The sequence below is a fragment of the Streptomyces deccanensis genome (assembly GCF_022385335.1).
Lineage (GTDB): Bacteria > Actinomycetota > Actinomycetes > Streptomycetales > Streptomycetaceae > Streptomyces > Streptomyces deccanensis.
This window is the reverse complement of record NZ_CP092431.1, coordinates 3,941,851-3,998,041: the sequence shown is the minus strand read 5'-3', so window position 1 is coordinate 3,998,041 and position 56,191 is coordinate 3,941,851. Positions and strand designations below refer to the sequence as shown.

Genomic DNA, 56,191 nt, shown 5'->3' with positions numbered 1-56,191 from the left:
GTTCCTACTCCTCTTCCTCGAAAGCGGCTGGTGTGGTGTGGCGCGAATTCCGAGGCGGCAGGTTCACCCACGTCGCCAGGGCCTCGCTCATCTTCCGAGCCAATTCCTCGTCGGCCTTGAGAACCAAGACCCGAGCGGCCTTCTCCGCCTCACGCCCCAGGCGGAACTGTTCCCGGAGCTCCCGGTACTTGGGTTCGTCTCGGCCCTCGACTCCCTGACCGAGAGCCTTCCTCAGCTCCGCCAATCCCTCTGGGGTGAATCCCTCCCACGGCGGGAGAGGGTCGGGCTCGTTCTTCTTCAACCGAGCCGCTTTGACCTCGGCCGCCCATTCCTTGCGCTGGCGGATCTCCTCATCCGAGAGTTTCCGCGTATTGCAGGAAGGTTCCACATACGGCTCGTCCGAGCGGAAGTGATTGCCCAAGTCGTACCGCTCGAAGAACAGACGGACCCTTTCACCCTGCGGCGGGTCCTCATTCCCGCGAGTGAATTCCTCGGGCACTGTGTAACCGGCGTCCGCCAGCTCTTTCAACCGGCCCAACAGGTGGCCCGTCCGGACCATCTCCGCTAGACCCCTGCTCGATTCCCAGTGCCACCTCTGCCGCTCTTGCACGGCCGGATGATCAGGGTACTTCTTGCAGCTCGGGCCGTGAGTTCGGCAAACTTCCACACCAGCCTGAGCGCGTCGCCTGAGTTCCTGCATCGAACGGAGAGGCATAGTCAGTCACCCCAAACCGGATCAGGCTTGGTGTGGAAGAGCGTTACCGCGTCTTCCATCTCAAGCGTGATCTTGGCAGGGACTTCCAGACCGAGGAGCTTTGCCAGCTTCATGTTCAGATCCGCGATGGTGCGCACACAGGCATTCCGCTCCGCCACGGTCTCGGCATTGGCCAGGTTCTCGTGGGCCTCGCGGACCATGTCGGTGAGCGAAGACTCACGATCCAGGCGCATGTCATCCGCCGAGTCTGAACCCAAGTTCTTCCGAGCCCGAGCGATGCGGCGTTCCACCACATCCTTGGTCAGGCCCATGGAGCGACCGATGGCGATAGCGGAATTGCCCTTCTTGTGGAGGGCGTAGACCTCTTCCGCCTGCGCGTCCAGCTCGGCCGCATTCAGAGTGCCAGCGCCCAATGGGGCATCCGGCTTGCGCGGCTTCGACCTGCTCGGCTTTCCCTCGGCCACGACTTCTCCTCCTTTCGGTCGAATGGATTTTGCATGGTTGCACGTGCAATAAGAATAGGATTCTTGACAACTCTGTGTCAAGCAATGTATATGGCGCGCGACGTGGGGAAACCGCAATATCGCGGATAGCGTGGATTCATGAGCAATCGATATGTGGATGCCTATACCCGATGGATGGATAACGTCGATATCTCAGGTGGCCCCCATGCCTGTTGGCCCTGGAAAGGTCACCGCACGAAGAAGGGGTATGGCGAGTTCCAGGTGGGCGGTAGGAAGAAGCGGGCGCACAGGTGGCTAGCGGAACGCGCCCTCGGGTACGAGCTGGACCCGGACATCTTCGTGTGCCACACCTGCGACAACCCGCCGTGTCAGAACCCACGACACCTGTTCATAGGGGACGCTCTCGACAACAACCGCGACAAGGCAGCGAAGGGCAGACATCCGGGAGGCTGGCACGGCAACCAATACACGGGAAGTCTCGCGCGTGCTGCGTGAGTTGCGCTCGTACTCATCTCGTGAGTACGTCGTTAGGGCGACAGAATCGCGTCTCTCGGCTCCCAGCAGTACGAGCGCGACAGAAGACACGCAGACTCGTACCGATCTCGTCAGAGAGCGCCTGAGAGCTTTCCGTCATTCTGGCTGGTCAGCGAGTGCCGGCGCGCACGCCGAAAAGCCCTCGACTTCCTGAGTCGAGGGCTTCTCTGCTGGGTGTGGGACTACTTCGCGGCGTCGTCGGCCTTCGGCTCGTCCGTCGTGACGGGAGCGGGCGTTGCCTTCTTCGCGGGAGTCGCTCGCGTCGGGCTCTTCTTCGCGGCCGGAGCAGCAGCGGGCTTGGCGGGCGCCTTCTTCGCGGGAGCCTTCGCGGTCCCTGCGGTCGGAGCCTTCGCGGCCGTCTCGCCGAGTGCGGCGGCGCGCATGGTCTTCCTGCACGCTGCACGCCCGGCCTTCGTGCTGGCGTGCTCGCAGTTGCTGTGGTCGAAGTGCTGGCGGGTCATCGTGTGCTCCTCGGTGGGTCGCGGTCTTGCTGACGAGGAACACGCTCTCGGACTACGCGACCCGCTCCGTAGGGCCGAGACGGCTTTCCGTGGTGAATCGTCGGCTGTTCGTAACGTTGGTGCAGGGGTGGCAAGTTGAGGCCCCGTCCGACCATTAGTTCTAAAACCGCAGGTCAGAGCCCTTGTATTGACGCAATCAAAAAATCAGACCACCATGAGGGCCTTGTTGCTCGCTTCTGGCGCGAGCGCATCCCACGAGAGGAAGTGCCGTGCCGAAGGGTCACAAGTGTCCGGTCTGTGACAAGAACACGCTTCAGCCGTACACCACCAACCAGTTGAAGTGCTCCCAGTGCCAAACGGTCGTGAAGAAGGACCAACTCCGCTGAGCTGCATGGGTCGGCTTCGCGACCGCAGCGAACCCACCAGAGAAGCCCGGCCACTCCCTGTGAGTGGCCGGGCTCTCTCGCGGTCTCGGGAGGTGCGGTGACTATTCCTCGCTCTCCTCACCCTCGTACGGCGGGATGCGCTGGCCACGGCTCTCGGCGATGTTCAGGACTTCCGTCGTGCACTCGACCAGGCGCTCCAGGAACACGCGGAGTTCAGCGGCCGACGGCTGACCATCGCCCTCTAGCACGGCGCGCGTGAGCGCGACCAGGGCGGCGGCTGCCTCGACCTGCTGGTTCTCGATGTTGTCCGCCAGGAGGGACAGCATCGTGGGTGTGCCGTCGGTGATCAGGTGCGCTCGCTTGCCCTCGGGTCCCGAGAACGGTAGAAGCCTTACGTGGGTGCTCATACCGTCGCTCCGTGGAAGTCGATGCCGAGGGTTGCCAGGGTGAGAGCGGTGCGCCGGTCCCTCTGCCGCTGGCGCTCTCGCTCCTGTTCGTTCTGGATCACGTAGGGCCGGACGAGCGGCAAGCCGTCAGCCACGATCACGCTGAAGTGGTCTTGGTCCTGGGCGAGCGGAGTCGGCCAGGTCGAGCGAGAAGCGGGACGTACCACACCCAACGTCTGAGTCGGTTCGTCTGCTGTCCGCGCGGGGGTGTGCTGTGTCGGCACAGCCTGAGCGGGTGGGGTAGAGCGGCGCTTGCCGTTGGACGGCATGAGCCACGAGAGGATGAGGGCCAGTACAGTTCGCACGTCTGCACTCCTTGTCAGTGCGGGCCATGCCCCCGGACCGGTCGCACGGTCGCGGGGGTCTTCTGTGTGGTGCGTGCTTGTTCTCTTGTGTGGCTGGTTGTGCTCGGTCGTACGGCGGCGAGCTTACGCGCTATCGCGTAAGCGCACTACCGCACTACCGCGATAGCTCATTCCCGCGTAAGCGCGGACTCTGGGGTTATTGACCTTGATCGATCGGTGCCTGTTTGGCCCCAGGTAGCGGCCGAACTCAGGAAGAGGCTTGACGCGGGGCAGTACCCGGTGGGTGAGCGATTCCCCGGCACCGTGGACATTGCAGCCGAGTTCGACGTGAGCCAGTCCACGGCACAGAAGGCCGTGGCTGCTCTCCGTGCGGAAGGGCGGCTGTACACCGTGCTGGGCCAAGGCTCGTTCGTGAAGGGCGACGAGTAGGGCTGGTGTGGAACGTAGGTGATGGACGTGCCAGAGGCCGCTACCCTCCTCGCAGAAACGCGGCGTAGTGCTGCACGCGCGCTGGGGGCGCGCTGCAAGGGGTGGAGTGATCTTGGTGCGTATCCGAAGACTTGGCCTGGGTCTCGTGGCGGGCGCGGCTCTGGTCGCGTGCTCTGCCCAAGGAGGCACCGCCTTGGCAGACGTGCGGCAGGCGTGCACAGACATGGGCTTTGAGGACGGCAAGAGCACCGAGTCTGACGGTTCGTCTGTGGGTGAGCAGAGCGCCGACGAGTGGGCCGAGGACGCGGCCGACTATGACGAGATCGCCGACCAGGTAGCGCGGGCTGCTCGCGAGGATCGACGCTGGGACAGGCTCTCGAACGCCCTCACAGACTTCCAGGCTGTCATGGAGCAGATGGTCACGGTTACAGACGAGTCGTTGCCACAGGTCGACCGTGACGCCGCCCAAGCTCAGATTGACCGGCTGGACGTACAAGAGATCGGCCGAATCGTGAACCAGGAGTGCCGCAAGATCCAGGCGCAGTAAGCCCCGCGTAAGCGCGAGAGATGGGTGTGGAACAGAGGACGTACCACACCCACCGTGTCGTCACTCAGTGTTCAGCCAGCGAGCGACACTCCGTGACGGTCAGGAGTAGCGGTCGCCCAGGTTGTGCATGGTGTTGACCGCGCGCTGAGAGGCCATGTCCGCGCCGTACCTGCGCAGCATGGCCGGGCTCTTCCATCCCCGGATAGCCATGATGTGCTCGCCGGATACGCCCCTGGCTTTCAGGTCATCCGCCCAGGAGTGGCACCAGCAGTGCGGCGACACCTCGGCCGACTCATACCCGGCTCGCTCTGCCACACGCTTGGTCATGTTCCACAGACCCGAGTACCCGAGCCGTGGGCGGTTGTTGAGGCCGAGCCAGAGCCACGGCTCAGTGTGCTTCTTGTGTGTGGTGCGGAGACGTAGGTAACGGGTGAGCGCCTTGACCGTCGACGGCTGTAGCGGGATGACCCGGCCGTCCACACTGTTCCTGTCCATCTTGAGCGGGACGACCACGAGAACCGCGCCCTGGAGATCCAGGTCTTGGACGCGGATGTTCAGGATCTCCTCTGCGCGCAGGCCCTCCGTTAGTACACGGAGAAGTGCGTGGTCACGCGTGGTCTCGAAGTCCTTTCGCCCTGGTCCCCACGCGGTGATGTCCAACGTGTCCTGGATGAACTCCTCGGACAGCGTCCGTGGCTTGCCGAGCTGCGGAGCCGCGTACTTGTGGAACTTCGGGTCGTCGTACGGGTTCGGGTGGTCGTACTCCTCGGAGAGGTAGACGAACAGAGCGCGGAGGTTCCGCTGCGTCGTGTTGACCCCGCCCGTGTAGCCGCCTTTGCCGTCCTGGCTCTTGGGCACGTCCTTGGTCTGGTACCACCAGCGGAAGAACGCGTTGGCTGTCGAGACATCCACGTCGGTGAACGAGGTGACTTCCACACCCACCGCGTTGACGTGCTGCGATGCGCCGATCCAGGCAGAGAGTGCCTTGCCCGCGTTCACGTAGGCGTTGATCGTCTTCCGCTGGAAAGGGCGACCGTGCTTGTTCGTTGTGGTCGACAGGTGCAAGTCAAGCTCAGCGATGAGCGCTGCCCTGACGTCCTCGGGTGACGTGAGCGCACGTACGGCGCTCTCTGTCGTACGCCGAGTGTCTGTGTCTGTCGCGCTCTCGGCGACTCGCCTAGGAGCGCGTAGCGCGCTCTTGCGCGCACCCCTCTGTACTGCCTCAGCCATGGTCTATGGCTCCCTCGGTTCGAGGAGCCAGAGCGTCAAGCGACTTACCCGGCTCCATGACGACTAGGAGTCACAGAGCCGGATGGCGCTGACTGTTCCGCGTTTGCGCAGATCAGACCACGTATAAGAGGCCGTGGCGGGAATCGAACCCGCGTAACTCGCTTTGCAGGCGAGTCCCTAAACCACTCGGGCACACGGCCGGGTTGGGGGCGGGGGCCGGGTGGGCTCTCGCTCCGAACTCGATGGGTCGACCGTAGGCGGGGGGTGGGTGAGGGCTCAAGGGTGGTGGGGGTGCTGCAACGGGACTGCCATACGCCGTTCATGAATGGGGTGCGGGGTGGGCGTACAGGCGGGCGTACCTGTGGGCTTACGACCAAGGTCCTGGGTGGTGGGGGGCTTCGGACAGGGGCGAAAGTCCGTCGTGCCCCTTACGCTGGCTCGCATGGTCGATTCCGAACCGCGTGGCGCGGGTGTCACGCAGAGCCCCGCCCCGACGCCGGTCGCCGACGGTGCGGAAAGCGTGCTGAGCCGTTCCTACCGGGGGCTCAGTATCGGGATCGTCTCGGTCGTGCTGCTGATCGCCTTCGAGGCCATGGCGGTCGGCACGGCCATGCCGGTCGCGGCGCGGGAGCTGGACGGGATCTCCGTGTACGGGTTCGCGTTCTCGGCGTACTTCACGACCAGCCTGTTCGGGATGGTGCTGTCGGGGCAGTGGGCGGACCGGCGGGGACCGCTGGGACCGTTGACGGCGGGGATCGGTGCCTTCGCGGCCGGGCTGGTGCTGTCGGGGACGGCCGGTGCGATGTGGCTCTTCGTCCTCGGACGGGCCGTGCAGGGGCTCGGCGGCGGGCTGGTGATCGTCGCGCTGTACGTCGTGGTCGGGCGGGCGTACCCGGAGCGGCTGCGGCCCTCCATCATGGCGGCCTTCGCGGCGAGTTGGGTCATCCCCTCCGTGGTCGGCCCCCTCGCCTCGGGCGCGGTGACCGAACAACTGGGCTGGCGCTGGGTGTTCCTGGGCATTCCGGCGCTCGTCGTACTGCCGCTGGCGCTGGCCCTGCCGCAGATACGGCGACGGGCATCCGGGCCGGTGACGCCCTCGCCCTCGCCCTCGCCCTCGCCCTCGCCCCCGTCCTCCGTTTCCGCCCCGGCCCCCTCCTTCGACCGCCGTCGTATCCGCCTCGCCTTCGGGATCTCCCTCGGGGCCGGGCTGTTGCAGTACGCGGCTCAGGATCTGTCGTGGTGGTCTCTGGTGCCGGCGGCCGCGGGGGCCGGGCTCCTCGTGCCGGCCGTGTCGGGGCTGTTGCCGAAGGGGACGTACCGGGCGGTGCGGGGGCTGCCGTCGGTGGTGCTGCTGCGTGGCGTGGCGGCGGGCTCGTTCGTGGCGGCCGAGTCGTTCGTGCCGTTGATGCTGGTGACCCAGCGAGGGCTGTCGCCGACGCTCGCCGGGTTCTCGCTGGCGGCCGGTGGGGGGACCTGGGCGCTGGGGTCGTGGGTGCAGGCGCGGGCGCGGGTGGAGCCCTACCGGGAGCGGCTGATGACGGTGGGGATGGTGCTGGTCGCGATGGCGATCACCACGCTGCCGGGGGTGCTGGTCGACTCCGTCCCGGTGTGGATCGTGGCCGTCGCCTGGGCTTTTGGGTGCTTCGGGATGGGGCTCGTGATCTCCTCCACCAGTGTGCTGTTGCTCCAGCTCTCCGCCCCGGAGGAGGCCGGCACCAACTCCGCCGCGCTCCAGATCTCCGACGGTCTCACCAACGCGCTGCTCCTCGCGGCGGGCGGCGCCGCGTTCGCCGCGCTCGGTGGTGGTGCGGTCGGCCACACGGCCACCACGACCGCCGCCGCCACGTCCCACCCGGCCGCCTTCGTCGCGGTGTTCCTGCCGATGGCGGGGGTGGCGTTGGTGGGGGCCTGGGTGACCACGCGGTTGCGTAAACCGGTGGTTATCGGGTGATCGCTGCCCCTAGCCTCGCTCCATGACCGAGATCACGCTCCACCTCGACCCCGAGCGCCGTCGTGCGCTCGCCGACCTCGCCGATGCCCTCGGGCGGCGGCCCGAGGAGGTGGCCGAGGAAGCCGTCGAGATGTTCTTGCGGGCGGAGGGTGTCAGCGTGCGGGCAGTGGCCGAGCGGCTCGCCGCGCGGTATGCCGAGTTGCTGCGGAGGCTGGGGGAATGAGCGCGCAGGTGCGGGACACGAGCCGTCATCTGACCGTCGCCGACGTGACGGCCATCGCCGAGATCGCCTTCGGCGGGCGGAAGCCCGAGACGCGGGAGGCGGGGCTGCTGGAGTCGGCAGTGCACCGGTCGCGTGCCCGGATGTTCGGCACTCCGGCCTACACCGACCGCTACGAGCAGGCCGCCGCCCTGCTGCACGCCCTCGCCACCAACCACCCACTCGTGGACGGCAACAAGCGGACGGCCTGGCTCGCGGCGGCCACCTTCCTGGCGGTCAACGGGGTGGACCTCGCGGCGGTGGACCAGGACCGGGCGTACGACCTGGTCATCGATGTGGCCTCCGGTGGGGAGAGCGAGGTCGGTGCGATCGCCGAGCGGTTGCGGGGGTTGTGAGGTGGATCCCATCGCCGGGGGAGGGGGTGTCGTACGCGCGTCGACACGGTCCGGGCGCCGGTAGGGTGGCCCGGTTGTCATACGTAGCCGAGGTGTCCGCGTCGCTGCGCGAGTCGCCCGGGGCTACCCGCCGAGCCGCTCGACCCCCAGACCGGAGACCGTGACTACCACCGCCACCTCCTCCTCGAACCACCACCTCTCGCCCGCCTTCCCGGGCCGTGCCCCGTGGGGTACCGCCAGCAAGCTGCGCGCCTGGCAGCAGGGGGCGATGGAGAAGTACATCCAGGAGCAGCCGCGGGACTTCCTCGCGGTCGCGACCCCGGGCGCCGGTAAGACGACCTTCGCGCTGACGCTCGCGTCCTGGCTGCTGCACCACCACGTCGTGCAGCAGGTGACGGTCGTGGCGCCCACCGAGCACCTGAAGAAGCAGTGGGCCGAGGCCGCGGCGCGGATAGGGATCAAGCTGGACCCGGAGTACAGCGCGGGCCCGCTCAGCAAGGAGTACGACGGGGTCGCGGTCACCTACGCCGGTGTGGGCGTGCGGCCCATGCTGCACCGCAACCGCAGCGAGCAGCGCAAGACCCTGGTGATCCTGGACGAGATCCATCACGCCGGCGACAGCAAGTCCTGGGGCGAGGCCTGCCTGGAGGCGTTCGAGCCGGCCACCCGCCGGCTCGCGCTCACCGGTACGCCCTTCCGCTCCGACACCAACCCCATCCCCTTCGTCACGTACGAGGAGGGGGCGGACGGCATCCGGCGGTCCTCCGCCGACTACACCTACGGCTACGGCAACGCGCTCGCCGACAACGTCGTGCGGCCCGTCATCTTCCTCTCCTACAGCGGCAACATGCGCTGGCGCACTAAGGCGGGCGACGAGATCGCCGCGCGCCTCGGCGAGCCCATGACCAAGGACGCGGTCAGCCAGGCGTGGCGTACGGCGCTCGATCCGCGCGGTGAGTGGATGCCGAGCGTGCTGCGCGCCGCCGACCAGCGGCTCACCGAGGTCAGGAAGGCCATCCCGGACGCCGGCGCCCTCGTCATCGCCACCGACCAGGACTCCGCCCGCGCCTACGCCAAGCTGATCCGGGAGATCACGGGGACGAGCGCGACGGTCGTCCTGTCCGACGATTCCGGCGCCTCGGACCGTATCGACGAGTTCAGCCGCAACACCGACCGGTGGATGGTCGCCGTGCGGATGGTGTCCGAGGGCGTCGACGTGCCCCGGCTCGCCGTCGGGGTCTACGCCACCACCATCTCCACCCCGCTGTTCTTCGCCCAGGCCGTGGGCCGGTTCGTACGGTCCCGGCGGCGCGGCGAGACCGCGTCCGTGTTCCTGCCGACCGTGCCCGACCTGCTCACCTTCGCCAACGAGATGGAGGTCGAGCGGGACCACGCCCTCGACAAGCCGAAGAAGGCGGGCGAGGAGGACCCGTACGCCGAGGAGGACAAGCTCCTCGCGGAGGCGGAGAAGCAGCAGGACGAGGACACCGGCGAGCAGGACATGCTGCCGTTCGAGGCGCTGGAATCCGACGCCGTGTTCGACCGGGTCATGTACAACGGCGCCGAGTTCGGCATGCAGGCCCACCCCGGCAGCGAGGAGGAGCAGGACTACCTCGGCATTCCGGGGCTGCTGGAACCCGACCAGGTGCAGCTGCTGCTGCAGAAGCGGCAGGCACGGCAGATCGCGCACAGCCGCAAGAAGCCCGACGCCGAGGCCGACCTGGTGGAACTACCGGCGGACCGGCGGCCCGTGGTCACCCACAAGGAACTGCTGGAGCTGCGCAAGCAGCTCAACGGCATGGTCGGCGCGTACTCCCACCAGAGCGGCAAGCCGCACGGGGTCATCCACACCGAGGTACGCCGGGTGTGCGGCGGTCCGCCGAGCGCGGAGGCCACGGCGGGGCAGCTACGACAGCGGATCGCCAAGGTGCAGGAGTGGGCGACCCGGATGAAGTGACGCCGGGGAGCGCGATCCGGGGCGCGATCGAGAGCACGCGCGCTCGCACATTTCATGACAAAGCGAAGTAGTCCGTACCGCTCACTGCCCGGATTCTGGACGGAGTCTTCCGCTCAGCGAACCCCCTCGTCTACTGTCCCGCTACGCACACGCCCCGTGGCAGCGCCGCCGCGGAGCGCAGCCGTGAAGCGACTCCGCCCGGACCATCCGGGTTCAGCCGATCGGCGGCCTCTGTAGCGCGTCGCCGACGGGACCGGTGACGCATCAGCCGTGACAGAGGTCGCCGCCCTCACCACGAAGGAGTGGGCGTCGTGACCGCGGAGACCTCTCAGACGCTGGATCGGGGACTGCGTGTCCTCAAGCTGCTCGCCGACACCGACCACGGGCTGACCGTCACCGAACTGTCCAACAAGCTCGGGGTCAACCGGACCGTCGTCTACCGCCTGCTCGCCACCCTGGAGCAGCACTCCCTCGTCCGTCGTGACCTGGGCGGACGTGCCCGGGTTGGGCTGGGCGTGCTGCGGCTCGGGCGGCAGGTGCACCCGTTGGTGCGGGAGGCCGCGCTGCCCGCGTTGCGCTCGCTGGCCGAGGACATAGGGGCGACCGCCCACCTCACGCTCGTCGACGGCACCGAGGCGTTGGCCGTCGCCGTCGTCGAGCCGACGTGGACGGACTACCACGTGGCGTACCGGGCCGGGTTCCGGCACTCGCTGGACCGGGGGGCCGCGGGTCGGGCCATCCTGTCGGGGCGGCAGCAGCCGGGGGACTGGCCGGGGTACGCGCTCACGCACGGCGAGCTGGAGGCCGGGGCGAGCGGGGCCGCCGCCCCGCTGCTCGGGGTGACGGGGGTCGAGGGCAGTGTGGGTGTGGTGATGCTGGCCGACGCGGTGCCGGAGCGGGTGGGCCCGCGGGTGATGGACGCGGCACGGGAAGTCGCCGACGCGCTGCGGTGACCCGCCCCCGGCGATACAGCCCCCAGCAATGCAGCCCCGGTAGCACCCCCCCCGGTGACACGGGGCGCGTCGGTCAGGGGCGTAGGTCAAGCGAGGCCAGCCAGCTCAGCAGGTGTGCGGTGAAGACGTCCGGCTGCTCCATGTTCACGTAGTGGCCGGCGCCCTCGACGGAGACGGCGTGGCCCTTCGCAGCGACCGTGGTGACCAGGCGTTCGGCCATGGCGATGAGGTCGGGGGCGTCCAGGGCGCCGTTGACGGCGAGGGTGGGGGCGGTGATGCCGGCCGCGCGGGCCCAGGTGTCCGTGACCGGGACGTACCAGTCCGTCTCGCCGACGGTGTGCTTGAGGGCGGTGGCCCGGCTCATCTCCCGTACCCGCCGGACGATGTCGGGGTCCACGTCCTCGACCGCGCGGTACGGACCGGCGACGGCCTCACCGACCACTTCCAGCCAGCCCTCGAGGTCGCCCGACATCAGCGTGCCGTAGTAGCGGGCGACGCTGTCCTTGGTCCAGGGGTCCGTGTGCTCGGGCTCGCTGGTGCCGACGCCGATGACGACGAGGGCGCGTACCAGTTCGGGATGTTCCAGGGCCGTGTCGACCGCCGTGCCCCCGCCCATCGACATGCCGACCAGGATCGCCGGGCCCGTGTCCAGGTGGCGCAGCAGCGCGGCGAGGTCGTCGGTGAAGCGGAACGGTTTGCTCGCGTTGGCGGAGGCGCCGTGCCCTCGCGCGTCCGGGGCGATGACCCGGTGGCCCGCCGCCGTCAGGGCGGGCACCAGATCGCGCCACATGGTGTGGTCCGTGAAGCCGCCGTGCAGCAGCACGAGCGGGGTGCCCGAGCCGGCGTCCTGGTAGGCGAGGGGGCCGTCGTCGGACGGGAAGGTGTGCGTGAGGACCTGCGACGCATCAGTCATGACAACCAAGGTGTCATGTTGCGCGAGAGATGACAACCCAGTTGTCATTTCGCGGCGGGGGTGGGGCGGCGTGGAGTCGGGGGCGTGGGCGACACAATGAGCCCGTGACAGAGACCAATGAGCCGCTGCCGCCCGACGCGCTCGCCGGGCGGCTGTCCGAGGTGTTCGCCGTCCTGGGGCCCCTCTACCGGCGGACGACCCGCGCGCTGGAACTGAAGGAACGGAAGGAGGGGTTCCCCGTCGGCGTGCGCGCGGTCCTGGAACTGTTGCGCATGGCCGAGCGGCCCATGACCGTGCCACAGATGGGGCGGACGCTGGCGTTGAGCAGGCAGTTCGTGCAGCGGATGGTGAACGAGGCGGCCGGGCGGAACCTCGTCGAGGCCATCCCCAACCCCGCCCACCAGCGCTCGTCCCTGATCCGGCTGACCGGAGCCGGCCGCGAGGCCATCGACGCGCTGGTCGCCCGGGAGAGCGCGCTGCTGAAGCAGGCCGGAGGCGATCTGACGGCGGCCGACGTCGACTCCTGCGTGCGGGTCCTCACCCAGCTCCTCGCCCTCTTCGAGGACGTGGACGTCAACTGAGACCCGCGGCGGCAGACGGCCCCGGCCATTTACCGGCCGTCGTCGCCGGCCGTCGTCGCCGGCGGTCGTCGGCGGTCTCGGCGGTCCTCGGGGGGCCACCGCCCCCTGGCCGGAAGTACCCCTCACGTTAGATTGATCCCGTGCTCACTCGTCTCTCCAGCCTTTCGCGTCCCATCGCCGTAGCCGTCGGCGCCCTGCCGGTGGTGGGGCTGCTCGTCACGGTGGCGTTCGCGCCGTTGCCGTTCTCCGTGGCACAGCCCGGGATGACGGCGAACGTGCTCGGCGAGAACAAGGGCGAGCCGGTGATCACGATCAGCGGCGCGGAGGCCCGGAGGACCAGCGGCCAGCTGCGGATGACGACGATCGAGGCGACGGGGCCGGACGCCCGTGTCGGCCTCGGCGACGTGCTCGACGGCTGGTTCCGTACCGACCAGGCCGTCATGCCGCGCGAGGCGGTCTACCCCAGCGGCGACACCACCGAGGAGATCCAGGAGCACAACGCGGCCGAGATGAAGGAGTCCCAGGACACCGCCACCGAGGCCGCGCTCGCCTACCTCGGCGAGGACTCCGGCGACATCGAGGTCACCCTGCGGCTCGCCGACGTCGGCGGCCCCAGCGCGGGCCTGCTCTTCTCCCTCGGCATCATCGACAAGCTCGACGGCGACGGCAGCGGCGGCGACCTCACGGGCGGCCGGGTCATCGCCGGTACGGGGACCATCGACACCTCGGGCAAGGTGGGCGCGGTCGGTGGGGTCGCCCTCAAGACGCAGGCCGCCCGCCGCGACGGCGCCACCGTCTTCCTGGTCCCCAAGGCCGAGTGCGCCGACGCCAAGGCGGAACTGCCCAAGGGGCTGCGGCTCATCCCGGTGACGACCCTGAAGGGAGCGGTCGGCTCCCTCGTGGCGCTGGAGACGGGCAAGGGGTCCGTACCCAGCTGCTGACGGCGGCCCTTTCAGGCCTCAGGTCGTCGGCTCCCGGGGCCCGTCGGCGCGCTCGCGCAGCGCCTCCTGCTCCACCAGCGGGATGATCCGCAGCGGAACGGGGTTCTCCATGACGATCGCCGTGGCGGCCCGGACGATGCCGTCGAAACCGACGACCCGGTCGATCACCCGCTGGAGATCGGCGTTCGAGCGGGCCACCAGCCGGCACAGCATGTCCCCGCTGCCGGTCGTGGTGTGCAGCTCCAGCACCTCCGGAACCGTCGCCAGGTGCGCCCGGACATCGGCCCCCTGCCCCTGCCGGATCTGCAGGGTCGCGAACGCGGTGACCGGGTAGCCGAGCGCGGCCGGATCCACCTCGGGGCCGAACCCGCGGATCACGCCGTTCGACTGCAGCCGGTCGAGCCGGGCCTGCACCGTGCCCCGCGCGACCCCCAGCCGCCGCGACATCTCCAGCACCCCGATCCGCGGCTCGCGCGCGAGCAGGACGATCAACCGCCCGTCCAGATGATCGATCGCCACGAGACCTCCCGAACTGGTCATGCTGTGCGGACCACGGCGCATGAGGGGCATGTCGCTGAACAGATTGTCCAGCGGATACGCCAACTGTTGCACACCTTGTGAGGGCGGAGCACTCTGCGGTTATGGCAGCCACCTCCGCGGGCACCCCCGACACGCACGGCACGCACGGCACGCACGGCACGCACGGCATGTACGACGTCCCCGGCGCCGCACGGCAAGCGGAACCCTTCCCGGTCAAGGGAATGGACGCGGTCGTCTTCGCGGTGGGCAACGCCAAGCAGGCCGCCCACTACTACTCCACGGCGTTCGGCATGCGCCTCGTCGCCTACGCCGGCCCCGAGACCGGCAGCCGCGAGACGGCGAGCTACGTCCTGGAGAACGGCTCGGCCCGGTTCGTCCTGACCTCGGTCGTCAAACCCGCCACCACCTGGGGCCACTTCCTCGCCGAGCACGTCGCCGAGCACGGTGACGGCGTGGTCGACCTCGCCATCGAGGTCCCGGACGCCCGCCGCGCGTACGCCTACGCCGTCGAACACGGCGCGCGTTCCGTGGCCGAGCCGTACGAGATGAAGGACGAGCACGGCACGGTGGTGCTGGCCGCGATCGCCACGTACGGCACGACCCGGCACACCCTCGTCGAGCGCGCCGGCTACGACGGCCCGTACCTCCCCGGCTACGTCGCCGCCGAGCCCCTCGTCGAGCCACCCGCGCAGCGCACGTTCCAGGCCATCGACCACTGCGTGGGCAACGTCGAGCTCGGACGCATGAACGAATGGGTGGAGTTCTACCGCCGCGTCATGGGCTTCACCAACATGAAGGAGTTCGTGGGCGACGACATCGCCACCGAGTACAGCGCGCTGATGTCCAAGGTCGTCGCCGACGGCACGCTCAAGGTCAAGTTCCCCATCAACGAGCCCGCCCTCGCCAGGAAGAAGTCCCAGATCGACGAATACCTGGAGTTCTACGGCGGCGCGGGCGTCCAGCACATCGCGCTCAACACGAACGACATCGTGCGGACGGTACGGACGATGCGGGCGGCGGGGGTCGAGTTCCTCGCCACGCCGGACTCGTACTACGACACGTTGGGGGAGTGGGTCGGCGATACGCGCGTGCCCGTCGAGACCCTCCGCGAACTCAAGATCCTCGCGGACCGGGACGAGGACGGGTACCTGTTGCAGATCTTCACCAAGCCGGTGCAGGACCGGCCGACGGTGTTCTTCGAGATCATCGAGCGGCACGGGTCGATGGGGTTCGGCAAGGGGAACTTCAAGGCGCTGTTCGAGGCGATCGAGAGGGAGCAGGAGAAGAGGGGCAACCTGTAGACGGGGCGCCTCATAGCTCGGGGGGCGTGGGTTCGTCGGCGACCGCGGGTCCGGCGGGGCTTCTCGCGCAGTTCCCCGCGCCCCTAAAAGACAGCAGGCCCCCTGCGGCCCTGAAAGGCGAGCGGCGGCCGGTCTGAAAAGCAGCGGGCGCAGCCCCTGCTTTTCAGGGGCGCGGGGAACTGCGCGAGAAGCCCCACGCACCCGCACCCGCCGACGAACCCCGCACCCCCACCCCCTCCCGCGCATCACGCCCCCGCACCCGCACCCCCACCCCCCACCACATGAGGATTCAACCGCCGCGCCTCCTCCAGATGCCTCCGCCCCGCCGCCTCCAACCCCACCGCCCGTTCGATGACCCCCCGGTGATACGCGTACACCGCACTCCGCACCTCCCCACCCCGCGCCCGATCCGTCGCCCGCCGCGCGAACCCCAGCGCCCTCTCGTCCTCCCCGGCCCGATGCAACGCCCACCCCAGCGCGTCGGCCACCCGCAGCCCGGGCTGGCGTTCCCACTCGGCCCGCAGCACCCGCACCGCCACCGTCGGCGACCCGTGGTCCGTCTCCAGCGCCCCGAGGACGAGCGACTCGTTCACCCCGGCCGCGGCGGACCGTGCCACCAGCTCCCGCACCACGCCGTACTGCTCCCGCGCCTCCCGCGCCCGCCCCAGCGACTCGTACAACTCACCCAACCGCAGGGCCACTTCGGCGGACGGCCGCCGCGCGAGCGCCGACCGGTACGCCCGCACCCCCTCCGCCGTCCGCCCCAGCGCGGCCAGCGCACGCCCCCGGCACGCGCCGGCCTCCGGGTCACCCCCGGCGGCGCCGGAGCCGCCGGCCTCGCAGTACCGCAACGACTGCTCCGCCTCCCCCCGCTCCCAGGCCAGCTCCCCGGCCCGTACCCACCACGCCGCACCCGCGGCCGACGGCCCCGCGGCCGAGGTCTCGGCGGCCGCCGCGTCGGAGAGCGCCGCGGCCGCGTCCTCGCGCGCCCCCTGGTCCCAGGAGACCAGCGCGGCCCGCGCCCTGGCCGCCGGACCGGAGTCGACGGCGAGCATCCTGTCCCGGGTCGCGCGGGCGGCCTTGTACCGGCCGAGCCCGTCGTACGCGTCGATGAGCAGCGCGTACGAGGTCCAGCGCCCCGGCGCCACCCGTACGGCCTCCTCGCCCCAGCGTTGCGCCGCGCGGAAGTCGCGGCGGGCGACGGCGAGGGCGGTGAGACCTTCGAGGGCGTCCGCGTTGCCGTTCGGCCGGAGCCGCAGCGAGGTGCGCAGGGCGCGTTCGGCCCGGGGGTAGTCGCCGACGCCGCCGGTCCGGCGGGCCCGTTCGACGTACGCCACACCGAGCACCGCCCACGAGACGTGGTCACGCGGACGGGCCCGCACCCGGGCCTCCCGCTCCCGCACGACCGAGGCCACCTCGGACGGCGCCGCGGGCACGCCGGCCGTCACGGTCGCCGTCACCCGTGCCCCCGCCTCGGCCCCCGCCGCACCCACCACCCGCGCCTCCCGTCCGCCGCTGCCGTCACCCCCGTCCGGCGGCACCACCATCAGCACACCCCCGAGCACGAAACACCCGACGACGGCCCAGACCACCCGCCGCCCCCGCCCGCCGGCCCGCCACCCGGCGGGCCACGGCCGCACCGCCCGCTCCTCGTCATCCACAGACATGCCGTCACTGTGCGTCAATACGACGACCACATCCCGCCACCCGAACGCCCGCGCCGACGGGTTCACACCGATGGCCGCGAGTGCGAACCTGTGATCATGAGCCGTATCCAAGCCCCGTCCGACGAGACGACCGGCAACCTCGTCGACCGACTGCTCAGCGGCCTGCCGCCGGAGGCGGTCCTCGTCGATCCGGACGTCACCACCTCCTACGCCAACGACATGGCGAGCTTCTGCGAGGCCGGCGTCCCCGCGGTCGTCGTGCTGCCGCGGACCGTCGAACAGGTGCAGCACGTCATGCGCATCGCCACCGAACTGCGCGTCCCGGTGGTCCCGCAGGGCGCCCGTACCGGCCTGTCCGGCGGCGCCAACGCCTCCGAGGGCTGCGTCGTGCTGTCCCTGACGAAGATGGACCGGATCCTCGAGATCAACCCGGTCGACCGTATCGCCGTCGTCGAACCCGGCGTCGTCAACGCCACCCTCTCCCGGGCGGTCAACGAACACGGCCTGTGCTACCCGCCGGACCCCTCCAGCTGGGAGATGTGCACGATCGGCGGCAACATCGGCACGGCCTCCGGCGGCCTGTGCTGTGTGAAGTACGGGGTGACCGCCGAGTACGTCCTCGGCCTGGACGTCGTGCTCGCCGACGGCCGGCTGATGTCGACCGGCAGGCGCACCGCGAAGGGCGTCGCCGGCTACGACCTGACCCGGCTCTTCGTCGGCGCGGAGGGCTCGCTCGGCATCGTCGTCCGCGCGACCCTCGCCCTCAAGCCGCAGCCGCCCCAGCAACTCGTGCTGGCGGCGGAGTTCGCGTCGGCGGCCGCCGCCTGCGACGCGGTGTGCCGGATCATGGCCGGCGGGCACGTCCCGTCACTGCTCGAACTCATGGACCGTACGACGGTGAAGGCCGTCAACGACCTCGCGCACATGGGGCTGCCGGAGACCACCGAGGCACTGCTGCTCGCCGCCTTCGACACCCCGGACCCGGCCGCCGACCTCGCCGCCGTCGGCGCCCTGTGCGAGGCGGCGGGCGCCACCCAGGTCGTCCCGGCGGACGACGCGGCCGAGTCCGAGCTGCTGCTCCAGGCGCGCCGGTTGTCCCTCACCGCGCTGGAAGCGGTGAAGGGCACGACGATGATCGACGACGTGTGCGTGCCGCGCTCCCGGCTCGGCGAGCTGCTCGACGGCGTCGACCGCATCGCCGAGAAGTACGACCTGACCATCGGGGTCTGCGCCCACGCCGGCGACGGCAACACGCACCCCACCGTCTGCTTCGACGCGGCGGACCCCGACGAGTCCCGGCGCGCCCGCGAGTCCTTCGACGAGATCATGGCCCTCGGTCTGGAACTCGGCGGCACGATCACCGGCGAGCACGGGGTGGGCATCCTCAAGAAGGAGTGGCTGGCGCGGGAGCTGGGCCCGGTGGGGCTGGAGATGCAGCGGGCGGTGAAGTCCGTCTTCGACCCGCTGGGCATCCTCAACCCGGGCAAGCTGTTCTGACGTCCGTGTTCCCGGGACACGCCCCTCACTGGGCGAGGAGTTCGGCCAGGCCGTCGTCGATGCCGAGCATGTCGAACTCCGAGCCCGGCGGGACCATCCGCAGGGTCCGCTCCAGCCAGGCCGACACCGCGGCGGCGGGCGCTTCGAGGAGCGCGTCCCCGTCCGGCGAGCTGAGCGCCATCAGGACGACGCTGCGGCCCGACACCTTCGTCGGCCACACCCGCACGTCCCCGTGCCCGCACGGCCGGAACACCCCCTCGACGAGCAGCTCCCGCGCGAACGTCCAGTGCACCGGCCGGTCGGAGTTGACGTGGAAGGTGATGTGGACGGCGTACGGGTCGTCGCTGCGGTAGCCCAGCTTGGCCGGTACGGGGATGCTGCGCTCGGGCGACAGGACGAGTCTGAGCTCCAGTTCGCGCTCCACGACGGTGTGCCGCATGGTGATCGTTCCTCTCTCGTGGCGGGGCCCCCTGGGCGGGCCCGTACGAGTGAGAGGGGCGGGGGCCCCGAAGCATTACGCGGGTTCGCGAAACTTTTTTCCGACGAGCCCACCGACCCTCCTGCCGGGTCCGGCGGGCCGCCGCGCCCGTAGCAGATCCGTGCGCGAATGGGGCGGGTCCGGAGGCAGCGGTCATGGACCGGGCCGACGTCTGGTAGATCTGGATCCCTCCACCCGACCCACGAGCAGATACGGGACGACGGACATGAGCGCCCCAACCCCGGCCCCCGGCGACGACAGGCCCCGCGAAGGGTATTACCCGGACCCGTCCATTCCTGGATATGTCCGGTACTGGAACGGCGCCGCCTGGGTGCCGGGTACGAGCCGTCCGGCGCCCTCCGACGGTGAGCCGCTCGCCCCGCCGCCCGGCTCCGGCCCGTCCGGCGCCGTGGAGGAGACGGGCCCGCACTTCTTCGACGAGGACCCCGCGGGCGACGGCGACGCGGCCAGGCCGGCCGGCGACAACGCCCTGCACGGCATCCGCCCCGAGCCCGCCTCCGCGTGGGGCGCCGACCGCTCCCGCCAGACCGGGTTCGGCGGCGCCAAGGACCGCCGGGTGTCCTGGGGTTCCGCCCCCGGCGCCGACCCGCGTCTCTCCCTCTCGGCCGACACGGGTGGTACGGGGGACACGGGCGGCACCGCCGACGGCACCGGCGGCCCGGCGGGGTTCGGTGACCCCGGGCGGACGGCGAGCACGGACGGCACGGCGACCATCCCGCCGGCGGACAGCGAGGACGAGGCCGGATCCACGCCGGGCACGGTGGTCTTCCGGCGCCCAACCGGCTCCGGGCGCCCGGAGCCGGCCGACGGCGCGGAGCCGCCACCGTCGGACGGCACCATGACGTTCCGCCCGTCCTCCTCGCGCACGGGGCAGCAGGACGGCGCCGCCCCCGCCGCGTTCGGCGCGCCCCTGACTCCGGCCCAGGTCGCGGCCCAGCAGGCGCTGGGCCTCGCCCCGCAGTCCGCCGCGTCCGCGTCGGCACCGTCCGGCCCGCAGCAGGGCCCGCAGGCACCGCCCGGCGCGCAGGACTCCTCGGTGCCTCAGGGTCCGCAGGGTCCGCAGTCGGGCGGTACGGCCCCGGCGGCCCCCGCCGCCCCGGCCGTCCCGGTCCCGCAGCAACCGCAGCCGCAGCAGCCCGCGTTCGGCGGCGCCTTCCCGCCGGCCCCGCAGGCCGGGTCCCCGCAGGCCGCGCCCGCCCCGCACCTCGCGCCGGGCGTGCCCCAGCAGGCCGCGGCCCCGCAGTCCGCCGACACCCCGATGGCCGTCGGCATCGGCGGCGGGCAGCCCTCCTGGGCCCAACAGGTGCATCTGCTGGCCGGGGGCGACGGGGAGCAGCCGGTCGCGCCGTGGAAGCCGGTCGTCGAGGACCCCTTCCAGGCGGCCGCGCGGCGGCAGGCCGAGGCGAGGCCCGCCGGGCTCGGCAGACGGCTGGCCGCCCGGCTGGTGGACAGCCTGGTCGTCGGCGGTGTCACGGCCGCGGCCGCCGTGCCGTTCGGCACCAAGGCGCTCGACCACATCGACGCGAAGATCGACGCGGCCAAGCTCTCCGGCGAGAAGGTCACCGTCTGGCTGGTCGACGGCACGACCTCCGTCTACTTCGGCATCATCCTGGGCGTCCTGTTCCTCGTCAGCGCCCTCTACGAGGTGCTGCCCACCGCCAGGTGGGGCCGCACCCTCGGCAAGCGGCTCTTCGGCATCGAGGTCCGGGACATCGAGGGCCACGAGCCCCCGTCCTTCACGGGCTCACTGCGGCGCTGGCTCGTCCACACGGTCTCCGGGCTGCTCGGCATCGGCGTGATCGGTGTGTTGTGGTGCGTGTGGGACAAGCCGTGGCGCCAGTGCTGGCACGACAAGGCGGCCCACACGTTCGTGGCGGGCGACTAGCGGCACCGCCGCCCCCCGGCCCGTCTCCGCCGCCCCCGGCCCCGTCTCCGCCGTACTCCGGCCCCCGCCTCCCTCCGTACTCCGGACGGCCCCGTGCCGGATGCGGAGGCGGGGGGTTCGCGGTCGACTCGGGCCATGAGTACCGAACCGCCGCCCTTCGGCTCCGGTCAGTCCCCGGACGACGACCCGTTCAGGAAGCAGCAGCCTCCGCCGCAGCAGGGCGGCGGCTCCCCGTACGACCCGCCGCCCCAGCAGCCGCCGTACGGCAGCCAGCCGCCTCCCCAGGGCGGCGGCCCCTACGGCGGTGGTCCCTATGGCGGCGGTCCCTACGGTGGTGACCCCTACGGCGGTGGGGCGTACCCCAACGACCCGCTCTCCGGCATGCCGCCGCTCGCCGACAGCGGCAAGCGGGTGCTCGCGCGGATCATCGACATGATCCTGGTGGGCATCGTCGTGGGCCTGCTGGCCTGGGCGTTCCGGATCAGCCAGTACACGGTGGACTCGGACGACTTCGAGTTCGGCAAGTCCTTCGCCCAGGAGGCGCTCGCGGCGGTCCTCTACATCGCCTACGACACGTACTTCACCGTCAAGAACGGTCAGACCCTCGGCAAGAAGCTGATGAAGCTGCGGGTGGCGGACCTCAACGACGGCTCCACGCCCTCCGTGCGGACCGCGCTGGCCCGCGCGGCGGTGCTGTGGATCCCCTTCGCCTTCTGCTGCGCCTGCATCTGGACGGCGATCGCGGGCGGCTGGAGCTTCTTCGACAAGCCCTACAAGCAGGGCCTGCACGACAAGGCGGCCAAGACGGTGGTGGTCAGCACCGGTTGAGCACGGGGGGCGCACACACGACGACGGCGGGTCCGTGACGCACGGGCCCGCCGAAGCGTTTCAGCAAGCTGTCACCCAGTGCCGGGTCAGGAACCCATCCGCTCGTGCACGGGCTCCCGTACCGCCTCGGACCGCGCGGTCACCCGGCTGCGGGCCGGGGCGACGGCGGCCTCGGGGCGTGCGGCGGGGCGGGCGGAGGCGCCTGGCGCGGACTTGGGCACCGGCACCGTCAGTGCGACGAGCAGACCCAGGGCCAGGGCGGACAGGGCGATCACCGCGATGCCCGCGCCGGAACTCGTCTGTGACAGCAGCAGCATGGCGAGGGTGGACAGGATCACGGTGCAGGAGCCGTAGGCGAGCTGTGCGGTCGTCGGACGAGGCATGGCAATCGTGTCCTCGGGTGGGAATCAAAGGTGAAGCAGTGCAGTCGGCTTGGCTTCTGCCGACCTCCGGCGCTCCGCCAATCGACTCTATTCGCCAGGGTGCCCGAGTGGAACGACGGGTAAGCGTGACCTGACACACGGTGCCGGGTGCACAGGGGGCGCACGGGTTCATGGGGTCCGGCAAGTGGACGCATATGCGCGCCGGTTCGAGAGGTGGGCAGGGGACGGGCGAGCCGCGCGCGTAACGACCGGATAACGAACAAGCGCTTCCTCTGGACGCCGATAATCCACTTGACCTGTCCAAGTCAAGATCTGTTTTTTATGTCGAAACTCCGATCGAATGACGCCACTTGACTACACGCGTATACCGCGCGCGGACTCCTCCACGTTCGGGGCCATCCCCCTTCCGCGCGAACGGTACGCGGGGGAGGAACTCAAGTGACCAGTAGACCCTGGACGTTTCGAGCGGCGGCGATCGGTGTCGCACTCGCCACAGCGGCGGCGACCATGTCCGCCCTGACCGTGGCGCAGGCCGCGGACACCGCTCCGGCGGCGGCCGTCGACCGGCACGACCCGGCGGACCACGAGCACGCCGACGACCACGACCTCGAAGGCCCCCTGAGCAAGACGCAGGAGGCCCAGCGCGAGGAGGCCCTGCGGCAGGTCATATCCGGCGACGCCACGGTGAAGAACCGTGAGGGCTCGCAGGTCGTCCAGCTGAAGAGCAAGAAGGGCAAGAGCAAGTACGTCGAGCTCGGCCGCGAGAAGACCGACAAGATCTTCACGATCCTGGTCGAGTTCGGCGACGAGATCGACAGCCGCTACGGCGGCACCCCCGGCCCGCTGCACAACCAGATAGCGGAGCCGGACCGCACCCAGGACAACTCCACGGCCTGGCAGGCGGACTACGACCAGAAGCACTTCCAGGACCTGTACTTCGGCACCGGCAAGAAGACCGAGTCGATGAAGAAGTACTACGAGAAGCAGTCCTCGGGCCGCTACTCGATCGAGGGCGAGGTCTCGGACTGGGTCAAGGTCCCCTACAACGAGGCCCGCTACGGCAACAACGCCTGTGGCCAGAGCACCTGCTCCAGCGTGTGGAACGTGGTCAGCGACGGTCTCACGTCCTGGGTCGCCCAGCAGAAGGCAGCGGGGCGCACCGACGCGGAGATCAAGGCGGACGTCGCCGAGTTCGACCAGTGGGACCGTTACGACTTCGACGGCGACGGCGACTTCAACGAGCGCGACGGCTACATCGACCACTTCCAGATCGTGCACGCCGGTGAGGACGAGTCCGCCGGCGGCGGCGCGCAGGGCGAGGACGCCATCTGGGCGCACCGCTGGTACGCGTTCGGCTCGGACGCCGGCGCGACGGGCCCCGACGGCAACAAGCTCGGCGGCGCCAAGATCGGTGACACCGGCATCTGGGTCGGCGACTACACCATCCAGCCGGAGAACGGCGGACTCGGTGTCTTCGCCCACGAGTACGGCCACGACCTCGGTCTGCCGGACCACTACGACACCCAGGGCGGCGACAACTCCACCGGCTTCTGGACCCTGATGTCCTCCGGTTCCTGGCTCGGCACCGGCAAGGAGGCCATCGGCGACCTCCCCGGCGACATGACCGCCTGGGACAAGCTGCAGCTGGGCTGGCTCAACTACGACACGGCGAAGGCCGCGACGAAGTCGAAGCACAAGCTCGGTGTGGCGGAGTACAACACCAAGGACAAGCAGGCCCTCGTGGTCGAGCTGCCGAAGAAGAAGGTCACCACCGAGATCGTCGAGCCGGCGCAGGGTTCGACCCAGTGGTGGAGCGGCAGCGGTGACAACCTCTCCAACACGCTGACCCGTTCCGTGGACCTCACGGGCAAGTCCTCGGCCGCGCTGACCCTGGACGGCTGGTACGACATCGAGGCCGAGTTCGACTACCTCTACACCGAGGTGTCGACCGACGGCGGCGCCAACTGGACCGCGATCGACGGCACGGTGGACGGCGCGGCGATCCCGCGCGACGCCAGCGGCAAGCCCGCGCTGACCGGTTCCTCCGCCGCGTACAAGAAGCTGTCGTACTCCCTGGACGCCTACGCGGGCCAGAAGTTCGACCTCCGCTTCCGCTACCAGACCGACGGCGGCGTGGCCCCCAAGGGCTTCGCGGCCGACTCGATCACCGTGACCGCCGACGGTTCCGCCGTCTTCTCGGACGACGCGGAGAGCGCGGACGCGGCCTGGGCCACGAAGGGCTTCTCCCGCATCGGCGCGTCGATCACGGACGACTACGCGCAGTACTACATCGCCGAGAACCGTCAGTACGTGTCGTACGACAAGACGCTGAAGGTCGGCCCGTACAACTTCGGCTTCTCGACCACGCGTCCGTCCTGGGTGGAGCACTTCCCGTACCAGAACGGTCTGTTGATCTGGAAGTGGGACACCTCGCAGGCGGACAACAACACCAGCGTGCACCCCGGTACGGGTCTGCTCCTGCCGGTCGACTCGCACCCGGCGGCGCTGAAGTGGGCCGACGGCACGGTGATGCGCAGCCGGATCCAGTCCTACGACTCGCCCTTCAGCCTCTACCGCACGGACGGTCTGAAGCTGCACAAGGCGGACGTGCTGACGAGGATCCCGTCGTCGAAGGGTGTGTCCACGTTCAACGACCGGACCAGCACCTACTACGACGAGGCGACCCCGCTCGCCGGTGTCAAGATCACTGACACCAACACCAAGATCAAGATCGTCAAGGAGGCCAAGGACGGCTCCACGATCTCGGTCCAGGTCGGCCCCGCGGTGAAGTAAGCAGTATTTTCGCAGGTCAGAGCATGTTCGGCCGTGACCCTCTTGGCGGGTCGCGGCCGGACGTGTTTAGGTGCGGGGTGTGGCCTTCTTATTGACACTGACGCGCACGGGGGTGTGACCTGCATGGCCGCAGGAGGTTTCTGCAAGCTGCCGGACGGCAATGTGGTCGTCGCCCTGAACCTGCCCGGGGCGACCACTCCGGGCACTCCGGGCACGCCGTGGGCTCCGTCGGACGACGGCTCCGTGCGGGTTCTCGTCCTGGCCGCGAACCGCGCCCGGGCCCTGACCCGGCTGCGCAACCTGGGCATGCGGGCGATCTATCTCCGCGGCAACGCGGCGCCCCCGACCCTGGACGAGATCACGGCCGTGCTGCACCACCCGGACGGCCTGATATGGCGCACGTCCCCGGTCTGCCCGGCCTCGACCACCCCGGAGCTGTGGCACCCGATCAGAGCGCTCCTGAGGAGGCCGCCGGCCCCGGTGTGACCGGACAGGGCCCCCTCCTCGGGGGCTACACGACCGGCTTGCCCGACAGCTCCACGCCCGCCTCGCGCAGCTCCTCCAGGGCCCGCTCGGTGGTCTCCTCGGCCACACCGGCGGTCAGGTCCAGGAGGACCTGGGTGCGGAAGCCCTCGCGTGCGGCGTCCAGGGCGGTGGCGCGTACGCAGTGGTCCGTGGCGATGCCGACGACGTCGACCTCGGTGATGTCCCGGGCCCGGAGCCAGTCGGCGAGCGCGGCCCCGTTCTCGTCGGCGCCCTCGAAGCCGCTGTACGCCGCCGCGTACGCCCCCTTGTCGAACACGGCGTCCACCGCGCCGGAGGCGACCGCCGGGGCGAAGTTCGGGTGGAAGCCCACCCCCTCCGTACCGGCCACACAGTGCGCCGGCCAGGAGTGGACGTAGTCGGGGTTGTCGGAGAAGTGGCCACCGGGTGCGATGTGGTGGTCACGGGTGGCCACCACGTGCTGGTAGCCGGGACCGGCCGCCTGGCCGATCAGCTCGGTGATGGCGGCGGCCACATCGGCACCGCCGGCCACCGCGAGGCTGCCCCCCTCGCAGAAGTCGTTCTGCACGTCGACGACGATCAAGGCGCGGCGCATGGTGTCGGTGTCCTTCGACTCTTCGGTGCTCGGCTGTGGGTGTGGATGTGGATGCGGTGGGAAACTGCGAACTTCCGAGCCTAGAGACTTCGAGAGCTGTTCGGGAGGGGGCATCCGGCGCTCGCCCGTGGCGCGGGCCGGAGCACGGACCCACCACGCGGGCGCTCGGGGGCTCGCGGGAGAGCGCGCCGGGCACATTCACTCCGGCCCACCCCCAGCGTGCCCCCGCCCGCTCTCCCGCACGTCCCCGAGCGGCTCAGACGTACTCCGTCGGGATGACCGCCTCGCCGCGCGACAGCTGCGTCGCCGACAGCGGCAGACCGGCCCGCGCGGTCGCGTGCCGTTCGCGTACGACGTCCAGGGGCTCCCGGTGGAGCACCCGGCCGCCCTCGACCAGCGGGACGAGCAGCTGACGCTCCCGGAGGTCGTCCGGCACCGGCCCGGTGCCGATCACCTCGGCCTCCGCCACCCCGTGCTCGTCCAGCCGCCGGGCCGCCCACTTGCGGCCCCCCACGGACGTCTTCCCGCCGCTGGACTTCTTCGCCACCGGCACCAGCGGGGCCGTGGGGTCCGCGGACTCCGCCCGGGCGACGAGCTTGTAGACCATCGAGCAGGTCGGGTGCCCCGAGCCGGTCACCAGCTGGGTCCCGACGCCGTACGCGTCCACCGGCGCCGCCGCCAGCGAGGCGATGGCGTACTCGTCGAGGTCCGAGGTCACGATGATCCGGGTGTCCGTCGCGCCCAGCTCGTCCAGCTGCTGCCGCACCCGGTGGGCGACGAGGAGCAGATCACCGGAGTCGATGCGCACGGCGCCGAGCTCTGGCCCGGCGATCTCCACGGCCGTCCGTACGGCCTCGGCGACGTCGTACGTGTCGACGAGCAGCGTGGTGTTCCGGCCCAGCGAGTCCACCTGGGCCTGGAAGGCGTCCCGCTCGCGGTCGTGGAGCAGGGTGAAGGCGTGGGCGCTGGTGCCGACGGTCGGGATGCCGTAGCGGAAGCCGGCCGCCAGGTCCGAGGTGGAGGTGAAGCCGCCGACGTACGCGGCGCGCGAGGCGGCCACGGCGGCCAGCTCGTGCGTGCGCCGGGCGCCCATCTCGATCAGCGGGCGCCCCCCGGCGGCGCTGGACATCCGGGAGGCGGCGGCCGCGATCGCCGAGTCGTGGTTGAGGATGGACAGGATCACGGTCTCCAGGAGCACGCACTCCGCGAAGGTGCCCTCGACCCGCATGATCGGCGAGCCCGGGAAGTACACCTCGCCCTCCTGGTAGCCCCAGACGTCCCCGCTGAAGCGGTAGCCGGCGAGCCAGTCGAGGGTCTCGGCGTTGACGATGGAGCGCTCGCGCAGGAAGCCGAGGACGCCCGGGTCGAATCGGAAGTTCTCCACGGCGTCCAGCACCCGTCCGGTGCCGGCGACCACGCCGTACCGGCGTCCCTCCGGCAGCCGCCGGGTGAAGACCTCGAACACCGAGCGCCGCTCGGCCGTGCCGGCCTTCAACGCGGCCTGCAGCATCGTGAGTTCGTACTGGTCCGTGAAGAGCGCGGTCGAGGGGACGTCGACCGGCAAACCGAGGTCCGCTGTGTTCATGGCAAGGGATCGTACTCCCATTTCGTCAGTCTGACGATTTCTGTTCGGGATCTTCGGCGGATCTCCGGTCGGTCCTCGCGGATCCTCGGTCGACCGTTCCCCGTCGGCCCTGGTCGGAGGGCCGCATTTGTGCGGGCACCCCCCTGTGGTGGCAGCATGGGCCGTGTGACGGCAGCCGTACCCATGGAGATCGAGAAGACCGAATCGGCGGAGGAGGTCTTCGCCGTACCCGAGCCCGACGTGCCGTGGGTGACGATCGTCCACAACGACCCGGTGAACCTCATGAGCTATGTGACGTATGTCTTCCAGACGTACTTCGGGTACCCGAAGGACAAAGCCACCAAGCTCATGCTCGACGTCCACCACAAGGGCCGCGCGGTCGTCTCCAGCGGAACACGCGAGGAGATGGAACGCGACGTGCAGGCCATGCACGGCTACGGTCTGTGGGCCACCCTCCAGCAGGACCGGAAGTAGCGACGCACCTGATGCCAGGACAATTCGAATCGCTCCCCGGCGGCGGCGCGGCCGTCGCCCTCGACGAGGTCGAGATCTCCATCATCCGCTCGCTGGCGGTGCAGCTCCTGGAGCTGATCGGCCCGGGGCCCGCCGAGGACGCCGGCGACGACCCGCTCGCCGAACTCTTCGCCGAGGGCCCGAGCGAACCACCCAAGGACCCCGTCCTGCTCCGGCTGTTCCCGGACGCCTACAGCGACCCCGAGGGCACCCCGACGGCCCGGGAGGCGGAGGAGCAGCGGGCGTACTCCTCGGAGTTCCGCCGCTTCACCGAGAACGACCTGCGGGCCGGCAAGCGCGACAACGCCCTCGCGGTGATCCACTCCCTGGACGCGCTGGCCGCGACCGGTGAGGGCGGGGCCGTGCTGAAGCTGTCGGCGGAGGAGTCCCGGCGCTGGCTCGGCTGCCTCAACGACCTGCGCCTGGCCATCGGCTCCCGGCTCGACGTCGTCGACGAGGAGGACACCGACCTCCTCTACCGCCTCCCGGACGAGGACCCGCGCAAGCCGATGGTGATGGCGTACCTGTGGCTGGGCGGCCTCCAGGACTCGCTCGTCGCGACGCTGATGCCCTGAGAAGTCCGGGACGTACGCCTGGGAAACCCGTGATGTGCCCCTGAGGTGGTCGTTCGGTGTTCGCTGGGTGTTCGCTCAGAGGACACTCAAATCCGGATAACGATCGCGTCACCGCGCCCGCGAGGGATGCCCTCGCGGGCGTTTTTTGTCCGGTTCTCCCTGTGTCGTGCGCCACACGGCATCCGGCCGATCACTGTTGCGGGCGTGTTAAATCTTCCAGACCGCCCGACGGACGCCACCCATGTCCGCTCGGGTGCGCCACCGAGTCGGCCATCTCCGACCAGGCACTGCTCCATCACATCCGGGGGGATCGGAACCCGATCCGGGGTCGACGAACGGCCCGGATCGGCCCAGCGTGGAGAAAGGCGCACCACACATGACCTCCGCTCAGGTCAACAAGAACGGCGACGAAGCCGTGCGCGGCGACGCACCCGAAGAGGGGTACGAGCGCGGGCTCGGCAGCCGTCAGGTCCAGATGATCGCGATCGGCGGCGCCATCGGCGTCGGCCTCTTCCTGGGAGCCGGGGCGAACATCGCCAAGGCCGGCCCCAGTCTGATCTTCATGTACGCCCTCGCCGGCGTCATCATCTTCTTCATCATGCGGGCGCTCGGCGAGCTGCTGCTGTACCGCCCGGTCTCGGGCTCCTTCGCGGAGTACTCCCGCGAGTTCCTCGGCCCGTTCTTCGGCTACTTCACCGGCTGGACGTACTGGCTGATGTGGGTCGTCACCGGCATGGCCGAACTCACGGCCGCCGCGATCTACGTCAACTACTGGTGGCCCCAGATCCCGCAATGGGTCACCGCCCTGGTCTTCCTGGTGATCCTCTTCGGCGCCAACCTGATCTCGGTGAAGCTCTTCGGCGAGATCGAGTTCTGGTTCTCGATGGTCAAGGTCACCGCCCTGCTCGGCATGATCGTGATCGGTCTCGGCGTCCTCACCTTCGGCTTCAGCGCCGCCGGCGACACCGCCGCCGTCTCCAACCTCTGGGCCTACGACGGCTTCTTCCCCAAGGGCATCGGTTCCTCCCTGATGACCCTCCAGGGCGTGATGTTCGCCTACCTCGCCGTCGAGCTGGTCGGCGTCACCGCCGGTGAGTCGGAGAACCCGGAGAAGACCCTCCCCAAGGCCATCAACACCCTGCCCTGGCGGATCGCGCTCTTCTACGTCGGCGCCCTCACCGTCATCCTCTGCGTGGTGAAGTGGACCGAGTTCGCGCCCGGCGTGAGCCCCTTCGTGGCGGCCTTCGCCAAGATCGGCATCCCGGCCGGCGCCGCCATCGTCAACTTCGTGGTGCTGACGGCGGCCCTGTCCTCCTGCAACTCCGGCATGTACTCCACCGGCCGCATGCTGCGCACCCTCGCGGACAACGGCGAGGCCCCGCGCGTCTTCAGCAGGCTGTCGTCGACGAAGACCCCGGCGTTCGGCATCACCGTCTCCGTGCTCTGCATGGGCATCGGCGTGATCCTGAACTACATCGTCCCGGAGAAGGCCTTCGGCTACGTCGTCTCCGTCGCCACCGCCGCCGGCATCTGGACCTGGCTGATGATCCTGATCAGCCACGTCCTCTACCGCCGCGCGGTCGACGCCGGCCGCCTGCCCGCCTCGTCCTTCCCCGCCCCCGGCGGCGCGAAGTGCAGCTGGGTCGCCATCGTCTTCCTGCTCTTCGTCACCTGCCTCATCGCCTACGACGCCGACTCCCGCGTCTGCCTCTACGTCATGGCGGGCTGGGCGGCGGCCCTCGGCATCGGCTGGGCCGTGCTGAAGACCCGCAACCCCGAGGTCACCGAGCGCCGCGACCCGGAGTTCGAGAAGGTCGGCTGACCAGGCACCCCAAGGGCCCACGCGGCCCTGGTCCCAGCATGTGGGCTGTTCCGTACCACCCCCCGGTACGGAACAGCCCTTCTGCTTATCCTGGCGAGCATGCTGACCATCACCCAGGACCTCGTCGACCGGATCGTCGCCCACGCGCGCAAGGACCACCCCGACGAGGCGTGCGGCGTCGTCGCCGGACCGGCGGGCTCGGACCGCCCCGAGCGCTTCATCCCGATGCTGAACGCGGCCATGTCGCCCACGTTCTACGAGTTCGACTCGGGCGACCTGCTCAAGCTGTACCGCGAGATGGACGACCGCGACGAGGAGCCCGTGGTCATCTACCACTCCCACACCGCCACCGAGGCCTACCCCTCGCGCACCGACATCTCCTACGCCAACGAGCCGGGCGCCCACTACGTCCTGGTCTCCACCGCCGACACCGACGGCCTCGGCGACTTCCAGTTCCGCTCGTACCGGATCGTCGAGGGCGAGGTCACCGAGGAGGAAGTGAAGATCGTCGACGCGTACTGAACCGTCGACGACCCGGGTTCGCGGCTACGGTGGTCATGCCCATGCGTACGCACGCGCACGCACCCAACGGCCCGCGACGGAGACGGTGTTGACACAGCAGACGCGACGACTGCCCGGCCGGCGCCCCACCCTCGACGACGTGGCACGCGGCTCGGGGGTCTCGAAGTCGACCGTGTCACGGGTGATCAACGGCGAGGACAAGGTGCGCGCGGCGGTCGTCGAACGGGTCCGGGAGGTCATCGCCGAACTGGGCTACGTACCGAACTCCGCCGCCCGCCAGCTGGTCACCCGCCGCAACAACGCCATCGCCGTCGTCGCCAGCCAGCCGCAGAACCGGCTCTTCATCGACCCCTTCTTCGACCTCCACCTCCGGGGCATCCGCAAGGAACTGGTGGCCCACGGCGCCCAGCCCGTCCTGCTCTTCCTGGAGGAGCCCGAGGAGTACCCCAGGGTCGGCGACTTCCTGGGCGGCGGCCACGTCGACGGCGCCCTGCTGTTCTCCCTGCGCGCCGACGACCCGCTGCCCGGCATGATCGACCGGCTCGGCCTGCCCGCCGTCTTCGGCGGCCGCCCGCTGGTCCGCGACGGCGAACCCGCGCACGACCGCGTGTACGTCGACGCCGACAACCGGGGCGGCGCCCGCGCGGCCGTCCGCCACCTGGTCGCCCAGGGCCGCGAACGCGTCGCGACCATCACCGGCCCCGTCGGCCAGGAGGCCTCGGCCCTCGACCGCCTGGACGGCTACCGGGACGTCCTGCCGCACGCGTCGCCTCTCCTGGTCGAACACTCCGACTACACCCGGCAGGGCGGTGTCGACGCCATGACCGCGCTGCTCGACCGCCGCCCCGACCTGGACGCCGTCTTCGTCGCCTCCGACCTCATGGCCTCCGGCGCGCTCCAGGTGCTGCGCGAGCGGGGCCGACAGGTGCCCGACGACGTGGCCGTCGTCGGCTTCGACGACCTCGCGCCCATCGCCGAGCACACCGATCCGCCGCTGACCACCGTCCACCAGGACATCGAGGGCATGGGCCGGCTGATGGCCCGGCTGCTGTTCGACCACACGGACGACGGGACGGCGGCCGGCGGGGCCACGGCACCCGGCCCCCAGTCCTCGGTGATCACCCCGACCCGGCTGGTCGTACGGCGCTCCGCCTGAAGCCGTGCGGCGCTCCGCCTGAAGCCGTGCGGCGGTCCGCCCGAGCGGGTGACCGTACGGCCGCTGAGGTGCGTGGTCTCACTCCCCGGCCCGAAAACGTCCGGCATGTGGGATCACACTCCGGGACCCGGACCGGGAATCGATACGATGAGCGCATGGTTCTTGACGACGTGAGCGAGAAGACGCCGGGCGCACTGCTCGTGGCGCGGCTGCACGTCGACCTGTGCAGGCTTGCCAGCGCCATCTGTTGACGCCGATCCTGCCGCCGTACGGCCGTGAGCCGCGGCGCTCACCCGTGTGACCACGCACCCCCGCGCGTCGCGCCGCCGCGCGCCCACCGACCCGACCACTCCCGACAGGAGCCGCACACCATGGCCATCGAGGTCCGCATCCCCACCATCCTCCGCCAGTACACCGACGGTCAGAAGGCGGTGGAGGGGGCCGGTGCCACCCTCGCCGAGCTGTTCACCGACCTGGAGAGCCGCCACACGGGCATCCACGCCCGCATCGTGGACGGCGGTGAACTGCGCCGCTTCGTCAACGTCTACCTGAACGACGAGGACGTCCGCTTCCTGGAGGGCATCAACACCAAGCTGTCCGACGGCGACAACGTGACGATCCTGCCGGCGGTGGCCGGCGGCATGGCCTGATCACCCATGCGCTACGACTCCCCGCTGGCCGCGGTGGGCAACACCCCTCTGGTGTGCCTGCCGCGGCTCTCGCCGTCCGCCGACGTCCGGATCTGGGCGAAGCTGGAGGACCGCAACCCGACGGGCTCGGTCAAGGACCGCCCCGCCCTGCACATGATCGAACAGGCGGAGAAGGACGGCCGGCTGACCCCCGGCTGCACGATCCTGGAGCCCACCTCGGGCAACACGGGCATCTCCCTCGCCATGGCGGCCAAGCTCAAGGGCTACCGCATGGTCTGCGTCATGCCCGAGAACACCTCGCAGGAGCGGCGTGAGCTGCTCGCCATGTGGGGCGCCGAGATCATCCCGTCCCCGGCCGCCGGCGGCTCCAACACGGCCGTACGCGTCGCCAAGGAACTCTCCGCCGAGCACCCCGACTGGGTGATGCTCTACCAGTACGGCAACCCCGACAACGCGGGTGCCCACTACGCGACGACCGGCCCGGAGATCCTCGCCGACCTGCCCTCCATCACGCACTTCGTGGCGGGCCTCGGCACCACCGGCACCCTGATGGGCGTCGGCCGCTACCTGCGCGAGCAGAAGCCGGACGTCAGGATCGTCGCCGCAGAGCCGCGCTACGACGACCTCGTGTACGGCCTGCGCAACCTCGACGAGGGGTTCGTGCCGGAGCTCTACGACGCGTCCGTCCTCACCACCCGCTTCTCCGTCGGCTCCGCCGACGCGGTGACCCGTACGCGGGAGCTGCTGCAGCAGGAGGGCATCTTCGCGGGCGTCTCCACGGGGGCCGCGCTGCACGCCGCGATCGGAGTCGGCAACAAGGCGGTCAAGTCCGGCGAGCCGGCCGACATCGTCTTCGTCGTCGCCGACGGCGGCTGGAAGTACCTGTCGACCGGCGTCTACACCGCCGCGACGACGGAGGAGGCCATCGAGACACTGCAGGGCCAGCTCTGGGCGTAGGGCGCCTTGCAGCTCGGGGGTGCGGGTTTCGTCGGCGGGTGCGGCTCCGGTGGGGCGTCTCGCGCAGTTCCCCGCGCCCCTGAAAAGCAGGGGCTGCGCCCCGTGCTTTTCAGGCCCGCAGGGCCGTGGTCTTTCAGGCCCGCAGGGGCCTGATGTTTTCAGGGGCGCGGGGAACTGCGTGAGAAGCCCCACGCACCCGCACCCGCGCGCCGGCGAAGGCCCCGGACCAGCCGAACCGGTGACAGCACAGGTGAGTTCGCCCACAACGGCCCCTGGCGGAGGAGCGACGCACCCTTTTGCGCCTTACGCTCAACGGACCGCACCACTCGTGTTGCACCCATGTCCGTCCTTCGCAACCCCGCCAACTGCAATCCGCAACTCGTCTGCACGTCACGACTGACACGACTGTCACGACTTCACGCCAGCGCGGAGGTTACAGCTCCTATGAAGCTCACCGTCGTCGGCTGCTCGGGGTCGTTCCCGTCCGCGGAATCGGCCTGTTCGAGCTACCTCGTAGAGGCCGACGGCTTCCGGCTGCTCCTCGACATGGGCAACGGTGCCCTCGGCGAGCTGCAGCGCCACTGCGGTCTCTACGACCTCGACGCGATCTTCCTCAGCCATCTGCACGCCGACCACTGCATCGACATGTGCGCGTACTTCGTCGCACGGTACTACCGCCATGACGGCGGCCGCTGCGACCCCCTCCCGGTCTACGGACCCGAGGGCACCGAACAGCGCCTCACCACGGCCTACGCCGACACCCCGTCGGCCTCCTCCATGAGCGAGGTCTTCGACTTCCACACCGTCAAGCCGAGCACGTTCGAGATCGGCCCCTTCACCGTCCACACGGAGCGGGTCGCCCACCCCGTCGAGGCGTACGGCATCCGCATCGAACACGGTGGCCGGGTGCTGACCTACTCCGGGGACACCGGGGTCACCGACACCCTGGACGAACTGGCCCGCGACGCCGACCTGTTCCTCTGCGAGGCCGCCTTCACCCACGGCAAGGAGAACATCCCGGACCTCCACCTCAACGGCCGCGAGGCCGGGGAGACGGCCACCCGGGCGGGCGCCCGCCGTCTGGTCCTCACCCACATCCCGCCGTGGACCGACCCGCAGATCAACCTGGCCGACGCCCGCGAGGTGTACGACGGCCCGGTGGAGCTGGCGGTGCCCAGGACGTCGTACGAGATCTGAGCCCGCAGGGACGAAGAGGGCCCCCGGGAGCCGCATGCTCCGGGGGCCCGACCTCGTTCGGTGCCGGCTTACGCCTTCTCGCTTTCGCCTGCTGCCTACGCCTTCGTGAGGTCCTCGATCTCCTCCTCGGGCTCGCGGCCCGGGGTGGGGAGGTTGAACCTGACGATGGCGAAGCGGAAGACGACGTAGTAGATGACGCCGAACACCAGGCCGATGGGGACGATCAGCCAGGGTTTGGTGGCCAGGTTCCAGTTCAGGGCGTAGTCGATGAAGCCGGCGGAGAAGTTGAAGCCGGCGTGGACGCCCAGCGCCCAGGTGATGGCCATGGAGAGCGCGGTCAGCAGCGCGTGGATCACGTAGAGGAGCGGGGCGATGAACATGAACGAGAACTCGATCGGCTCGGTCACGCCCGTGACGAAGGACGTCAGGGCGAGCGAGACCATCATGCCCGTGACGACCTTGCGGCGCTCGGGGCGGGCGGTGTGGGCGATGGCCAGGGCCGCGGCCGGGAGGCCGAACATCATGATCGGGAAGAAGCCGGACATGAACATCCCGGCGGTCGGGTCACCGGCCAGGTAGCGGCTCAGGTCGCCGTGCGAGACGACGCCGGCGGCGTCCTTGAACTCACCGAGCTGGAACCACGCCACCGTGTTGACGAACTGGTGCATGCCGATCGGGATGAGCGCCCGGTTGATCGCGCCGAACAGGGCCGCGCCGGCCGAACCGAGGCCGGTCATCCACTCGCCGAAGCTGCCGATGGCCTCACCGATCGGCTCCCAGACCAGGCCGAAGAAGACACCGACCGCGACACCGACGAAGGCCATGATGATCGGCACCAGGCGGCGGCCGTTGAAGAAGCCGAGCCAGTCCGGCAGCTTCTTGCGGTGGTACCGCTGCCACAGGACCGCCGAGAGCAGACCCATGACGATGCCGCCGAGGACCCCGGGGTTGTTGTACGTCGCGGCGATGTCCGCGCCCTTGGCGATCTTGGCCTCGGTCACCGGGAACGCTTCCAGGACCTTGCTGTAGACCAGGAAGCCCACGAGCGCGGCGAGGGCGGTCGAGCCGTCGGACTTCTTGGCGAAGCCGATCGCGACGCCGATGCAGAAGAGCATCGCGAGGTTGCCGGTGATGGCGCCGCCCGCCTTGTCGAAGACCGCGGCGACCTTGTCCCAGCCGAGGCCGTCGGCCCCGAAGACGTCCGGCTGGCCGAGCCGGACCAGCAGGCCGGCGGCCGGCAGTACGGCGATCGGCAGCTGCAGACTGCGGCCGACCTTCTGCAGGCCCTGCATCAGGCCTGATCCCCACTTCTTCGCAGGGGCCGCCGAGGGCGCGGTGGCGGTGCTCATAGACTTCCTCCATCGGGTGGTGGTCTACACCACTCAGTGGTGTAGACCTGTTGTAGCAGATGGGGAAGGGATCAGGAACCCTCGATTCCTACCCGGCTTCCGGACCGCTCGCGGAGCGGACGGTGAGCGTTCAGGGGACGTCCGGTGAGCCTTCGGAGAGGACGCGCAGCGTCTCGATCAGCGTGCGCACCGCGAACCCGGTACCGCCGTACGGCACTTCGGCGTACGGACCCTCGTCGTTGAACGCGGGCGCGGCGATGTCGAGGTGGGCCCAGGGGACACCGGCGGCGACGAAGTCCTGGAGGAAGAGGGCCGCCTGGACGGTGTCCCCGAACCGGTGCGAACAGTTCACCCGGTCGGCCACGGGGGAGCGCAGATGCCGCCGCTCATGGGCGAGCAGCGGTAGCCGGCAGAACGACTCACCGGCCCGCTCCGAAGCGGTCAGCAGCGTCCGGGCCAGCCGGTCGTCCGGTGTGAACAGGGCCCCGGTGCGGGTGCCGAGCGCGTGGACGGCGGCGGAGGTGAGGGTGGCCACGTCGACCACGAGGTCGCTGCCGTGCGGGCCGGGGCCGGTCGCCCGGACCAGGACGTCGGCCAGCACCACCCGGCCCTCGTTGTCCGTGTGGGTGATCTCCGTCGTCGTACCGTCCAGATGACGTACGACGTCACCCACGCGCAGGGCGCCGCCGTCCGGCATGTTCTCGGCGAGGGGCAGGTGGCCGCGTACCCGCAGGGGCAGGCCGAGACGGGGCAGGGCCGTCAGCGCGGCGACGACGGCCGCCGCGCCGCCCATGTCGGCCTTCATCGCGTGCCGCTCGCCGGACGGCTTCAGGGACAGCCCGCCGGAGTCGAAGGTGACGCCCTTGCCGACCAGCCCGACGGTGAGGGCCGGGCCGGCCTCCGGCGGGTCGTACGTCAGCTCCACGTACCGGGGCGGTTCCGCCGAGCCCCGGCCCACGGCGGTCAGGCCGGTGAGGCCCAGCTCCGTCAGGCCGGCGCCCTCGTACACCGCGCAGTCGAGGCCGGAGGCGTGCGCCAGCTCGCGGATCCGGTCGGCGAACGCCGGGGGAGTGAGGGCCCCGGCCGGGCAGTTGACGAGGTCGCGGGCCAGACAGGTGGCCTCGGCGGCGGCCAGGCCCTCGGCGACCGCCCGCCGCTCCGGGGTCGCCACGATCACCTCGGCCAGGGGGTTCGCGGCCCGCGTCGAGCGGTACTCGTCGTAGCGGTACAGGCCCAGCACCGCGCCCTCCGCCACGGCCCGGGCCCGGTCGGCAGCTGGCACCCCGCTGCCGTCGGCCAGCGCGAGCTCCAGACGGAGCGAACGGGCGGGCCCCGCGGCCCGCACCGAGGCGGCGGCCGCGGCGCGGAACGTGGCGGCCGTGGCCGAACCCGCGGGCCCCAGGCCCACGTTGAGCACCACCGCACGGCCGTCGGCGGACGGCTCGGCGACCACCTGCCCGGGCCGCGCCACGAAGCCCCGGCGGCGGCTGAAGGCGCCGACGGCCGCGCCCGTGTGCCGGCCGTACGCGACGACGTCGGCCCCCCGGTCGGCCGCGCCCGCCGCGTCCGTGCCGACGTCACCGGCGACGACCCGTGTCATGCGGTCATACGCGTTCGTACTGGGTGCCCGACTCGTCGCGGCGCAGCAGCTCCTCGTCCACGAGCGCCCGGCGCAGGGTCACCCAGTCGTCGAACCACTGGCCGCAGATCGCGTTGACCTTGGCCTCCGAGTAGGTGACACCGGCCTCGAAGGAGTCGGCCACGACGGCGAGCACCCGGCTGCGGACCTCCGCCCTGCCGGGGATGGAGGTCAGCCGCCCTTTGCGGAAGTACGCCCCCGCCCCGTCACCGCCGCCCCGGCCGGAGATCCTGACCTCCGCCTGGACGGCCAGCCGGAACGTGTCGTCGATCAGCCGGTAGGTGCGGGCCTCGGCGTCGTACGCGGCGATCCGCCCGTCGACGAGCTTTCGCAGCGCGACGGCGGCGGCGGCCGGGCGCAGGCCCGCCCGCTCCGCCACCTGCGCCACGGAGGTCGCGCCGAGCGCGAGGGCCGCGAAGGCGTCACGCCGGTCCGTCTGGGCGAGGATGCCGATCAGGTCCCGGCAGGACGGCGGCAGGTCCTCGGCGCGGGTCTGGTCCTCGGTGGGGGCCGTGGTCATAGTGATCAACTTCCGGGTCGTGATACGGCGTTGTGCTCGGAGCTGTGCGCGGTGATCCCCTACGAGTACCGCGCCGGTGGGCGGTCACCGCAAACGGGAAACGCTGTGCGGGACGGATTTCAGCCAGGCTGCCGCGAGGGAGACGGACCGGTGAGCGTGAGGGGTACGACGGTTCGGGACCTGCGGGGAGTTCCCTTGCGGGGCGGGGTGCGATAGGCGGAGGGTTTTTCGCGTACGGGGAGGGCGATGACCTTGGTGCCCTCGATATAGACCCACCTTTTCTCCTGCCAGCTGTGGAGTTTTTCCAGGGGCTGCTCCAGACCTTCCTGACTCTGGAGATCGCGGAACCGGGTTCCGCCGATGATCGCGCGGAAGAGCCGGGCGTCCGCGCCGCGCAGGACGGTGGTGTGGGCGGGCAGGCCGGGCCGGTGGTCGGTGAGGGTGACGGCGTCGAAGCCGAGGCGGTAGGTGAAACGGGCCCGGTGGTGCTGGGTGCGCCACTGGTGGACGGCCGTGGCGAGGCGTTCGCGGACGGCGGTGTTGCGGGGGTCCTCGGTGAAGTCGCCCTCGAAGTGGTAGGCGAGGTCCCACAGGTCGCCGGGGGAGAGGCGGGGGTAGGCGTACTGGTAGCCGGGCAGCGGGTGGGTGAGGGTGAGGCCGTAGTCCTGCGGGTGTTCCACGTACGGGCTGAACCGGTCGAAGTGCACGGCCAGGATGTCGTTGTCGGGTGGTTCGAGATGGGTCAGGGAAGGCAGCAGGTCGATCTGGGTGAGCATCGACTCCGGGGTTTCGTGGGGAAATCCGGTGAGGATGTTCCACACCGGCAGGACACCGAATTCGGCGCAGCCGAGCAGGAACCGGATGTTCTGGAAGGCGGTCGCGCCTTTCTTCAGCAGCCGTAGCCCCTCGGTGCTGAGACTTTCGATTCCGGGCTGCACGGAGCGGACTCCGGCGCGACGGGCGGCCTGGATGTCGGCCCATTCCATGTTGGCCTTGACCTCGAAGAACAGGGAATGGTCGGTGTTGAGTTTCTCCACCAGCGGCAGTGCCGTGTCGAGGTATTTGAGGTCGAGGATGTTGTCGACGGCGAAGAAGTCGAGGACGCCGTAGCGGTCCATGAGGTGGCGGAGTTCGTCGGCGACGGTGTCGGGGTTCTTGCTGCGGTACGTCATGGTCGCGCCGTTGAGGCCGCAGAAGGTGCAGTGGGTCTTGGCGCCCCACCAGCAGCCTCGGGAGAACTCCACGGGCAGGGTGATCTCGGGTTCGAGGCTGTGCAGTCCGGCGGCGTGCAACTGCTCGAAGAAACCGTCGTAGTCGGGGGTGGGCACCTCGAGCGACTGGCCGACGGAGATGCCGGCCGGAGCGCTGTCGGCGACGGCGGGCAGCCGGGTGACCAGACGGCCGTGGGAGCGCGGCGGGCCGCCGGCCTCGGCCTGGCGGAGCAGGGCGACGAAGGCGTCCTCGCCGGGGCCGTCCACGATGGCGTCCACCGCCGGGTAGTTGGCGAGGAGGGCGCGGCCCATCGACCCCTCGCAGTTGCTGCCGCCCAGCACGATCACCCCGTCGTGGCCGAGCTCCCGCAGGCGCTCGGCCACTGCGAGCGTCGGGCCGTTCTGACTGAAGGTGCTGGTGAAACCGATGACATCGGGAGCCGAGGCCAGCAACTCGGCGGCTGTCCGCTCCACATGCCGGTCCGCCACCTCGCGCAACGCGTCGACCAGCTCGATCGTCGCGTCGTCGACACCCTTGGCGCGCAGCATCCGGAAGTACGCCTCGCGCGGAGCCGCCCCGCCGTCACGGCACGCGAAGATCCAGTCGCCGACGGACAGCTGGTACAGCCCCTCCGACACCGTCTCGTACGCGCGGGACCACTCGGCGTCCCCCATGCCGAGGGCCGTGCGGGCGAGGCCGTAGAAGGAGAGGTAGGCGTAGTGCGAGTCGACCCGCCACCCCTCGGCACGGGCGACGGACCGCAGGGTGCCCACCTGGATGGAGGGGCGGCGCACGTTGTTCCAGGGCATGGACACGAGGGCCACTCGGCCGGCCCCGGCGGGCTCCGGCGGGCCGGTGGGCGCGGTCGTCCCGTCCACCCCTGTCCTTTCGGTCGTCCCGGTCATGGCGCCCTCACCAGATGAGCCTCAGGTCGTAGGAGTTGCGCAGGAACGGCGGCTCGGCCGTACGCCGCTCGGGAGGCGGCCCGTAGTCCGGGACCAGGGCGTGCCACTCCTCCAGGGCCACCAGGATCTGGGCGCGCGCGAAGGCCGCGCCGAGGCACTGGTGGGGGCCGGTGCCGAAGGCGATGTGCGGATTGCGCGCCCGGTCGAAGTCGATCCGGCCGGGCTCCGGGAACACCTCGGGGTCGTGGTTGGCGAGGGCCAGCGGAAGCAGCACCGTGTCGCCCCGGTCCGCGACCCCGCCCGCGCCGCCGGCCGCGGCCTGCCGGCCCGGGTACATGCACGAGTTGGCCCGCAGGAACTCCTCGACCGCGGGCGGCCGGACCTCGGGCCCGGCCAGGAACCGCCGCCGGTCCTCCTCGTGGTGGGCGAGATGCTGGACGGCGTTGGCCAGGTGGTTCACCGTCGAGTCGACGCCCGCCAGGAACAGCGTGCACAGCAGGGAGGCACGGTCGTCGTCGGTGACCCGGGCGCCGTCGATCTCCCAGTCGAAGCTGGCGGTGGTGAGGTCGTCGGCGGGCTCCGCGCGGCGCCGGGCGATGTGCTCACGGGCGAACCGCTCCAGCGCCGGAAGCCCCAGCTCGCCGTACGCCGCCGCCCGGGGGTCCGGCGCCGAACGGGAGTCGATCATCGCCCGGTTGATGGCGATGAGCAGGTCGAACCCGTCCGGCGGCCAGCCCACCGCCGTCATCAGGTTCTCCAGGACGTACGGCCGGGCGAAGTCCTCGTTGAACGACACCTCGCCCTTCTCCAGGAACCCCTCGATCCGCCGCCGGGCGCCCGTCCGCATGGACGGGGTCAGCTCCCGCACCCGCTGCGGGGTGAACCAGGCGCCCAGCCGCTGTCGCCACGCCGTGTGCTCGCGGCCCTCGACGGTCAGCGGGATCCAGCGCTCCTCCTCGGCGCCCTCCGCCGCACTGACCCGGCCGACGGTGAAGGTGCCCTCGTCCTTGAACGCGTCCACGATCCCGTCGTACGTCGCCAGCACCCAGAAGCCCCGGTCGCTGTAGAAGGCGCCGTGCTCACCGGCGTGTTCGGCGGCGGCGTCGCGGTACTGCTGCGGGGCGGCGAAGAAGTCGAAGTCCACGGGGCATTTCGGCCGCCGGTCGGTGGGGTCGGTGGGGTCGGTGGCGGGGTCGGGGCCTGCGGGGCGTGTCGCCTCCCGTCCCGTACGGTCGGTTTCCCGGTCAGCCTGCATGGGCTGTCTCCTTCGTGGGTCGGCCGGTGGTGACCGGTGGGTCGAGGTCGCCGCGGGCCCAGCCGGACGCGTCGAGGCCGGACGAGGCCAGCCGGAGCGCCCACAGGCGGTCGAGGTCGGTGCCGTCGAGGAGGACACCGTCGACGAGCACCGCGTCGGGCCGGGCGAGGGCGGTCACGTCGCCGTCGGGTGGCCGCCGGTACAGGACCAGGTCCGCCGGATCACCGGCCACCGGGCCCGCCCGCCGCCCCGTGGCCTCGTACCCGTGGGTGGTCGCCGCCCGCAGCACGGCGGCGAAGTCGAGCCCCGCGCGGGAGAGTTCGGCCAGCTCCTTGTGGAAGGAGGGGCCCGCGAGGACGAAGGGGTTGCCGCAGTCCGTGCCGGCCAGCAGCCGGGTGCCCGTGTCCGTCAGGGCGCGGGCGATCCGGCCCAGCTCGTCGACGAGGCCGCCGCGCCGGTGCGCCTCGGCGGCGTCCAGCCGGAGGGCGTCGCGGGCCGCCGACTGCCAGGGCCGGCGCCGGCCCTCGTCCACCGCCTGGAGGGCCACGCGGGAGGGGCGGGTGTACCGGCGCTCGCCGCTGCGGGCCCGCCAGCACACGAGGGTGGGGCAGACGAAGTGACCGGGTTCGGTGCCGGGTGCCGGGTGGTCGCGCAGGGCCGCCGCCAGCGCGTCCCAGCGCCGCTCGGGCGGCAGTCGGAACACATTCGGCACGATGCCGTACAGATGCTCGGACGACCGCATCGTGCGACGGGCCAGGTCCAGGGGCACTGCCTCGGGGACATGGCCCACGACCGGCAGACCGGCCCGTTCCGCCTCCCGGACCAGGGTCTCGAACACCGGGCGCTCGATGTCGTCGTACACCTTGACCCCGTCGAAACCGAACGCCAGCGCGTCCTCGATCACCCGTCGGACCGACCGGACCCCGTCCACGACGGTGACCCCCTGCGGGATCCGCGACCGGGGGCCGTCGACCACCCCCGCGGTGACCCAGGGCCGGGGCAGGACGGCGTGTCTGGCGCGGTGCACACCGGCGGCGTACAGGTGCGCCGGCTCGCCCCACAGCTGCCGGAAGCCGGTCACGCCGTGGACGAGGAGGCCGGCCAGGTCGGCGGCGGACGAGACATGCGCGTGGGAGTCGACGAAGCCCGGCACGGCGTACGCGGCGTACGGGGCCGGACGCCCGTCGGCGGCGGGCGGGGTCGGGGTCCAGGCGGTGACCGTGCCGTCGGTCACCGTCAGGTCGTGCGGGGGGCCGGGCCGCCCGGTGGCGGGGTCGACGAGACCGACGGCCCGCAGCCGATGCCCGCGCCCGCGCTCCGCCAGCTCCTCCAGGGCCCGCACCAGCGGGTCCCCGTCGGGCAGCAGCCCCCGGCGTCGGCGCCACATGGTGTCCTCGGTCGCCGTCATACGACCCCCGTCCCGGTCGTACGGGCCTCGTCCGTGCGGTCCGTGCGGTCCGTGCGGTCCGTGCGGTCCGTGCGGTCCGTGCGATCCGTAGGGGCGCCCTCCGCCAGTACCGCCGCCACCCGTCGCCCGGCCTCCGCGAGACGCCCGGCGGCCTTGATCCGGGTCGGGGCGTCGACGAGCCACAGGCGGGCGCCGAGCCGTCGCTCCCCGGCGTGGAAGGGCGCCAGGTCCGCGTCACCGTCGGCGGTGATCAGCACCAACTCCTGGTCGGGGTGGCCGCGTTCGGTCCGCCGGTCCGAGCCGTGCAGCAGCCCGCGGGTGGCCGCCCCCAGCTCGCCGGGGTCGACGCGGGAGCAGGCCTCGACCATCCACGGCGGGGCGCCTCGCCCGGTGAAGTGGTCACGCAGATAGGCGTGCCCGCCGGGGCCCTCGACGGCCACCGCCTCCTCCTCGACGGCGTCCCCGGGGATCTCCACCTGCTCGGCGTGCGCGCAGAAGGAGAACGCCCGGGCCACCCGGGTGTCCACGGCGGCGACCTGGAGGGCGATCCGCCCGCCGAAGTACGTGCCGAACAGGCTGTACCGCGCCCGGCCGAACCCGTCGAGGACCGCGCGGACGTCCTCGACGTACCGGCGCAGGGCATGGCCCTCCGGCGTGCCGACCCGCCCGCTCTCCCCGCGTCCCCGCAGGTCGAGCGCGAGGACATGGGCGTCCGGGAGCGCGTCGAGGAACCCCGACTCCGCCCAGATCCGCCGGTCCATGGCCACCCCGTGGACGAGGACGAGGGTCTCGCCCGGCCCTGGCCTGCTGAAGCCACGGATCGGCGTGCCGTCGCGGGAGAACACCTCGAAGACGTCCTGACGGCTCGTGCCGTTACCGTCCCGCACCGACCCTCCCCGACTCGACGGCGGCCCTCCCCGACTCGGCGGCCGCCCGTTCCGACTCGGCCGCGGCCTCCCGCAGCTCGGCCGCCCGGCCCAGCTCGTCCCGCATGCCGTCGCGCACCGCGAGGACGAGACCGCGCCGGCCCTCCAGATGGATCCAGCCGCGCCGCGCCCATTCCCGTACCGTCGCGTGCACCTCGTCCTCCGGTCGGCCCGTCATCGCGGCGACCTGGCCGACGGCCTGGTGCAGCCGCCCGCCGTGCACGAGACAGCGGAACAACTGGTCGTCGCCGCCCCGCAGGACATGGCGCCCGGTGCCCACATGCGGCCGGCCGTCGTGCAGCACGGTCATGTTCGGCCCGAACCGGAACGAGAACCGCGACTGTTCGTGCAGCTTCTTCCACAGGCCCACCCGGGCCCCGAGGCGCCGCCGCAGCGCGAGCATCTCCGCCGCCAGGGCTGTGTCGTCCCGCCCCGCCAGCTCCACATGGTCGAACGAGTAGGCCATCTCGGCGCGTTCGGCGGCCGTGCGGCCCGCGTGCACGAAGCGGTACTTCGGCTCGGGCCCGTCCAGCGCGATACCGAACTCGTCGGGCTTCTCGAAGTACGGGCTGTAGCGGTCGACCCGGACCTTGCTCACCGTCGACGGCGGCGCGAGATGCGTGATGAACGGGATCAGCCGCAGCTGCTCCTGAAGCATCGCCGCCGTCTCGTCGGGCATCGCCGACAGCAGGTTCCACTGGGCGTCGATGCCCAACTCCTGGCACAGCACCAGGAAACGCAGGTTGTGGAAGGCCGTCGCCCCCTTGCGCAGCAGCTTCAGCGCACCGCTGCTCAGGCTCTCGATGCCCGGCTGCACCATGGTGACGCCCGCCGCCCGCATCTCGCCCACCTCCCGCGGCCCCAGATTGGCCTTCACCTCGAAGAACGTGGTGATGTCGACCTCCGCCGCGGCGAGTTCGGCCAGGCCGTTGTCGTTCCTGGCGAGGATCGTGTCGACCGCGTACGTGTCGAACACACCGTGCTCCTCGGTCAGCCGGCGCAGCGTCTCGGTCAGCTGCCCGCCCGGCTTGCTGCGGTAGACCATCCCGCTGCCGTTCTCCCCGCAGAAGGTGCACTGGAGCTTCTCGCCCCACCAGCAGCCCCGCGACATCTGGAACGGAAGCGCCACGTGCGGCGCGATCAGCTCACGGTGCGGCAGGTCCCGCAGCCGCTCGAAGTACTCCGCGTACCGGGGCACCGGCGCCGACTCGGCCGGCTGCACCGTCGGCGACGACACCCGCAACCCGCCCTCGTGCCGCAGGACCAGACCGGGGGCCGCCGTGAGGTCGCCGGCGCCGCGCGCGGCCCGGACCGCCGCCACCGCCGCCTCGCCCTCGCCCTGCACGACCGCGTCGACGAACGGGTACGCCCGCATCACGGCCTGCCCCATGGGCCGGTCGCAATTGGCCCCGCCGAGCAGCACCAGCCGGTCGGGAGCGTGATCCTTGACGGCCCGGGCGACGGCCAGCGCGGGCATCAGCTGACTGAACGACGTGGTGAACCCGAAACACTCCGCGCCGGTCGCCACCAGCCGCCCGGCGAGCCCCGCCGCGAACCCGGGCGCCACCGCGCGCAGCGCCAGCACCCGCGCCACCAGCTCCTGCGCCACCCCGTGCTCGGCGAGGAAGGCGGCGTACCGGGCGCGGACGTCCGCCTCCTCCTCGGGACCAGGGGCGTCCAGGACCCCGCCGAAGATCCAGTCCCCGACGCCGAGCCCGTACAACTCCTCGCCGATCGTGTCGTAGACGGTGACGAACTCCGCCGGATCGCACTCCAGCGCGTCGACGGCGTACTCGAACCAGTCCAGGTACGCGTACACCGGCGTGATCGGATCGCCGTCCCCCGTGCCCTCCAGCGCCGCGAGAGTGGCGATCTGGATGGACGGGCGGTACAGGCTGTTCCAGGGCGGTGCCACGAGCGCGAGCCTCACCGGGGCGCACCTCCGTGCTCCTCGCGCGGCCGCGGCCGCAGCCGTTCGCCGAGGCGCCCGGTCGGCAGCACCGGATAGCCCGCCCGCGCCTTGTCGAACATCTCCAGGCCCGGCGCGACGACGTCGACGACCGTGACGGACCCCGGCGGCGTCAGCACCCGGTGGTGGACGTCGACGCCCAGGTCCCGCAGCCGGTCCACGAGGTGCCGCAGCAGCTGTTCGGGGCTCGCGGTCGCGGGCAGTCCGTCGTCCGCGTCGAACTCCCTCCGCTCGTGCGGCAGTTGGCCGACATCGAAGCGGGCGGCGGCGAGATGGCGGGGATAGCGGGCCAGCGCGGTGGCGATCTGCCCGGCCTCGGTGTCCGCGTCCACCGGCCCGTGCTCGAACATCGTGCGCACCTGGAGGTATTCGAGAAGGGCCCGCTGCAGCGCGTACGTCCGCACCGGCGAGGCCCCGCTGCCGATCAGCCGCACGTCCTCCCGGCTCCGCGCGTCGCACACCACATAGGCCGGTACGCCGGTGTCGCAGGTGATGTCGACGATCAGCACCGGCGCCCCACGGACCTCCTCGACCGTGCCGGTCAGCTCCCGCAGTTCCGGGGGCAGCGTGTCGTGGTCGACCACCCGCAGCTCGGGCCCCTCGCTGGGCAGGCCGAAGTACGACCGCGCCAGCTGGTACGACCAGGCGTCCCGCTCGATCAGCTCGTTGACGGCGTGCACCAGCGCCTCGTGCGGGGTGGCGCCCGCCGCGTACCCGGCGCTGGAGGTGTAGTGCCACAGCGGCTGGAACGACCGGTCGTCGTCCGGGTGGGGCCAGTTGCGGTAGCCGCCGTCGCGCAGGAACACGGGATGCCGGTGCGGCCGCCCGGCCGGGGCGCCCTCCGCCCGTCCGGTGAGCACCTCGTCCACCGGCCGGTACGTACGGGTCAGCACGGGCGCGTCCGGCATGATGCCGCCGAGCCGGCGCAGCAGCGCGGACCGCCGGGCGGTGGCCTGCCCCGCGATCTCCCGCCCCGGCAGGAACTCGGCCTCCGACGCCCGTGGATCCCGGCGCCAGTCCAGGTGGTAGTGCTCGGCGCTCTCGAACAGCGCGCTCGCCATGCTCCGGTGCCCGAGCCCCTTGCCGGAGCTGCGGGAACAGAGCGCGCCCTGCGCGTCCGTCAGCCGCACCTCGTACGTGGGCGCGGACTCGATGCCGTACTTGCGGATGTCGGCCGTGAGCCGCTCCGCGGCCAGCCAGTCCCCGACGGCGGACAGGGCCTGCTGGACGGCCGTCTCGCGCTCAGGCGGAACGTCGTCCTTGGCGGCCCCGTCCAGCAGGGCCACGGTCAGCAGATCGGTCTCGGCGGGCGTCCCGGCCCGCGTCTCGGCGGGCGTCTTGATGGGTGTCTCGGCGGGACGGGTCAAGGGTCCTCCTCACTTCTCCCGTGTCGAACACGGGGATGCCTGCGCGGACAAGGCCCAGGAGAGGCTGCGGATCCGACACCACGTGGGCGAAGCAGAGGCGGGTCCTGGGGATGTCCGGGCCTGAGATGTCGACGGCACCGGAGTCGGCCCACACGGTGATGCCGCCGGCCTCCAGCTCTTCCAGGGGGGACGCCGGGAGCGGCCCGTCGTCGTACGGCGTCCGACCGCCGGCCGGACCGCCCAGCTCGAAGTCCAAGGTCGCGCACCGCGTGAGCAGCGGCCACCGCTCGAAGCGGCGCAGAAAGAAACGCTCGGCCGGCTCGGCGGTGGGGTTCGACCGCCACATCGTCCGGGCCTGCGCGAGCTCCAGCAGCGCCCGGTCGGTCGCCTCGGCCCGGGTCGCGCCGCACCCCAGCCCGGTGGCCGGCATCAGCCGCCCGCGGCCGTACTCCACGGCGAGCACGGCCGGCGTACGGACGGCGCCGCCCAGCGGCAGCACCAGCGTCTCGTCACCCGCCGACCGGGGCCGCGCCGGACCCGCCAGACAACGGTGCAGGAAGACCCCGTAGCCGATCAGCTCCGTCAGCTCCAGCAGCGCCCCGCGCAGGGCCGCCTCCGGCGTCGGAGCGACGGCCCAGCCGACCGTGCTCGACAGCCGCGCCTCCGGTGCCGTCAGCGTGCCCGCGCGCAACTCCTCGCCGGCGACCCAGGGCGAGGACCAGTACAGCGGCACCCGGCGCGGCCGGTCCCCGGTCAGCGGCCGGTACGTCCGGCTCGCGCAGCCTTCCGGCGCGGTGCGCACCCCGGCCGCCGGGAAGGGCGGGACCGGGCCGGAGCCCGTGCCGGGGTCCGCCAGAGCCGTCGGCGGACGGGCGACCGTTGCGAAGGGAGTGCAGGCCACCAGCCGCTCCACGGCTTCGGACAGGGCCTTCGCCCGTGCCACGGCCTCGGTCGTGGCGGTGCCGTAGCCGTCGGCCTGTGCCGTGCCCTCGGCGGGGCGTACGGTGCACCGCACGGTCACCGTTCGATCCGACGGATACGAACGGTGGACGATCTCGCGCAGCTCACACTCCGTCGCCGTCGCTTCGAGCATGCTCCCTCTCCCGGTGGTCCGTCTCGCCGACTTCACACCGGCCGGCTACTCACCGGCCGGCGCTCAAGAGGTGGCTTCGCCGTCCCAGGCACCCCAGGACTCCAGCTCCTCCATCTCCAGAGCGCTCAGTTCGGCGTTGTTGGGGTCGTCGTTGAGGAAGTCCGCGGTCATGCAGTCGAATACGACTACGGGTCCCATGTCTCGATCCTTTCGTCGGTCTGGGTTGCCGTTCGATTTCGGTTCCAGTGCCTCAGGGGGTACGCGGTGGCCCGCATCCGCGTGATGGGCGGCCTCCTTACGGTCGAGCGGTGAGCGTGAGGGGTACGGGGGTACGAGCCCGCCGGGGAGTGCCCTTGGGCGGTGGGGTGCGATAGGCCGAGGGCTGCTCGCGTACCGCCAGTGCGATGACCTTCGTGCCTTCGATGTAGACCCACCGCTTGCGCCGCCAGGTGCGCAGCGTTTCCAGGGCCTGGTCCCAGCGTTCCCCCTGCCACTCCTGCCCTTGGAGGTCGCGGAACCGGGTGCCGCCGACGACGGCGCGGAACAGCCGCGCCTCCTCGCCCCGCAGGGTGGTGGTGTGCGACGGCAGACCGGGTCGTTCGTCGGTGAGGGTGAGCGAGTCGAAACCGAGCCGGTAGGTGAAGCGGGCGGACTCGTGGTGCGCGCGCCACAGCCGGACGCGCGCGGCGAGCCGGCGCCGTACGGGCCCGTTGTCGGGGTCGTCCGTGAAGTCGCCCTCGAAGTGGTACGCGATGTCCCACAGATCCTCCGGGGACAGGCGGGGATAGGCGTACTGGTAGCCCGGCAACGGGCTGGTCAGGGTGAGCCCGTAGCTCTCGGGTGCCTCGACGTACGGGCTGAACCGGTCGAAGCGGATCAGTGTGATGTGCGGCGGCGTCAGATGCGTCAGCGACGCGACGACGTCGAGCTGTGCCTTGAGCGAGTCGGGCGTCTCGTGCGGATACCCGGTGAGGATGTTCCAGTCCGCCCGCACGCCGTACTCGGCGCAGCCCAGCAGGAACCGGATGTTCTGGTACGCCGTGGCGCCCTTCCGGAGATGCCGCAGCCCCTCCGTGCTGAGGCTCTCGATCCCCGGCTGCACGGAACGCACCCCCGCCCGGCGCACCGCCCGGATGTCGGCCCACTCCATGTTGGCCTTGACCTCGAAGAACAGCGAGTGGTCGGTGTTGAGTTTCTCCACCAACGGCAGTGCCGTGTCGAGGTACTTGAGGTCGAGGATGTTGTCGACGGCGAAGAAGTCGAGGACGCCGTAGCGGTCCATCAGATGCCGCAGCTCGTCGGCGACGGTGTCGGGGTTCTTGCTGCGGTACGTCATGGTCGCGCCGTTGAGGCCGCAGAAGGTGCAGTGGGTCTTGGCGCCCCACCAGCAGCCGCGGGAGAACTCCACGGGCAGGGTGATCTCGGGTTCGAGGCTGTGCAGTCCGGCGGCGTGCAACTGCTCGAAGAAACCGTCGTAGTTGGGGGTGGGTACGTCCAGGTCGGAGGCGGTGAGCGGCGCGGCCCGCGCGTCGTCGTCGGCGGGCAGCCGGGTGACGAGGCGGCCTCGCGTACGGAGCGGGCCGCCGGCCTCGGCCTGGCGGAGCAGGGCGACGAAGGCGTCCTCGCCGGGGCCGTCCACGATGGCGTCCACCGCCGGGTAGTTGGCGAGGAGGGCGCGGCCCATCGACCCCTCGCAGTTGCTGCCGCCCAGCACGATCACCCCGCCGTAGCCGAGCTCCCGCAGGCGCTCGGCCACCGCGAGCGACGGGCCGTTCTGACTGAACATCGAGGTGAAGCCGACGACGTCCGGCGCGGACTGAAGCAGTGCCTCGGCTGTCCGCTCCACATGCCGGTCCGCCACCTCGCGCAACGCGTCGACCAGCTCGATCGACGCGTCGTCGACCCGCCTCGCCCGCAGCTGGGCGAAGTACGCCTCCCGTCGCTCGGCATCGCCCCGGCGGCACGAGAAGATCCAGTCGCCCACCGAGAGGTGGTAGAGCTTTTCGGAGACCAGCTCATAGGCCTCCGACCATTTCTCGTCGGAGAACCCGAGCATTCTCTGGGCCAGTCCGTAGAAATCCAGATAGGAATAGCGTGCGTCTGCTTGCCAGCCTTCACTCTCGGCAAGTGAGCGCAGAATGCCGACCTGAATCGAGGGTCGGATGACGCTGTTCCAAGGCATTGATACAAGGGAAACGTTTTTGGCGGCAGGCACGAAAACAACCCCCGGAGCCGGTTGCGGCAACTCGAATCACCGTAGGAGGGGCGGATTCCACGAGTCAACAGTGCCTAAAGCATTGGTATAGGTTGGCTGGAAACATTCGTCCAGCATGCACTCATGCATGCACTCGTGGGCGCGCCCGGTCGCGTATTCGTGATCAACTTTGCGATCGGCGGGGGAGGTTCGCAGGTCGCCTGCATATGTGCAGGTGGGAGGCGTGGTGGACAGTGGCATCGATCGGGTTGTACGGTGTATGGTGCTCCTGCGTCATGATGCGACAGGAGTTGACGCGAGCTGGCTCTGCGGATCGGAAAATATCCGAAGAGGGCTTTACCATGCGCTCGCCGAACCAAATTTCCCGCCGACCCTATTTCTGTGCGCAGAGATGCGCAGAGAGGCGAGAAGTCGCGTGAAGATTTCCCTGACGGGCGCGGCGGAGACACTCCTCGCCCCCCTCTACGCCCGCGCGCTCGACGCCCGATCCGCCCACCCCCTGCTGGGTGACCGCATCGCGGCCGAACTGCTGGACCGCATCGACTACGACTTCGGCCGGCTCGGCATGGGAGAGGCATCCGCCGTCGGTGTGGCCCTGCGTGCCCGCTATTTCGACCGGCGGGTCCGCGCATTCCTCGACGCCCACCCCGAATCCACCGTGGTCCATCTCGGCTGCGGGCTGGACAGCAGGTTCGAGCGTCTCGCCCCCGGCCCCGGCGTGCGCTGGTTCGACCTCGACCAGCCCGACGTCATCGAACTGCGCAAGCGGCTCTATCCGGCCCGCCCCGGCCACGAGACCCTCGCCGCCTCCGTCACCGAACCGGACTGGCCGGCCCAGGTCCCCACCGACCGCCCCGTCCTCGTGGTCGCCGAGGGCCTCAGCATGTACCTCTCCGCCGACGAGGGGCCCCGCCTGCTGCGCACCCTCGTCGCCCGCTTCCCGCACGGCGAGCTGCTGTTCGACACGTACTCCCGGTTCGCCGTACGGTCCACCCGCTCCTTGACCCTCTTCCGCAAGACGGGCGCCCGGCTGGCCTGGGGCGTGGACGACCCACGCGAACTGGAGCGCGGGATACCCGGGTTGCGGCTGATCGAGGCCGACAGCGCGTACGCCACCGCGGCCGGCGTCGATGTGCGCCACCTGCCCCGCAAACTGCGACTGCGCATGCGGATCGACACCCACGTCCTGTCCCGGCTCCCGGTACTGCGCGGCGTCGGCCACATCTCCCGCTACGCCTTCGACACACCTGACTGACCGAGCCGGGGGTATCCGGCCGGCCGGAAGCCCTCGGCCACGGGGAGCCAGACCACCGCGAGACCCCGACCAGCCGGAGGCTTCCGGTCACGGGGGCCCCGGTCACTGGGGGCTCCCGGTCACCGGGAGCCCTTGGCTGGCCGGAAGCTTCCGGCCGCTGGGAGCTCTCGGTCGGTCGGGAGTTCCCGGTTGCTGGGAGCACCTGGTGAGCCGGAAGTCTCCGGTTGCCTGGGAGCCCCCGGTCACCGGGAGCGCGCGGCCGGCCGGAAGCTTCCGGTCGCTGGGAGCCCTCGGCCGGCCGGAAGCCTCCGATCGCTGGGAGCCCCGGTTTAGCCGGGAGCCTCCGGTTGCTGGGAGCTCTCGGTCGGCCGGGAGTTGCCGGTTGCTGGGAGCACCTGGTGAGCCGGAAGTCTCCGGTTGCCTGGGAGCCCCCGGTCACCGGGAGCGCGCGGCCGGCCGGAAGCTTCCGGTCGCTGGGAGCCCTCGGCTACCCGGGAGCTTCCGGTCGCTGGGAACTGCCGGCCAGCCGAAAGCCTCGGGTCGCCCGGGAGTTGCCGGCCAGCCGGAAGCCCCCGGTCACCTGGGAGCCCCCGGTCACCTGGGGGCCCTGCCGTTCGGGAAGTCCCGACAGTCGGGGGCCGGGATCATCCCGGAATCCGGGCTGCCGGGGACCCCGATCGCCGGGAACCCCGACGGCCCGGAACCCCGGCCGTCCTGAACCCCCGGCCACCCGGCGGCGACGCCGGTCAACCATCCGACGGGCCACCGGCCCCCGACCCAGAATGCCCCGATGCTGCCGCTCTACCTCATCTCCCACGGCCTGTCCCTGCTGGGCAACACCGTGGCCTCCATCGCCCTCCCCTGGCTGGTGCTGCTGCGCACCGGCGACGCCACCGCGGTCGGCCTCGTCGCCGCCGCGAGCGCCCTGCCGATGCTCCTGTCGGCCGTCGCCGGAGGCGTGCTCATCGACCGGGTCGGCCGCCGCCGCCTCTCCATCGGCGCCGACCTCGCCTCCGCCGCCTGCGTCGCCGCACTCCCCGTCGTCGACGGCCTCCTCGGCCTCACCGTCGTCTGGTTCGTCGTCCTCGGAGTCGCCGGCGCCGTCTTCGACGTACCCGGCATGACCGCCCGGGAGGCCCTCGCACCGGACATCGCCGAAGCCACCGGCATCGGCATGGAACGCCTCGCCGGACTCCGCGAGAGCATCGCCGGCGGCGTCGTGATCCTCGCCCCGGCCGCCGCCGGCGGACTCATCATGCTCGTCGACCCGGCCACCGTCCTCTGGCTCACCGCCGGCTGCTCGGCCCTCGCCGCGCTCGTCACCCTCGCCCTGCCGAAGACCATCGGCGCCCAGCCCACCGCCACGGCCCAGGGCGACGGCGAGGGCGCCGGCCTGCGCGGCGACCTCAAGCGCGGACTCGGCGTCCTGCGCGGCGACCGCGTCCTGACCGCCGTCACCCTGGTCTCGGCCGGCAGCGTCGCCGTCCTCGCCCCGCTCCAGAACCTGGTGCTCCCCGTCCACCTCGTGGGCAAGGACTCACCCGGCGGCTTCGGCGTCGTCGTCTCCCTCCTCGCCGTCGGCGGCATCGCCGGCGCCGGCCTGTACGCGGCCATCGGAACCCGCTGGTCACGCCGCACCGTCTTCGTCGCCGCCCAGCTGACCTCCACCCTCGGCATCGCCGGGCTCGCGCTCCTGCCCCCGGTGCCCGTCATGTGGGCGGCCGCCGTCCTGGCGGGCGCCGGCGCGGGCCCGCTGCCCGCACTCTTCCTGGTCCTCGTCACCGAACGGATCCCGGAGGAGGTACGCGGCCGTGTCCTCGGACTCCAGAACGCCGTATCGATGACCGCTGTCCCGCTGGGCACCCTCGTCGCCGGCCTGACCGTCGACTGGATCGGCCTCCGCCAGACCGGCGCACTCCTCGCCGTCGCCTGGTGCGTGGTCACCCTCGCGATCGTGGCCCTGCCCGCACTCCGGGGCCTCGACGCCGGCCGCGGCAAGTCCGAGACCCCCGACGAGGATCAGACGACCCCCGACGAGGGGCAGGCGGCCCACGGCGAGGGATCGCCCATCCCCGGCCAGGGCACGGAAAACGCGGACACCCCCGCGACCTGACCGCCGGGGCGGTCATTTGGCGCCCACTCCCTCAGTGGTGTAGACCAGTCGCGGGGCAGTGCCGCAAGCTGTCCCGCGTACGGTCAACCGTGGGTCACTGAGACAAAGCGGCTCGGATCAGGGAATCAGGGAGAGTAGCCATGGCCAGCAAGGCTGAGAAGATCGTCGCCGGACTCGGCGGCCTCGACAACATCGAAGAGGTCGAAGGCTGCATCACGCGCCTGCGCACCGAGGTCAACGACCCCTCCCTCGTCGACGAGGCCGCCCTCAAGGCCGCCGGAGCCCACGGCGTCGTCAAGATGGGCACCGCGATCCAGGTCGTCGTCGGCACGGACGCCGACCCCATCGCCGCGGAGATCGAAGACATGATGTGAGCCGCGCCCGCTCGCCCCGAGGCCGAGCCGCGCCCGCTCGCCCCGAGACGGTGGGCCGGACGCACGCCACGGCCGTCGCAGGGGCTCCTTCCCGCTGGGGGAGGAGCCCCTTCCGCATGTGCCGCTAGGCTCAGCGCCATGTCTCGAATCGACGGCCGCACGCCCGAACAGCTCCGCCCCATCACCATCGAACGCGGGTGGAGCAAGCACGCCGAGGGCTCCGTCCTCATCTCCTTCGGCGACACGAAAGTCTTCTGCACCGCCTCCGTCACCGAAGGCGTCCCCCGCTGGCGCAAGGGCAGCGGCGAGGGCTGGGTGACCGCCGAGTACTCCATGCTCCCCCGCGCCACCAACACCCGCGGCGACCGGGAGTCCGTACGCGGCAAGATCGGCGGCCGAACCCACGAGATCTCCCGCCTCATCGGCCGCTCCCTGCGCGCCGTCATCGACTACAAGGCGCTCGGCGAGAACACCATCGTCCTGGACTGCGACGTCCTCCAGGCCGACGGCGGCACCCGCACCGCGGCCATCACCGGCGCCTACGTCGCCCTGGCCGACGCCGTCGCCTGGGCCCAGGGCAAGAAGCTGATCAAGGCCAACCGGCAGCCCCTCACCGGCACCGTCTCGGCCGTCTCCGTCGGCATCGTCGGCGGCGTCCCCCTCCTCGACCTCCGCTACGAGGAGGACGTGAAGGCCGACACCGACATGAACGTCGTCTGCACCGGCGACGGCCGCTTCGTCGAGGTGCAGGGCACCGCCGAGGCCGAGCCGTTCGCCCGCGAGGAGCTCAACTCCCTGCTGGACCTGGCCGTTTCCGGCTGCGACGAACTGGCCGCACTTCAGCGCAAGGCGCTTGAGACGGTCCTCGAAAGGTAAAGAAGGTAAAGGGCGCACCAAGGGTGATGGCCGCCGATGGCAACCACGGCGGCCCCGCCCGCGTCCTTGCACATACGGGCGCACGGCACACCACCGTGCGCCCGGCCACACCGCAGTAGCCGTTCATGCATCACGCAGGGGGCCGTCAGGCCTGCACCCCGTCCATCAGGAGGACCGTTCCATGGCCGCGAGCCGCCGACGTCGTATGACCACCATCGCCGGAGCCGTAGCTGCCGTCGCCCTCACGGCCGGGCTCACCACCGGCTGCGACGCGGTGAACAAGGCCCTGGACTGCGTCCAGACCGCCGAGGCCATCGCCCAGAGCGTGGACGACCTCCAGCAGGCCGTGCAGACCGCCGCGGACGACCCCACGCAGCTGGAGGAGTCCCTCGCCTCCATCGACAAGAACCTCGACGACATCGGCGACAAGACCGACAACGCCGACGTCAACAAGGCCGTCGACTCGCTCCAGAAGGCCGTCACCGACACCCAGACCGCCGTGGAGAACGGGGACACCACCCCCGACATCAGCGGCATCACCGACGCGGCGGGCGAACTGACGAAGGTCTGCACGTCGTAACGGCCCCACGAGGCCCTGGAGCGGGTGGCGATACTGGTGGGCATGACCCGCCTGATCCTCGCCACCCGCAACGCCGGAAAGCTCACCGAGCTGAAGGCCATCCTCGCCGACGCCGGCCTCACCCACGACCTCGTCGGCGCGGACGCCTACCCGGAGATCCCCGACGTCAAGGAGACCGGCGTCACCTTCGCCGAGAACGCGCTGCTGAAGGCCCACGCCCTCGCCCGCGCCACCGGTT

General features: G+C 70.9%; 55 protein-coding genes and 1 tRNA gene (1 of these 56 cut by a window edge). 30 read left to right on the top strand and 26 right to left on the bottom strand.

Annotation, left to right across the window (positions count from 1 at the left end):
• Positions 1 to 4 precede the first annotated feature (4 nt).
• From L3078_RS17840 to L3078_RS17820, 5 genes are all read right to left on the bottom strand, one after another.
• Positions 5 to 610, bottom strand: a complete 606-nt coding sequence (locus L3078_RS17840) for a hypothetical protein (RefSeq protein WP_239754800.1) — start codon at positions 608 to 610, stop codon at positions 5 to 7.
• Positions 611 to 717: 107 nt separating this feature from the next.
• Entirely contained in the window at positions 718 to 1,179 is a 462-nt protein-coding gene (locus L3078_RS17835) for a hypothetical protein (protein WP_239754799.1), read from the bottom strand.
• 716 nt (positions 1,180 to 1,895) lie between these two features.
• Complete coding sequence (locus tag L3078_RS17830; protein WP_239754798.1) at positions 1,896 to 2,174, bottom strand: hypothetical protein; 279 nt, start codon at positions 2,172 to 2,174, stop codon at positions 1,896 to 1,898.
• A 487-nt stretch (positions 2,175 to 2,661) separates the two neighbouring features.
• Complete coding sequence (locus L3078_RS17825; protein ID WP_239754797.1) at positions 2,662 to 2,967, bottom strand: hypothetical protein; 306 nt, start codon at positions 2,965 to 2,967, stop codon at positions 2,662 to 2,664.
• Positions 2,964 to 3,101, bottom strand: a complete 138-nt coding sequence (locus L3078_RS17820; protein WP_239754796.1) for a hypothetical protein — start codon at positions 3,099 to 3,101, stop codon at positions 2,964 to 2,966. Before L3078_RS17820 ends, L3078_RS17825 begins: the two co-directional genes overlap by 4 nt.
• A 426-nt stretch (positions 3,102 to 3,527) precedes the next feature.
• Here L3078_RS17820 and L3078_RS17815 point away from each other — a divergent pair, with 426 nt between their 5' ends.
• On the top strand, positions 3,528 to 3,740 hold the full coding sequence (locus L3078_RS17815) for a GntR family transcriptional regulator (protein ID WP_338059510.1): 213 nt from the start codon (positions 3,528 to 3,530) through the stop codon (positions 3,738 to 3,740).
• 193 nt (positions 3,741 to 3,933) lie between these two features.
• Complete coding sequence (locus L3078_RS17810; protein WP_239754795.1) at positions 3,934 to 4,287, top strand: hypothetical protein; 354 nt, start codon at positions 3,934 to 3,936, stop codon at positions 4,285 to 4,287.
• Between the two features lie 99 nt (positions 4,288 to 4,386).
• On the opposite strand, the gene L3078_RS17805 is transcribed toward L3078_RS17810, so the two are convergent.
• Positions 4,387 to 5,517 carry a tyrosine-type recombinase/integrase gene (locus L3078_RS17805; RefSeq protein WP_239754794.1) on the bottom strand — a complete coding sequence of 377 codons (1,131 nt, stop codon included), beginning with the start codon at positions 5,515 to 5,517 and terminating at the stop codon, positions 4,387 to 4,389.
• A gap of 128 nt (positions 5,518 to 5,645) precedes the next feature.
• Positions 5,646 to 5,717 (bottom strand) — tRNA-Cys (locus L3078_RS17800).
• Between the two features lie 242 nt (positions 5,718 to 5,959).
• Between L3078_RS17800 and L3078_RS17795 the strand changes: the two genes are divergently transcribed.
• The 5 genes from L3078_RS17795 to L3078_RS17775 all read left to right on the top strand — a co-directional run bounded on the left by L3078_RS17795 (position 5,960) and on the right by L3078_RS17775 (position 10,993).
• Positions 5,960 to 7,468 (top strand): MFS transporter, encoded by a 1,509-nt coding sequence (locus tag L3078_RS17795; RefSeq protein WP_239754793.1) that lies wholly within the window; start codon positions 5,960 to 5,962, stop codon positions 7,466 to 7,468.
• A gap of 22 nt (positions 7,469 to 7,490) precedes the next feature.
• The gene (locus L3078_RS17790; RefSeq protein WP_239754792.1) at positions 7,491 to 7,691 is read left to right on the top strand and encodes a hypothetical protein; all 201 of its coding nucleotides are present in this window, start codon (positions 7,491 to 7,493) and stop codon (positions 7,689 to 7,691) included.
• Complete coding sequence (locus L3078_RS17785) at positions 7,688 to 8,083, top strand: type II toxin-antitoxin system death-on-curing family toxin (RefSeq protein WP_239754791.1); 396 nt, start codon at positions 7,688 to 7,690, stop codon at positions 8,081 to 8,083. The genes L3078_RS17790 and L3078_RS17785 overlap by 4 nt, the downstream gene beginning before the upstream one ends.
• Positions 8,084 to 8,243: 160 nt before the next feature.
• Positions 8,244 to 10,040 carry a DEAD/DEAH box helicase gene (locus tag L3078_RS17780; RefSeq protein WP_033525001.1) on the top strand — a complete coding sequence of 599 codons (1,797 nt, stop codon included), beginning with the start codon at positions 8,244 to 8,246 and terminating at the stop codon, positions 10,038 to 10,040.
• A gap of 311 nt (positions 10,041 to 10,351) precedes the next feature.
• On the top strand, positions 10,352 to 10,993 hold the full coding sequence (locus L3078_RS17775) for an IclR family transcriptional regulator (RefSeq protein WP_033525002.1): 642 nt from the start codon (positions 10,352 to 10,354) through the stop codon (positions 10,991 to 10,993).
• 73 nt (positions 10,994 to 11,066) lie between these two features.
• Here the strand turns inward: L3078_RS17775 and L3078_RS17770 are convergent, their stop codons facing one another.
• Positions 11,067 to 11,906 (bottom strand): alpha/beta fold hydrolase, encoded by an 840-nt coding sequence (locus L3078_RS17770; RefSeq protein ID WP_239754790.1) that lies wholly within the window; start codon positions 11,904 to 11,906, stop codon positions 11,067 to 11,069.
• 104 nt (positions 11,907 to 12,010) lie between these two features.
• Here L3078_RS17770 and L3078_RS17765 point away from each other — a divergent pair, with 104 nt between their 5' ends.
• Together L3078_RS17765 and L3078_RS17760 are read left to right on the top strand one after the other, a co-directional pair.
• Complete coding sequence (locus L3078_RS17765; RefSeq protein WP_239754788.1) at positions 12,011 to 12,487, top strand: MarR family winged helix-turn-helix transcriptional regulator; 477 nt, start codon at positions 12,011 to 12,013, stop codon at positions 12,485 to 12,487.
• A 140-nt stretch (positions 12,488 to 12,627) separates the two neighbouring features.
• Positions 12,628 to 13,428, top strand: coding sequence for a S16 family serine protease (locus tag L3078_RS17760; protein WP_239754787.1), 801 nt, complete (start codon positions 12,628 to 12,630; stop codon positions 13,426 to 13,428).
• 18 nt (positions 13,429 to 13,446) lie between these two features.
• On the opposite strand, the gene L3078_RS17755 is transcribed toward L3078_RS17760, so the two are convergent.
• A complete protein-coding gene (locus tag L3078_RS17755; protein WP_391806783.1) occupies positions 13,447 to 13,947 on the bottom strand; it encodes an Lrp/AsnC family transcriptional regulator in 501 nt (166 codons plus the stop codon).
• A 188-nt stretch (positions 13,948 to 14,135) separates the two neighbouring features.
• Here L3078_RS17755 and hppD point away from each other — a divergent pair, with 188 nt between their 5' ends.
• Positions 14,136 to 15,269, top strand: a complete 1,134-nt coding sequence (gene hppD, locus L3078_RS17750) for a 4-hydroxyphenylpyruvate dioxygenase (RefSeq protein WP_239760362.1) — start codon at positions 14,136 to 14,138, stop codon at positions 15,267 to 15,269.
• A 245-nt stretch (positions 15,270 to 15,514) separates the two neighbouring features.
• On the opposite strand, the gene L3078_RS44595 is transcribed toward hppD, so the two are convergent.
• Entirely contained in the window at positions 15,515 to 16,936 is a 1,422-nt protein-coding gene (locus L3078_RS44595) for a tetratricopeptide repeat protein (RefSeq protein WP_275593152.1), read from the bottom strand.
• A gap of 90 nt (positions 16,937 to 17,026) precedes the next feature.
• On the opposite strand from L3078_RS44595, the gene L3078_RS17740 reads away from it, so the two are divergent.
• Positions 17,027 to 18,433, top strand: coding sequence for an FAD-binding oxidoreductase (locus L3078_RS17740; protein ID WP_239754785.1), 1,407 nt, complete (start codon positions 17,027 to 17,029; stop codon positions 18,431 to 18,433).
• Between the two features lie 25 nt (positions 18,434 to 18,458).
• Here the strand turns inward: L3078_RS17740 and L3078_RS17735 are convergent, their stop codons facing one another.
• Positions 18,459 to 18,872: an SsgA family sporulation/cell division regulator gene (locus L3078_RS17735; protein ID WP_220648495.1), complete on the bottom strand. Its 414-nt coding sequence runs from the start codon at positions 18,870 to 18,872 to the stop codon at positions 18,459 to 18,461.
• 265 nt (positions 18,873 to 19,137) lie between these two features.
• On the opposite strand from L3078_RS17735, the gene L3078_RS17730 reads away from it, so the two are divergent.
• Entirely contained in the window at positions 19,138 to 20,817 is a 1,680-nt protein-coding gene (locus tag L3078_RS17730) for an RDD family protein (protein WP_239754784.1), read from the top strand.
• A gap of 135 nt (positions 20,818 to 20,952) precedes the next feature.
• Positions 20,953 to 21,645, top strand: coding sequence for an RDD family protein (locus L3078_RS17725; protein ID WP_239754783.1), 693 nt, complete (start codon positions 20,953 to 20,955; stop codon positions 21,643 to 21,645).
• A gap of 86 nt (positions 21,646 to 21,731) precedes the next feature.
• Here the strand turns inward: L3078_RS17725 and L3078_RS17720 are convergent, their stop codons facing one another.
• On the bottom strand, positions 21,732 to 22,028 hold the full coding sequence (locus tag L3078_RS17720; protein ID WP_239754782.1) for a hypothetical protein: 297 nt from the start codon (positions 22,026 to 22,028) through the stop codon (positions 21,732 to 21,734).
• Between the two features lie 438 nt (positions 22,029 to 22,466).
• Between L3078_RS17720 and L3078_RS17715 the strand changes: the two genes are divergently transcribed.
• Together L3078_RS17715 and L3078_RS17710 are read left to right on the top strand one after the other, a co-directional pair.
• Positions 22,467 to 24,821 carry an immune inhibitor A domain-containing protein gene (locus L3078_RS17715; protein ID WP_239754781.1) on the top strand — a complete coding sequence of 785 codons (2,355 nt, stop codon included), beginning with the start codon at positions 22,467 to 22,469 and terminating at the stop codon, positions 24,819 to 24,821.
• A 123-nt stretch (positions 24,822 to 24,944) separates the two neighbouring features.
• On the top strand, positions 24,945 to 25,307 hold the full coding sequence (locus tag L3078_RS17710) for a hypothetical protein (protein WP_239754780.1): 363 nt from the start codon (positions 24,945 to 24,947) through the stop codon (positions 25,305 to 25,307).
• 25 nt (positions 25,308 to 25,332) lie between these two features.
• On the opposite strand, the gene L3078_RS17705 is transcribed toward L3078_RS17710, so the two are convergent.
• Together L3078_RS17705 and L3078_RS17700 are read right to left on the bottom strand one after the other, a co-directional pair.
• Positions 25,333 to 25,920, bottom strand: a complete 588-nt coding sequence (locus L3078_RS17705) for an isochorismatase family protein (protein ID WP_239754779.1) — start codon at positions 25,918 to 25,920, stop codon at positions 25,333 to 25,335.
• Positions 25,921 to 26,176: 256 nt separating this feature from the next.
• Positions 26,177 to 27,505, bottom strand: a complete 1,329-nt coding sequence (locus L3078_RS17700) for a nicotinate phosphoribosyltransferase (RefSeq protein WP_239754778.1) — start codon at positions 27,503 to 27,505, stop codon at positions 26,177 to 26,179.
• 156 nt (positions 27,506 to 27,661) lie between these two features.
• Between L3078_RS17700 and clpS the strand changes: the two genes are divergently transcribed.
• The 9 genes from clpS (at position 27,662) to L3078_RS17660 (ending at position 34,897) form a co-directional block, all read left to right on the top strand.
• On the top strand, positions 27,662 to 27,979 hold the full coding sequence (gene clpS / locus L3078_RS17695; protein ID WP_215455760.1) for an ATP-dependent Clp protease adapter ClpS: 318 nt from the start codon (positions 27,662 to 27,664) through the stop codon (positions 27,977 to 27,979).
• A gap of 11 nt (positions 27,980 to 27,990) precedes the next feature.
• A complete protein-coding gene (locus L3078_RS17690) occupies positions 27,991 to 28,593 on the top strand; it encodes a DUF2017 domain-containing protein (protein ID WP_239754777.1) in 603 nt (200 codons plus the stop codon).
• A gap of 376 nt (positions 28,594 to 28,969) precedes the next feature.
• The gene (locus tag L3078_RS17685) at positions 28,970 to 30,415 is read left to right on the top strand and encodes an amino acid permease (protein ID WP_239754776.1); all 1,446 of its coding nucleotides are present in this window, start codon (positions 28,970 to 28,972) and stop codon (positions 30,413 to 30,415) included.
• 99 nt (positions 30,416 to 30,514) lie between these two features.
• Complete coding sequence (locus L3078_RS17680) at positions 30,515 to 30,937, top strand: M67 family metallopeptidase (protein ID WP_239754775.1); 423 nt, start codon at positions 30,515 to 30,517, stop codon at positions 30,935 to 30,937.
• Between the two features lie 88 nt (positions 30,938 to 31,025).
• Positions 31,026 to 32,093: a LacI family DNA-binding transcriptional regulator gene (locus tag L3078_RS17675; protein ID WP_239754774.1), complete on the top strand. Its 1,068-nt coding sequence runs from the start codon at positions 31,026 to 31,028 to the stop codon at positions 32,091 to 32,093.
• A gap of 155 nt (positions 32,094 to 32,248) precedes the next feature.
• The gene (locus L3078_RS44745) at positions 32,249 to 32,344 is read left to right on the top strand and encodes a putative leader peptide (protein WP_309474684.1); all 96 of its coding nucleotides are present in this window, start codon (positions 32,249 to 32,251) and stop codon (positions 32,342 to 32,344) included.
• Positions 32,345 to 32,464: 120 nt separating this feature from the next.
• A complete protein-coding gene (locus L3078_RS17670; RefSeq protein ID WP_013003250.1) occupies positions 32,465 to 32,743 on the top strand; it encodes a MoaD/ThiS family protein in 279 nt (92 codons plus the stop codon).
• A 6-nt stretch (positions 32,744 to 32,749) separates the two neighbouring features.
• Positions 32,750 to 33,700 carry a PLP-dependent cysteine synthase family protein gene (locus L3078_RS17665; RefSeq protein WP_239754773.1) on the top strand — a complete coding sequence of 317 codons (951 nt, stop codon included), beginning with the start codon at positions 32,750 to 32,752 and terminating at the stop codon, positions 33,698 to 33,700.
• Between the two features lie 444 nt (positions 33,701 to 34,144).
• Complete coding sequence (locus tag L3078_RS17660) at positions 34,145 to 34,897, top strand: MBL fold metallo-hydrolase (RefSeq protein ID WP_239754772.1); 753 nt, start codon at positions 34,145 to 34,147, stop codon at positions 34,895 to 34,897.
• Positions 34,898 to 34,992: 95 nt separating this feature from the next.
• Here L3078_RS17660 and L3078_RS17655 read toward each other — a convergent pair whose 3' ends face one another.
• From L3078_RS17655 to L3078_RS17600, 12 genes are all read right to left on the bottom strand, one after another.
• Entirely contained in the window at positions 34,993 to 36,246 is a 1,254-nt protein-coding gene (locus tag L3078_RS17655; protein ID WP_239754771.1) for a PTS transporter subunit EIIC, read from the bottom strand.
• Positions 36,247 to 36,376: 130 nt separating this feature from the next.
• A complete protein-coding gene (locus L3078_RS17650) occupies positions 36,377 to 37,846 on the bottom strand; it encodes a leucyl aminopeptidase family protein (RefSeq protein WP_239754769.1) in 1,470 nt (489 codons plus the stop codon).
• Positions 37,847 to 37,850: 4 nt separating this feature from the next.
• Positions 37,851 to 38,405, bottom strand: a complete 555-nt coding sequence (locus L3078_RS17645; protein ID WP_239754767.1) for a DUF2087 domain-containing protein — start codon at positions 38,403 to 38,405, stop codon at positions 37,851 to 37,853.
• Positions 38,406 to 38,524: 119 nt separating this feature from the next.
• Positions 38,525 to 40,522 carry a RiPP maturation radical SAM C-methyltransferase gene (locus L3078_RS17640; RefSeq protein ID WP_275593151.1) on the bottom strand — a complete coding sequence of 666 codons (1,998 nt, stop codon included), beginning with the start codon at positions 40,520 to 40,522 and terminating at the stop codon, positions 38,525 to 38,527.
• A 7-nt stretch (positions 40,523 to 40,529) separates the two neighbouring features.
• On the bottom strand, positions 40,530 to 41,666 hold the full coding sequence (locus tag L3078_RS17635) for a cytochrome P450 (protein ID WP_420864173.1): 1,137 nt from the start codon (positions 41,664 to 41,666) through the stop codon (positions 40,530 to 40,532).
• A gap of 100 nt (positions 41,667 to 41,766) precedes the next feature.
• On the bottom strand, positions 41,767 to 43,185 hold the full coding sequence (locus L3078_RS17630; protein ID WP_239754763.1) for an amidohydrolase family protein: 1,419 nt from the start codon (positions 43,183 to 43,185) through the stop codon (positions 41,767 to 41,769).
• A complete protein-coding gene (locus L3078_RS17625; RefSeq protein WP_239754761.1) occupies positions 43,182 to 44,072 on the bottom strand; it encodes an alpha/beta fold hydrolase in 891 nt (296 codons plus the stop codon). Before L3078_RS17625 ends, L3078_RS17630 begins: the two co-directional genes overlap by 4 nt.
• Positions 44,059 to 46,041, bottom strand: a complete 1,983-nt coding sequence (locus L3078_RS17620; RefSeq protein ID WP_239754760.1) for a RiPP maturation radical SAM C-methyltransferase — start codon at positions 46,039 to 46,041, stop codon at positions 44,059 to 44,061. The genes L3078_RS17625 and L3078_RS17620 overlap by 14 nt, the downstream gene beginning before the upstream one ends.
• Positions 46,038 to 47,366, bottom strand: coding sequence for a YcaO-like family protein (locus tag L3078_RS17615; RefSeq protein WP_239760360.1), 1,329 nt, complete (start codon positions 47,364 to 47,366; stop codon positions 46,038 to 46,040). Before L3078_RS17615 ends, L3078_RS17620 begins: the two co-directional genes overlap by 4 nt.
• Positions 47,323 to 48,540 carry a YcaO-like family protein gene (locus L3078_RS17610; protein WP_239754759.1) on the bottom strand — a complete coding sequence of 406 codons (1,218 nt, stop codon included), beginning with the start codon at positions 48,538 to 48,540 and terminating at the stop codon, positions 47,323 to 47,325. The genes L3078_RS17615 and L3078_RS17610 overlap by 44 nt, the downstream gene beginning before the upstream one ends.
• Positions 48,541 to 48,603: 63 nt before the next feature.
• A complete protein-coding gene (botA, locus tag L3078_RS17605) occupies positions 48,604 to 48,738 on the bottom strand; it encodes a bottromycin family RiPP peptide (protein ID WP_005486703.1) in 135 nt (44 codons plus the stop codon).
• Positions 48,739 to 48,835: 97 nt separating this feature from the next.
• On the bottom strand, positions 48,836 to 50,785 hold the full coding sequence (locus L3078_RS17600; protein WP_275593150.1) for a RiPP maturation radical SAM C-methyltransferase: 1,950 nt from the start codon (positions 50,783 to 50,785) through the stop codon (positions 48,836 to 48,838).
• Between the two features lie 385 nt (positions 50,786 to 51,170).
• Between L3078_RS17600 and L3078_RS17595 the strand changes: the two genes are divergently transcribed.
• From L3078_RS17595 to rdgB, 6 genes are all read left to right on the top strand, one after another.
• Positions 51,171 to 52,010: a class I SAM-dependent methyltransferase gene (locus L3078_RS17595; protein WP_239754757.1), complete on the top strand. Its 840-nt coding sequence runs from the start codon at positions 51,171 to 51,173 to the stop codon at positions 52,008 to 52,010.
• Positions 52,011 to 52,800: 790 nt separating this feature from the next.
• Complete coding sequence (locus L3078_RS17590) at positions 52,801 to 54,123, top strand: MFS transporter (protein WP_239754756.1); 1,323 nt, start codon at positions 52,801 to 52,803, stop codon at positions 54,121 to 54,123.
• Between the two features lie 116 nt (positions 54,124 to 54,239).
• Positions 54,240 to 54,497, top strand: a complete 258-nt coding sequence (locus L3078_RS17585) for a PTS sugar transporter subunit IIB (protein WP_275593223.1) — start codon at positions 54,240 to 54,242, stop codon at positions 54,495 to 54,497.
• A 138-nt stretch (positions 54,498 to 54,635) separates the two neighbouring features.
• The gene (gene rph, locus L3078_RS17580; RefSeq protein WP_239754754.1) at positions 54,636 to 55,373 is read left to right on the top strand and encodes a ribonuclease PH; all 738 of its coding nucleotides are present in this window, start codon (positions 54,636 to 54,638) and stop codon (positions 55,371 to 55,373) included.
• Positions 55,374 to 55,554: 181 nt separating this feature from the next.
• Positions 55,555 to 55,953, top strand: coding sequence for a hypothetical protein (locus L3078_RS17575; RefSeq protein ID WP_239754753.1), 399 nt, complete (start codon positions 55,555 to 55,557; stop codon positions 55,951 to 55,953).
• A gap of 42 nt (positions 55,954 to 55,995) precedes the next feature.
• Positions 55,996 to 56,191: the start of an RdgB/HAM1 family non-canonical purine NTP pyrophosphatase gene (gene rdgB, locus L3078_RS17570; protein WP_239754752.1), read on the top strand. 407 nt of this gene lie beyond the right edge of the window; 196 of the gene's 603 nt are visible here — the first part of the coding sequence; its start codon is at positions 55,996 to 55,998; the stop codon falls past the right edge of the window.

What these genes read in the sequence shown, in the direction of transcription:
- L3078_RS44745 (WP_309474684.1), top strand. Translation starts at nt 32,249, where the DNA reads ATGGTTCTTGACGACGTGAGCGAGAAGACGCCGGGCGCACTGCTCGTG.
- L3078_RS17735 (WP_220648495.1), bottom strand. Translation starts at nt 18,872, where the DNA reads ATGCGGCACACCGTCGTGGAGCGCGAACTGGAGCTCAGACTCGTCCTG.
- L3078_RS17825 (WP_239754797.1), bottom strand. Translation starts at nt 2,967, where the DNA reads ATGAGCACCCACGTAAGGCTTCTACCGTTCTCGGGACCCGAGGGCAAG.
- rph (WP_239754754.1), top strand. Translation starts at nt 54,636, where the DNA reads ATGTCTCGAATCGACGGCCGCACGCCCGAACAGCTCCGCCCCATCACC.
- hppD (WP_239760362.1), top strand. Translation starts at nt 14,136, where the DNA reads ATGTACGACGTCCCCGGCGCCGCACGGCAAGCGGAACCCTTCCCGGTC.
- L3078_RS17655 (WP_239754771.1), bottom strand. Translation starts at nt 36,246, where the DNA reads ATGAGCACCGCCACCGCGCCCTCGGCGGCCCCTGCGAAGAAGTGGGGA.
- L3078_RS17680 (WP_239754775.1), top strand. Translation starts at nt 30,515, where the DNA reads ATGCTGACCATCACCCAGGACCTCGTCGACCGGATCGTCGCCCACGCG.
- L3078_RS17795 (WP_239754793.1), top strand. Translation starts at nt 5,960, where the DNA reads ATGGTCGATTCCGAACCGCGTGGCGCGGGTGTCACGCAGAGCCCCGCC.
- L3078_RS17640 (WP_275593151.1), bottom strand. Translation starts at nt 40,522, where the DNA reads ATGACCGGGACGACCGAAAGGACAGGGGTGGACGGGACGACCGCGCCC.
- clpS (WP_215455760.1), top strand. Translation starts at nt 27,662, where the DNA reads ATGGGCCGTGTGACGGCAGCCGTACCCATGGAGATCGAGAAGACCGAA.
- L3078_RS17805 (WP_239754794.1), bottom strand. Translation starts at nt 5,517, where the DNA reads ATGGCTGAGGCAGTACAGAGGGGTGCGCGCAAGAGCGCGCTACGCGCT.
- L3078_RS17630 (WP_239754763.1), bottom strand. Translation starts at nt 43,185, where the DNA reads ATGACGGCGACCGAGGACACCATGTGGCGCCGACGCCGGGGGCTGCTG.
- L3078_RS17730 (WP_239754784.1), top strand. Translation starts at nt 19,138, where the DNA reads ATGAGCGCCCCAACCCCGGCCCCCGGCGACGACAGGCCCCGCGAAGGG.
- L3078_RS17725 (WP_239754783.1), top strand. Translation starts at nt 20,953, where the DNA reads ATGAGTACCGAACCGCCGCCCTTCGGCTCCGGTCAGTCCCCGGACGAC.
- L3078_RS17685 (WP_239754776.1), top strand. Translation starts at nt 28,970, where the DNA reads ATGACCTCCGCTCAGGTCAACAAGAACGGCGACGAAGCCGTGCGCGGC.
- L3078_RS17770 (WP_239754790.1), bottom strand. Translation starts at nt 11,906, where the DNA reads ATGACTGATGCGTCGCAGGTCCTCACGCACACCTTCCCGTCCGACGAC.
- L3078_RS17670 (WP_013003250.1), top strand. Translation starts at nt 32,465, where the DNA reads ATGGCCATCGAGGTCCGCATCCCCACCATCCTCCGCCAGTACACCGAC.
- L3078_RS17785 (WP_239754791.1), top strand. Translation starts at nt 7,688, where the DNA reads ATGAGCGCGCAGGTGCGGGACACGAGCCGTCATCTGACCGTCGCCGAC.
- L3078_RS17665 (WP_239754773.1), top strand. Translation starts at nt 32,750, where the DNA reads ATGCGCTACGACTCCCCGCTGGCCGCGGTGGGCAACACCCCTCTGGTG.
- L3078_RS17650 (WP_239754769.1), bottom strand. Translation starts at nt 37,846, where the DNA reads ATGACACGGGTCGTCGCCGGTGACGTCGGCACGGACGCGGCGGGCGCG.
- L3078_RS17660 (WP_239754772.1), top strand. Translation starts at nt 34,145, where the DNA reads ATGAAGCTCACCGTCGTCGGCTGCTCGGGGTCGTTCCCGTCCGCGGAA.
- L3078_RS17590 (WP_239754756.1), top strand. Translation starts at nt 52,801, where the DNA reads ATGCTGCCGCTCTACCTCATCTCCCACGGCCTGTCCCTGCTGGGCAAC.
- L3078_RS17700 (WP_239754778.1), bottom strand. Translation starts at nt 27,505, where the DNA reads ATGAACACAGCGGACCTCGGTTTGCCGGTCGACGTCCCCTCGACCGCG.
- L3078_RS44595 (WP_275593152.1), bottom strand. Translation starts at nt 16,936, where the DNA reads ATGTCTGTGGATGACGAGGAGCGGGCGGTGCGGCCGTGGCCCGCCGGG.
- L3078_RS17720 (WP_239754782.1), bottom strand. Translation starts at nt 22,028, where the DNA reads ATGCCTCGTCCGACGACCGCACAGCTCGCCTACGGCTCCTGCACCGTG.
- L3078_RS17610 (WP_239754759.1), bottom strand. Translation starts at nt 48,540, where the DNA reads ATGCTCGAAGCGACGGCGACGGAGTGTGAGCTGCGCGAGATCGTCCAC.
- L3078_RS17710 (WP_239754780.1), top strand. Translation starts at nt 24,945, where the DNA reads ATGGCCGCAGGAGGTTTCTGCAAGCTGCCGGACGGCAATGTGGTCGTC.
- L3078_RS17705 (WP_239754779.1), bottom strand. Translation starts at nt 25,920, where the DNA reads ATGCGCCGCGCCTTGATCGTCGTCGACGTGCAGAACGACTTCTGCGAG.
- L3078_RS17575 (WP_239754753.1), top strand. Translation starts at nt 55,555, where the DNA reads ATGGCCGCGAGCCGCCGACGTCGTATGACCACCATCGCCGGAGCCGTA.
- L3078_RS17790 (WP_239754792.1), top strand. Translation starts at nt 7,491, where the DNA reads ATGACCGAGATCACGCTCCACCTCGACCCCGAGCGCCGTCGTGCGCTC.
- L3078_RS17645 (WP_239754767.1), bottom strand. Translation starts at nt 38,405, where the DNA reads ATGACCACGGCCCCCACCGAGGACCAGACCCGCGCCGAGGACCTGCCG.
- L3078_RS17830 (WP_239754798.1), bottom strand. Translation starts at nt 2,174, where the DNA reads ATGACCCGCCAGCACTTCGACCACAGCAACTGCGAGCACGCCAGCACG.
- botA (WP_005486703.1), bottom strand. Translation starts at nt 48,738, where the DNA reads ATGGGACCCGTAGTCGTATTCGACTGCATGACCGCGGACTTCCTCAAC.
- L3078_RS17690 (WP_239754777.1), top strand. Translation starts at nt 27,991, where the DNA reads ATGCCAGGACAATTCGAATCGCTCCCCGGCGGCGGCGCGGCCGTCGCC.